We start from the raw sequence: 56,885 nt of genomic DNA on the forward strand, positions 1-56,885 counted from the left end.
TCGAGCAGACGATGCGCTTCGGCCGCTATGTCGCGCTGGAGACGGACGGGCCGGCGGCGCTGCACGTCGTCGCGTTCGCGCGCGTGCTCGGCGACGACATCGTCGTCGTCGTCGCCTCGCGCCTGCTGTTCACGCTGTGCCGCGGCGACGCCTCGCTGCTGCGCGACGCGGCGATCTGGCAGGGCACGTTCGTCGAGCTGCCGGCGTTCTCGGAAGGCCGGCAATGGCGCGATGCGCTGTGCGGGCAGGGCGTGCGGCCGGAGTGCGCCGGCAACCGCTGCCGTCTCGATGTCGCGCGCCTGTTCGGTGCGCTGCCGCTGGCCCTGCTCGTGCCGCAACGCGAGCGTGCCGTCGCCAGCCGGGAGGCGGGATGAATGCCACCAGGAAAGCCGCCCGGCTCCGCGTGCTGTTCGCGACGCCCGAGTGCGCGCCGTGGGCCAAGACGGGCGGACTCGGCGACGTCAGCGCGAGCCTGCCGGCCGCGCTGGCCGCGCTCGGGCTCGACGTGTGCGTGCTGCTGCCGGGCTATCCGTCGGTGCGCGAGGCGGCGCGCAATGCGCGCAAGGTCGCGGACATCCGCGCCGAGCACGGCCTGCCGTCCGCCCGCCTGCTGCGCGCCCGGCTGCCGAGCGGCGTGCCGGCGCTGGTGCTCGATTGTCCGTCGCTGTACCGCCGGGAAGGCGGCCCGTACCAGGACGGCGAGGGCGTCGACTACGCCGACAATGCGCTGCGCTTCGGCCTGCTGTCGCACGTCGCCGCGCGGCTGGCGAGCGCCGCGAGCCCGCTGGTGTGGCGCGCGGACATCCTGCACTGCAACGACTGGCCCACGGCTCTCGCGCCGGCGTACCTGAAGCTCGGCCTGCCGGGCGCCGCGCCGAGCCTCGTCGTCGTCCATAACCTCGCGTTCCAGGGGATCTTCCCGCTCGACGTCGCCGAGCGGCTCGGACTGCCGCCGGAGAGCCTTGCGCCCGAAGGCGTCGAGTACTGGGGCAAGCTGTCGTTCCTGAAGGCCGGCCTCTACTACGCCGACCGCATCGTCGCCGTCAGCCCGACCTACGCGCGCGAGATCCGCACCGAGGCGCACGGCTGCGGCCTGCAGGGGCTGCTCGAAACGCGCGCGAACCGCCTCGCCGGCATCCTCAACGGCATCGACGTGGATGCCTGGGATTCGCGCACCGATCCGTATCTCCACGCGAACTACGATGCGGACACGCTCGAAGACAAGGCGCCGAACAAGCGCGCACTGCAGGCCGAGTTGGGACTGGCGGCCGACGACGGCGCGCTGCTGCTCGGCATGATCAGCCGCCTGACCGACCAGAAGGGCATCGACCTGGTGCTCGATGCGCTGCCGGAATTGCTTGCGCGGCCGGTGCAGCTCGCGCTGCTCGGAGGCGGCGACGCGCGCTTCGAAGAGGCGTGGCGCGAACGCGCGGCCGCGACGCCGGAGCGCATCGCGGCGGTGATCGGCTTCGACGAGCGGCTCGCGCACCGCATCGAGGCCGGCGCCGATGCGTTCGTGATGCCGTCGCGCTTCGAGCCGTGCGGGCTGAACCAGATGTACAGCCAGCGCTACGGCACGCCGCCGATCGTGCGCGCGACGGGCGGGCTCGTCGACTCGGTCGGCGACTTCAGCATCGACAGCCTGCATCGCGGCGAAGCGTCCGGTTTCCTGTTCGCCGACGCGACGCCGGCGGCGCTGGTCGAGGCCGTCGACCGCGCGATGAAGGTGTTCGCCGACCGCGTGGCGTGGCGCACGCTGTGTCGCAACGGCATGGCGCGCGACTTCAGCTGGGGGGGCAGCGCCGGCCGATACGCGCGGCTTTACGTGGCGATGCGAGCAGCGGCGGCAGCCTGAGCCGCGCGGCCCACGCGGCCTCGCGCGCCGGCGCCGCGGACGCGAGCAAGGTGATATGCCGGCCCGGTACGGATTCGCGCAAGGCCCGCAGCGCAGGGGTGGTCATCAGCGCGTCGCCGAGGTTGTCGAGCCGCACCGCGAGGATGCGTCGTGCCTCTTTCCAGCGCGCGGCCCGCGTCAGCGCGTTCATCCCGGCTCGTCCGTCTGCCACACCGTGAACCCGCTCTCGGGTTCCGCCGCGATGCTGTCGAGCACCTCGGCCGGCGTCCATTCGAGGATGCCGTCGACCGCTTCGGCGAGGCTCGATGCGACGAGGTCGGGCTCGCGCATCGGCCCGTGGCGCCATTCCGTTTCCGACCCGACCGCCAGCAGCACGGTGCGGCAACCGGCCCGTCGTCCGGCTTCGATGTCGTCGAGGATGTCGCCGATCAGCCACGAGCGCCGCAGGTCGAGGCGGTGGTCCTGCGCGGCCTGCAGCAGCAGGCCGGGTTCGGGCTTGCGGCATTCGCAGCGGCCGGCGAAGCGGTCGTCGGTGCCCTGCGGATGGTGGGGGCAGTGATAGATCGCGTCGAACACGACGCCGTACGGCGACAGCAGCGCGGCGATCGCGGCCCACACCGCTTCGAGCGCATCGGGCTCGAACAGGCCGAACGCCACGCCCGGCTGGTTCGTCACCAGGATGAGGTGGTAGCCGTGGCGCTGGAGCCGTGCGAGCGCTTCGCCGGCGCCGTCGCGCAGGCGCACTTTGGCCGGATCGACGTTGTACGGCACGTCGTCGATCAGCGTGCCGTCCTTGTCGATGAAAACCGCAGCATTCAGGGCCACGATGTCTCCCCCATCGGCAGCTGCTGCGCATGCGCCGCATGCCGGCGCGGCCGAAATCCCGTGACCCCGTCGACGACGGTGTGCTTGATGCCGCCGACCTTTGAGCCTATCACCGGGCAGCTGCAGGCCATCGTTTCGAGCGGCGTGATGCCGAACGGCACGTCAGCGACGCCGACGGCGCCGATGTCGCGCTGCAGGATGGTGCGGAACATCGCGAAGATCGCCCAATACACGATCGTGCCGCGGATGAAGAGCTCGAGCGGCGAAACCGTCAGCCCAAACATTTCATTCCAGTCGATCGCCATCATGGCCTCCTCCTGCGCACCGGCGACGCGCGTCTGCAGCCGTCGCCCTTTCACGCTCCGCTGCAATCCGCTTTCCCGGCGCGGGCGCTCCAACGGGCGACAGCTCGCAGGCAATTGACTGAAAAAATTACAACTTCCCGCGATGGGCGGAGGTTGGCGGGACTAGTATCAAGCTAGCGTCGTGCCACCACGGAGGAGAGATGTCCAACGTATTGCTGGTCGATGACGACTCGGAAACCATAGGCTGGCTCAGCGAGTTCATCAAAGGCGAGGGCTATACCGTGGCCACCGCCGATTCGTTGCGCGCCGCGCGCATCCATCTCACCCGCTCGACCCCCGATGTCGTGCTCACCGACCTGATGCTTCCCGACGGGCTGGGGATCGAGCTCGTCGACGAGCTCGAATCGCGCGACACCACGGAAGTGGTCGTCATCACCGGGCACGCGAGCGTCGAGACCGCGATCGACGCGCTGCGCTCCGGCGCCACCGACTACCTCGTCAAGCCGGTCGACATCGAGCGCCTGCGCGGCATCCTGCAGCGGATCCCGAAAACGGAGCATTTCCGCCAGGAAATCGGCGAGCTGCGCAACGAACTGCGCAAGCTCGGACGCTTCGGCCACATCCTCGGCAGCTCCCCGCCGATGCACCGCCTGTACGACCAGCTATCGCGGGTCGCGCCGACCTCGGCCTCGGTGCTGCTGATCGGCGAGAGCGGCACCGGCAAGGAAGTGGTTGCGCAGACCATCCACGACCTGAGCCGGCGCAAGCGCCACCCGTTCCTGCCGCTCAACTGCGGCGCGGTCTCGCCGCAGCTCGTCGAGAGCGAGCTGTTCGGACACGAGAAAGGCAGCTTCACCGGGGCCGACCGCCAGCACCACGGCTTTTTCGAACGAGCCAACCGCGGCACACTGTTCCTCGACGAAGTCACCGAGATGCGACCGGATCTCCAGGTCAAGCTGCTGCGCGTGCTCGAGACCGGCACGTTCATGCGGGTCGGCACGAACGAACATATCGCGACCGACGTGCGGCTGATCGCCGCGACGAACCGCTCGCCCGAAAAAGCGGTCGCCGAGGGCCGCATGCGCGAAGACCTCTACCACCGCCTCAACGTGTTCCCGATCTACCTGCCGCCGTTGCGCGAACGCGGCACCGACCTGGAACTGCTTGCGGAACATTTCCTCGCCGAACTCAACGAGCAGGAGCAGACGAACAAGCGTTTCTCGCCTGCGGCGATCGCCGCGCTGTATGCGCACAACTGGCCGGGCAACGTGCGTGAGCTGAAGAACTACGTCCATCGCGCCTTCATCCTGGCCGACGACGTCATCGAGCCGGACCACGCGCCGGAGAATTTCCTGCAGAAGTCGCACAGCTCGGTGATCACGATCCGCGTCGGCACGCCGCTCGACGAAGTCAACCGGCGGGTCATGGAGGCCACGCTGATGGAATGCGGCAACGTCAAGCGCAAGGCGGCCGAGATGCTCGGCATCAGCCTCAAGACGCTCTACAACCGCCTCGCCGTCTATAACGCCGGCAAGGAGCTCTATGACGAAGAGGATGCCGAGGAGTTCGCAGGCGGGCCGGGCGACGACGAGGACCGCGTTTCGAACAACGGGGTCCAGTGATGCCGCAGCGGCGGGGCGGGTTGCGTCGATGTAAGTCTTACAGGCTGGCGTAAGTCTTACTGGACATCCGCATTGCATTTCCTGCGGCGGGAGGCGTTTTTCCCCTGCATGGAATGTGCTTGCAGGAGAGAACATGCAAACTCCCCCGGAGGTGTGCCCATGAGCAAGGAAAGCAGACGCGATCCATCCAGGCCCGGGCCGGCCGATCCACCGAACCCCCGTTATCCGGTCCCCGACGCCGAAGCCACGAACCTGGCCCGTCCCCCGGTCGCCGACGAGATGTCGCTGCCGCATGAAAGGGACGAAGCGCCCGATCGGCCCGAGCCGCAGGGGAAACTCCCGCGCAAGGTGATCGAACAGGCGGCGCGTGATATCCGCCGCGGCCTGCGCGACACCACGGGGCGCGGTATTCCGTCGGACGTCCCGGGTCCGGGCGTGCCGCCCGAACGCTCGCCCGGTGCCGACGTGCCGCCCGATACGCCGGAGGCGACGAACCGCGACCCGCGCGACGACGAGCGCCGGCGATGAACGTCATCCCGTCTGGGCACGCGGTTTGCGCGGCGAGTGCGCCAGCGGCTTTGCCTCGGCAACGGGCTTTGACAGATCACTCAAAGGAGAACCCAGAATGGAAAACACGACAACGGGTACGCAAGGCACGATGGCCGGAAGCGCGGAGAAGGGAGCGGAGAAAATAGAGCAGCTCTCGAGCACTGCCCACGAGGCGGTCAATCGTGTTGCCGGGGCTGCATCCTCGACGCTGCGGCACGCCGGGGAAAAAGGGCAGGAGTGGATCGCGGCGCAGGAGCATATGCTGGAGGGCGCACGCGAGTGCGTCAGGCGCCATCCGGTCGCGTCGGTGGTGATCGCGGTGGGAGTGGGGATGCTGTTCAGCCGCTTCACGTCGCACTGATCGCGTCCCACGAGCGGGAGTCGGTGATGGCGGCGGGAACATACGAGACAGGCCCGGCAGACCCTTCGCTGCCGGGCCTGTTGCGTCGGGTCAAAAGTCTGGCCAAAGCGTACGCAGCGCTGGTCGTCGTCGACGCCCGCCACGCGGTGCACCAAGTCATCGAAGTGCTGTGCGTCGCGATCGTGGCGGCAGTGCTGGTGGTCACGGCGTGGCTCGCATTCGTCGTCGCCGTCGCCGGCTGGCTGCTCCAGGATGGCATCCCGTGGCCGGGGGTGCTGGCGTGCGCGGGACTGATCAACATCATCGCCGCCGCGCTCGCGGGCACCTGGCTGTGGCGTCAGCTCAAGCGCAATCCACCGCTCGCGGCGACGTTGCGGCAGGTCGAGGGCGAGCCGCCGCGCGGAGACGGACAATGAACACACGTGGAGGATCGCTCGCGCAGGCCGAAGCGCGGGTCGCGCGCGAGCGGGCATTATTGGACGCGCAGTTTGATGCGTGGCGCGGGCATGTGCGCAACGAACTCACCTCCCCGCGGGGTCTGGGGGCAGCGTTGATGATGGGGTTTGTCGTCGGCAACGTGCTGCGGCGACGCCCTCGCCGGCACGAGGCGGCGGCGCCGGTGCGCAAGGGCTTTCTCGCGGTGGCGACAGGCCTGGCGCTGTCTGTGTTGCGCTGGCGCTACGGCAACCCATGGGCCGCGGTGCCGCATGTGGTGGGGTGGGTGCAGCAGCAAGGCGCAGGCAGAACCGCTCCGTCAAGCGCGGCCGCGGCCCAGTCATATCCCTGGCAGGGGCCGCGCGCGATTGCGAAACGGTAATTATCTGCAAAAAAGAACACCGCCACCGGATCACGGTCATAAGATGAGTGAACCGGATGGCGGCCGTCTTTGCACAAGCGTGACGCGAGGCTGGAGGTCGGTGCGGTTTGGAGGTCACAGATGACTGACCATGCCGATGACGATGCGAATGGGCGATAGCGTATTCCTTCCCGCTGCCGCGGAACGGGCCCCGAGTGTCTGGGGCATGCGGCTCCAGCAGGTGTCCGCGTACGCGAGCCCCGCCGTCGTGGTGCTGGCGCTGATCGGCGCGGTGGGGTGGTTCGTCGGGATGCCCGCTCTCGGGACGCTGGGGGCGGATTCTGTGCCGTTCATGCCGACCAGCATTGTCAAGCTCCTGTTCGTTGCTTTCGCGTTGCGCGAGCTCGATCGTGCCCCGGCCGCGCGCGCACGTTTCACCGTCGCGGTGGCGGCTCTTGCCGTCGCGCTGATGTCGGTGATGGCCCTGACGGTCGGACCCGACCCGGTCGGCATGGTCCTGTCGCCGCTGCTGCCGCCGGCCGAACCCGGATCCATTTATTCCCCGTCCGAGCCAGCGGTCGGGACAGCCACCACCTACCTCCTTCTTGCCGCGGCGCTGGCGCTGGCGCCCCTGAGCGACCACCGCCTGCTCGCGATCTCGCGGCTGCTGGCCGTGGCCGTCGGCGGCGTCGCGCTGGTGGCGGTGGTCGGGCTGACTTTCCACCTCGTCCGCCTGAACCTCGCGATTCCTTCGGTCGGCATCGCGCTGCCGGTCGCGCTGGCGCTGCTGATCACGAGTTTCAGCCTGCTGGTCAGGCACCCGTCGCCGCGGTTCATGCAGTTGCTCGAGCACGATTCGCCCGGCGCGGTGATTTTCCGCCGCCTGCTGCCGGTCGCGGTCGCCGTGCCGCTCTTGGCCGGCTGGCTGCAGGCACTGGGCCAGCGCTTCGGATGGTTCGGCGTGATCGAGAGCGAAGGGGTCGTGGCGGTCGCGATGATCGTCGCGTGCACGGTCCTGATCCTGTGGACCGCCGCCCGGCTCGACGAGATGAACACCGACCGTTCGATCGCCGAGATCCGCGCCAACACGCAGCAGCAGTGGCTGGAGGTGACGCTGGCGACGATCGAGGACGCAGTCATCACCGTCAATGACGAGATGCGCGTCGGGTTCCTCAACCCGGCGGCCGAGACGTTGCTCGATGTGAAGGTCGGCGACGCGATCGGCCGCGATCTGCGGGAGCTGGTCGTGCTCGTCGACGAAGCGACCGACCAGCCGATGGGGTCGCCGTTCGCGAGGGCGTTTTCCGAGCTGCGCCAGGTGACGATCAGCGGCGAACCGGCGTTGCGCATGCGCGACGGCAGCGTGCGCGCGGTAGAGGCGACCGCGACGCCGATCCGCGACTGGAAAGGCGGGATCAGCGGCGGCGTGCTGGTGCTGCGCGACGCGCGCGCCCATCGCGCGCGGGAACATGCGGATCGGCAGGCCTACGCGGCACTCGACCGGCGCGTCGGTGACCGCACGCGGGCGCTGGAACGGACCATGTCGGTGCTGCGCGAGAGCACGACGCTGCTGCGCACGATCGCCGCCAGCACGCCGGAGCTGATCGTCGCGAAAAGCCGCGAAGGCCGCATCATGATGGTCAATCCGGCTGCGCTGCAGGCGATGGGGCTGAGCCGCGCGCAGGTCGTCGGACACAAGGAAGAGAGCCTTTTCGGCGACTCCGAGGAAATGCGGCGCATCCTCGAAAACGACCGCCGCGTCATCGAGACGCGCCGGCCGATCGTCGTCGAGGAAACGCGCACGACACGCGCCGGCACGCGCACTTTCCTCGTGACGAAATCGCCGCTGCGCGACTCGCAGGGACACGTGTTCGGCCTCGTCGGCGTCTCCAAGGACATCACCGAGCGCAAGCGCGCGCAGCGCGAACTCGAACAGCTGCTCGTCGCCGAACACCGCCTGCGCGGCGAGGCCGAACGCGCTAACCGCGCGAAGGACGAGTTCCTCGCGATCGTTTCGCACGAGCTGCGTTCGCCGCTGAACGCGCTCAAAGGCTGGAGCCAGGTGCTCACCGCGTCGGGCAGCCCCGAACCCACGACGGTGGCGCGCGCAGCGGAGGCGATCAAGCGCAACATCGACCATCAGGCACGGCTGATCGACGACCTGCTCGACACGTCGCGGATCATCAGCGGCAAGCTCGAGCTGAACAGCCGCCGCGTGAATCTCGTCGAGATCGTCAACGCGGCGATCGACCTTTCGTGGGACACGGCGAAGGCGAAACGGATCGAGCTGCGCGTCCACACCGATCGCCCGTCGATGACGATCAACGGCGACCACGACCGGCTGCAGCAGATCGTCATCAATCTGCTCGCGAACGCGCTGAAGTTCACCACCGAAGGCGGCTGGGTCGAGCTGCGCCTGACCCAAGGCGAGACGTCGGTGAACCTGTCGGTCGCCGATTCCGGGGTCGGCATCGAGGCCGGCTTCCTGCCGCACGTGTTCGACCGCTTCAGCCAGGCCGACACCTCGATGACGCGTCGCCACCAGGGCCTCGGGATCGGGCTCGCGCTGGTGCGCAACCTGGTCGAACTCCACGGCGGCAGCGTGCGGGTCGAGAGCGCCGGCCCGGGCCGCGGTTCGGTATTCACGGTGGAACTGCCCGGCCCGGTGCAGGATGCCCTGCCGGGCGAATCGCCCGAGGCGCGGGAAGGCCGTCCGCCGCGTACCGCGCTCGAAGGCGTCGAAGCGCTGGTGGTCGATGACGAGGCGGACGCGCGCGAAGTGATGACGCTGATCTTGTCGCAGGCCGGTGCGCGCGTGCGCACCTTCAGTTCCGGTGCCGAACTCCTCGTGGAACTCGCCCGGCCGGATGCCATCAGCCCGCCGGCGATCCTGCTGCTCGACATCGCGATGCCGGGCGACAGCGGCTTCAGCGTGCTGCAGCGCGTGCGCGAGCTGGCTTCGCTGCCGTTCATCCCGGCAGTCGCAGTGACCGCCCTGAGTCGCCTCGACCGCACGCGCTTCGAACTCGCCGGCTTCCAGGAATGCGTCGGCAAACCGGTCGAGGCGCGGATCCTGATCGAGACCATCGCCGCGACACTCGACGTCGCGGACCTCGACGCGCAACGCCGCCAGGCATCGGCGGCGTGACACTGGCCGCGCCGGTTCGCGCCGCTAATTGCACCCTCCTGTAATCGTTGCACGCCTTGCGCTGCCGTAACGGCCATCGGGCCGTTCGGCGGGGCGCCCACCGTGGGCACGACGTTTGCCACTCTCCGCGGAAGATGGAGCAGGGTCGCCGGCGCAAGGCGGCGCTCCGGCCCCTCACCGATCGCGCAGGAGGAGCACGATGATGAAACGACATCGTTCGCAACCAACACGGCAGCACGACGAAGAGGTCCGCCGCGGACAAGGTGGCCCCGGCATGCCGGGGCCGGGTTATGGCAAACCCCCCGCTGTGTACGGACAGGGCGAGGGCAGCGGATCGCGCCAGCCGCAACAGCTGCAGGACAGCCAGCGCGGTTTCGACGACGGGGGTTCGGCAGGAGGCTATGGCTCGGTGCGGGAAGGCTCGTTCGGCGGACGCACGAGCCAGGAATACGGACGGTCCGGCCAGGACCCTAACCTCCAGGACTGGCGCAGGGGCAACCCGGGCGGGAGTCTCGAAGGGGGTGGGTACGGCGGCAACCGGCCGTATCACGGGGTTTCCGGCGACGCGGACTACGGCCCGGTGGACCCCACTCCGGGGCGCTTCCAGCAGGGCGGCGTGCGCGGCGGCTTCGGCGCGGGCGACTACGGGTCGTCGCAAGGCCAGTGGATTCAGGACCAGGAATTGCCGTACGTCGGCAGCCCGTCCTGCAGCCGCACCCCGCAATACCGCGGCATGCCGCTGTGGAGCGGCGCCGGGCGCGGCCGGCAGGGGCCGAAAGGCTATTCGCGTTCCGACGAGCGTCTTCGCGAAGTCGTCTGCGAGCGCCTCATGCAGGACCGGTCGCTCGACGTCACCGAGGTCTCGGTGAATGTTTCGGACGGCTGCGTCACGCTCGAAGGGACCGTTCCGGAGCGCCACATGAAGCACGTGATCGAAGACGTCGCGGACAGCTGCTGGGGCGTCAAGGACATCGAAAACCACCTGCGCATCCGCGCTCCGGAGCCTCCGGCGGGAGCGGAGTCGTTCGCCCGTTTCGAGGCATCGTCGAATCGGGCCGCGCAGGAAACCGGAGCTTCGTCCGGGCGATCGGTATCCGGGCAACCGGAGCCGGGCGATTCGGGCGGACGAGGAAGCTCCTCCGGCGAGTCGAAAGGACAAAGCAGGGAGTGAGCAGGGCCGGCCGGACGTCGCGCGCGGTGTCCGGCCGTCTTCATCGTGGAACTTTCATCCAAAAGGAGCAATGACATGGCAAGCATCAATCCTCCCGGCACCACCACCACTACCACTCAACACGCCGACATCGTCGGTTCGGGAAACGAAGACCGCAGCGGACCCGGCCCCCAGGTCATGGCGGCGAGCACGCTGGAAGGCGATGACGTCGTCAACCGTGCCGGCGAAGACCTGGGCAATATCAAGGAGGTCATGATCGACGTGCAGAGCGGCCGGGTCGCGTACGCAGTGCTGTCGACGGGTGGTTTCCTCGGTCTCGGGCGCAAGCTCTTTGCGATCCCGTGGGGCGCCTTGACGCTCGACACGGACCGCAAGTGCTTCATCCTCGACGTGGATGCTGAACGGCTGAAGAGCGCTCCGGGATTCGACAAGGACCACTGGCCGAGCATGGCCGACATCACGTGGGCGAGTGAAATACACGCCTATTACGGCCAGCAGAACTACTGGCAGCCTCCGAGCCACTGATCCGCTGCATGAGGGCCGGCGGCGGAATTTCGCCCCGGCCCTGTTTTTTGCCGAACGATCGGCCTCCCGCAGCGCGGGGCGCCAATCAGGGGACCGTGGCCCCGATGAGAGCAGTCTTGGATACGATCCTCGCCGAACTCACTGCCGGGCTGGGTGGGTTCCAGGAACTCGTCAGGCCGGTGCTGCGCCTGATGGTCGCGCTGCTGTGCGGCGCCGTCATCGGCATGCAGCGCGAACGCGCGGGAAAGGCCGCCGGATTGCGCACGCATATCCTCGTCGCGTCCGGCTCGACGCTGTTCGTCATCGCCGCGGTGGAGGGAGGCATGGACAGCTCCGGCCTGTCGCGCGTCATCCAGGGCTTGGTCACCGGCATCGGTTTCCTCGGCGCGGGCGCGATCCTGAAACGCGAACGGGAAAACAACATCCGCGGACTGACGACCGCCGCGGGGATATGGATGACGTCCGCGATCGGCGTGACGATCGGGCTGGGACGTTTCGGCGTTGCGATCGCCGCGACCGTGATCACGTGGATCGTGCTTTCGGTGCTGCGCCAGATCGAAATCTGGACCGACACCGAAGGGAACGACCGTCCCTGAGCCATTCCATCCGTCCGGTTTGGCCGTGGAACCCCCCGCCCGGCCCGACGTCGTATGGGGACGTCCGTGATCGTGTTCAACAAGGAGATTTCCATGACCACCACACCACAGAAACCGTACACCGATCCTTCGGTGCACAAGCCGAAGGATTCGCATGTCGAGGATCTTATCGACGAGTCGAGCGAAGAGAGTTTCCCGGCGAGCGATCCGCCGGCCGTGTCACCGAAACGCGACCCGGTCGCGCCGAAGGCCGGGGAAACTGGCGGGCGGGACAACAAGGGGAAGAACGAAAGCCCGTAAGCCGGGAAGACCCGCGACCGGACAGGGGGAGCGCAGCCAGAAGAGCCCTATGCCGAGTGACACGAGCGGGGTCGGTGGCGAGCGGCCGAGGCGGTTACAGGTCCGGTTACAGGTCCGACTTCTTGGTGCGGTCGAGATCATCCTGGACGGCCGGCGTCTTCGCGCCTTCGACTCGCTTCGCCTGCAACGGTTTCTGGCGTTGATCGCGCTGCGGCGAAGCCCGCAGCACCGCTCACGACTCGCGTTCGAGCTCTGGCCCGACTCCGACGAAGCGCAGGCGCGCACGAACCTCAGAAAGCTGCTCCACGATTTCCGTCATGCCCTTCCGGACAGCGGCGAGTTCGTCGACATCGACCACGAGACGGTGCGGTGGATCGCGACCGGGCCGAGCGAGGTCGACGTGCTGAGGTTCCGGGATGCCGTGGCGGCCGGCGATTTCGAGCTCGCCGCGCGCCTCTATGGGGGCGATCTCCTTCCCGCCTGTTATGACGACTGTGTCGTTGATGAGCGAGCGACACTTCGCGCCGAGGCATATCGGGCCCTCGTGCGGCTGACCGAAGAGGCCGCGAGGCGCAACGACCACCAGGCCGCGCTCAGGCATACCCAACGCATCATCGGCCTGGAGCCGACCGACGAAGCGGCCGTTCGATTTCAGATGGCAGCACACCTCGCGCTTGGCGATCGAGCTGCGGCGCTGCGCGCCTACCACCGCTATGCGGAGGTGCTCGAGCGCGAGCTCGGGGTGGCACCGGGCGAGGGGATCGGGTCCCTGTACCGACAGCTCCGGGCCGGCACGCTCGACCGCGACGAAGTGCGGGGCAAGGACCTGCCCGTCGCCGAATCGCCTTTCGTCGGTCGCGACCTCGAATGGAAGCAGCTTGTCGCGGCATGGAACGCCGCGCGGGAGAGGGGGACACATTTCGTGCTGGTGACCGGGGAAGCGGGGATCGGAAAATCCCGTCTCGCCCTCGAACTCGGCCGCCACGTTCGGGCAGAGGGGCACGGAGTGGCCTCGGCGCGTGCCTACGAGGCTGCGGGCAGACTGCCATGGGGTCCCGTCATCGAGCTGCTCCGATCGGACGCCATCCGAAGCCACATCGACACGCTCGACGCGGTCTGGCGGGTCGAGCTCGCGCGTTTGCTGCCCGAGCTCCGCGACGCTTCCCGGCCGTCTGAACGGCGCCGGTCGGGCGACCCGGCTCAGCGCCATCGGCTGTTCGATGCGGTGGGCCGGGCGATTGTCGCCGGCGATCGGCCGCGCTTGTTGATCATCGACGATCTGCAGTGGTGTGACGCCGAAACCATCGAGTTGATCGGATTCGTCGTCCGTGCCGGACAGACGGCACCGGTCCTGATCGTCGGTACCGTGCGCTGGGAGGAGCTTCCACCGCAGCATCCCCTCGTCGGACTCGTCGACGCCCTGGGCCACGATCAGGCAATGACCACCGTGCCACTTGACCGACTCGACGAAACCACCACTGCGACGCTCGCTGCCCAGCTGCGTGCCGAGGCCACGCTCGATCCGAAGCTGGCGGCACGACTGTGGCGCGAGACGGAAGGCAATCCACTCTTCGTCATCGAAGCGCTCCGAGCCGGGATCTCCGCAGACGGCGGTCAGGCAGTGCTCACTCCGACGATGCGGGCGGTGCTGCGCGCCAGATTGGGCCAACTCACTGACGGCGCTCGGCAACTCGCCGAAGTGGCGGCCGTCATCGGCCGGCCCTTCTCGGTCGGTGTGCTGGCCTCGGCCACCGGGACCGACGAACACGAACTCGTTGATCACGTCGACGAACTCTGGCGTCGCCGGATCATTCGCGAACAGGGGCTGACGTACGATTTCACTCACGACAAGCTTCGGGCCGTCGCGCTGGATATGGTCAGCCCGGCGCGTCGACGCCAGCTCCACCGCGCCGTCGCCGCGGCGATCGCGATCGGGCGCGACAAGGACATCGACGCGGCAAGCCCGCAGCTCGCCGCACACTACGACCAGGCCGGCATGGTCGAACCGGCCATCGACGCCTATCGCGCGGCGGGGGCCCGAGCGGTGGCGGTGTCGGCCCTCGACGAAGCGGTCACCCTGTTTCAGCGCGCGCTCGCGCTGCTCGCCGAATTGCCACCGTCAGCCGACCGCGATGCACTCGAACTCGACCTCCGGATCGCCCTCGGATCCCCGCTTGTTGCCCTCGACGGGTACGGCTCCAGGGGGGCGCACCAACTCTACGAGCGCGCCCTGTCGCTGTGCCGCAAGCTACGCCGACCCGTGGCGCCGCCGATCCTCCGTGGTCTCGGCCTCGCCCGGCTGCAGGGCTGCCGCTTCGACGACTGCGATGAGCTCGCGCGGGCGCTTCTCGAGCATGAGAGTCATGATCCGGTCGCCCGGACCGAGGGCCGCTATCTCCTCGGCGTGAGCGCGTTCTGGCGCGGCGATCTGGCCAGCGCCCGCCATTATCTCGATGGCGCGGTCGAGGCCTACGACGTTTCCCATCGCGACGAGCATCTGGCCTTGTACGCCCAGGACCCGAAGGCGGTGTGCCTCGTGCGGCGGGCCTGGGTCGATCTGTGGGCCGGAGATCCCGGCCGCGCCGACGAGACGGCCCGATCGGCGCTCGCGATCGCCGCCGGCCTCGATCATCTGATGACTTTGGGGTACGTCACCACTTACGCGGCGATCATCGCGGCCGAAGCCGAGGATCTCGCCCGCCTCGCCGAGCTCCTCGCGGACGCCGACCGGCTGTGGAAGCGGTTTTCCGACCGCTACCTCATGGTCGTGCTGGAGGCCCTTCGGGGCTGGCTGGACGTGGGCGGCGGATCGGCAGGGGGCATCGAGACGATCCTGCGCTCGGTGGCGCGCTCGCGTGCCGAAGGGGAGACCCTGCATCTGACCTACACCCTTCTTCTCCTCGCCCGGGCGCGCGGCATGCTCCGCGAGTTCCGCGAGGGACGCGCCGCCACCCGCGAGGCGCTCGCATGGTCACAGCGCTGCAACCAGCGCTATCTCGAGGCCGAACTGTGGCGCGTCGACGGCGAGCTGGCTTATCGCAGCGGGGAAAGCGAAGCCGCCGCCGCTTCCCTGCGCCGTGCCGTCGAGATCGCCCGCGCGCAAGGGGCTGGCTGGCTGGAGCTTCGCGCGCTGCGATCACCCGCTTGAGCGCCTTGTCGTGCTCGATCCGGGCCGCGCCCGGCATGTTCTTCAAAGTCCTTTTCGCACAATTTTTCGTGCTAGCATTCAGTTGTGTACATGGCAACACAAGGTACGATGATGGAAACCACGACACTGACCTTGCGCGTTCCGACGGAGATGAAGGAACAGCTCGACAAACTGGCTGACGCGACCCACCGCTCCAAGTCTTACCTGGCTGGTGAAGCCATTCGGCAATATCTTGAACTTGAGGGTTGGCAAATCGGTGAAATACAACAGGCGCTCAAGGAAGCGGATGCCAATGATTTCGCATCCGATGATGAAGTCGATGCGGTCATGAGGAAGTATGCCGGTTAAGTGGCTGCGTCGTGCTCTGGAGAACCTGGACGACGAAGCGGCCTACATCGCGGAAGACAACCCGCGCGTGGCGGCGGAGTTCGTTCGGCACATGCGAAATAGTGCCGCAATGCTCGCGGATCACCCCAATATGGGGCGCCCGGGCCGCATTACCGGAACGAGGGAACTTGTCGTGACCCGTTTCCCGTACATCCTCCCTTATCGCGTGCGAGGCGGTACCGTGGAAGTTCTGCGCGTTTTCCATACCGCCAGAAAATGGCCCAGGCGGATCAACTGACCGCCCTTTGCCAAAACCTGGTCCGGGCCGCAGCATGCAGTCGGTTTTCATGCTTCGGCGAGCGTCGGCTATGGAGAACAAAGCCGAGCAGGTCGGGAACGCTTCGGGAACGCCCGCGGGCGCATCCTTTGCGCACCTTGGTGAAACGGAGGAGCACGCCATGAGCGACACGATCAAGGCATTGACCGAAGCGGTGCGCGGTCGCGTGATCACCCCCTCGGATTCCGACTACGACGACGCGCGCGCCGTCTACAGCGCCATGCACGACCGCAGACCCCGCGCCGTTATCCGCTGCGTGGACTCGGCCGACGTGATGGCCGTGGTCGCCGCCGCCCGCGACGCCGGCCTCGACCTGGCAATTCGCGGCGGCGGCCACAGCGTTCCCGGCTTCGGCACGGTGGACGACGGCCTGGTCATCGACCTGTCGAGGATGAAGAACGTTCGGGTCGACCCGGTCAAGAAGATCGCCCGGGTTGGGGGCGGCGCGACGTGGGGGGAGGTCGACCATGCGACCTACCCGTTCGGCCTGGCAGCGGCCGGCGGGATCATTTCGACGACCGGGGTGGGTGGCCTGACGCTGGGCGGCGGCATCGGCTACCTGACGCGCAGCGTCGGTCTCTCCATCGACAACCTGCTGGCGGCCGACGTCGTGCTTGCCGATGGCCGGCAGGTCACCGCGAGCGATTACCAGAACGAGGATTTGTTCTGGGCCCTGCGCGGCGGCGGCGGCAACTTCGGTGTCGTCACCAGCTTCGAGTTTCAGCTCCACGAGGTCGGTGACATCGTCGGCGGCCCGCTGTTCTACGACTTCGCCGATGCCGCGGCGGTCCTGCAGTGCTACCGCGAATTCATTGCGACTGCGCCCGAACAGCTCGGCTGCTTCTTCGGCTGGCAGATCGCGCCGCCGCTGCCGTTCATCCCCGCGGACCGGGTCGGGGATCTGTTCTGCGTCCTGGTCACGTGCTGGAACGGTCCGCACGAGGCGGCCGAGCGAGTGCTCAAGCCACTACGCGATGCTGCCGAAGTGAAGGCGGAGCAGGTCGGCGTGATGCCGTTCCCGGCCCTGCAAAGCGCCTTCGACGGCCTGGTGCCGAAGGGTATGCAGCATTACTGGAAGGCCGACTTCATCACCGAACTCAGCGACGAGGCGATCGCGGCGCACATCGAGCATGGCAAGAGAACGCCGACCATCAGCTCGAGCATGCATCTGCATCCGATCAACGGTGCGGCGCAGCGGGTCGGTGCCAGCGAGACCGCCTTCGGTCACCGCGACAAGAGTTTTGCGCCGGTGATCGTGGGTGTCTGGTCGGACCCGGCCGACAACGCGGCCAACATCAAGTGGGTGAAGGACTACTACGCCGCGATTCATCCCCACTCCGGCGGCGACGGGGGCTACGTCAATTTCATGTCCGGCGACGACGATCACCGTGCGCCCGCGAACTACGGCGCCAACTACGAGCGGCTCGCGGCGGTGAAGGCGGCCTATGACCCGGACAACCTCTTCCACATCAACCAGAACATCGCTCCGGCGAAGGGACACTGAGCATCGCGGCGTTCATCCATTACGGAAAACCCCAGATCGTTATCGACGTCTGGGGGGCCGGGATGCTGGCGCTCGCGTTTTACTGATGCGACGGAAACTTAGCAGATCAGCCGGCAGCGTATCGTCCCGTCGATCGCGTTGAGTTCGTCGAACGCCACCTGGCGCGCTTCGGCCTCGACGTCGATGACGACGTAGCCGACGTGCTGGGTCGTCTGCAGGTACTGCGCGACGATGTTGAGCCCGGCTTTCGAAATCCGCTCGTTGATGCGCGCGAGCATGCCCGGGACGTTGTGGTGGATGTGCAGGACGCGGCACTGGCCTTCGTGGGCGGGCAGCGACACTTCGGGGAAATTCACCGCTGAAATCGTCGATCCGTTGTTCGCATAGCGCGCGAGCTTGGCTGCGACCTCGCGGCCGATGTTTGCCTGCGCCTCGGCCGTCGAGCCGCCGATGTGCGGCGTCAGGATGACGTTGTCGAAGCGCAGCAGCGGGGAGACGAAAGGCTCATCGTTGGACTTCGGTTCGGCTGGGAACACGTCGATGGCCGCGCCGAGCAGATGGCCGGACGCGAGCGCGTCGGCGAGGGCGTCGATGTCGACGACCGTGCCGCGCGACGCGTTGATGAGGAAGCTGCCCGGCTTCATCGCGGCAAGGCGGGCGGCGTCCATCATGTTCCGCGTCGCCGGGGTTTCGGGGACGTGCAGGCTGACGACGTCCGACGCGGCCAGCAGCTCTTCGAGCGACCCCAGTTGATGCGCGTTGCCGAGCGACAGCTTGGCCTCGATGTCGTGGTACACGACCTTCATGCCGAAGTGCTCGGCGAGCACGCCGACCTGCGTGCCGATATGGCCATAGCCGACGATGCCGAGCGTCTTGCCGCGGATCTCCCACGAATTGCTCGCGCTCTTCATCCATCCGCCGCGGTGCAGCAGCGCGTTTTTCTCCGGAATGCCGCGCATCAGCATGACGATCTCGGCGAGCACGAGCTCGGCCACGCTGCGGGTATTCGAGAACGGCGCGTTGAACACCGGGATGCCGAGCAGCGCCGCCGCCTCGAGGTCGACCTGGTTCGTGCCGATGCAGAAGCAGCCGATGCCGAGCAATTCCGGCGCGTGCCTCAGCACTTCCTCGGTGAGCCGCGTGCGCGAGCGGATGCCGACGAAATCCGCGTCGGCGATCGCGTGGATGAGTTCGTCGCCTGCCAGCGCCCCGGGACGCGCGTCGACGCGCGAATAGCCGCTCGTGCCGAGCGTCTCGACCGCAGTCGCATGAATGCCTTCGAGCAGCACGAACCTGAAATCGAGGTGGTGCAGCGGTGAATTTTGCATGATCGGGCCTCCGTGCGGTGAATGCTCGGTCGAGCAATTGCGGTGCCTCGCCAAGCGGCACTGAATGCGTGCTATCGACGCCGCAGGTCGCGGCGCAGCCCCGGTGAGGGACAGCAACGCGAGGCCCAGCGCGGGCCACTTCATCAATCCGATCGAGGAAAACACCATGAACAAGTACAAGTCAAGCCTGCCCACCGACCCCGGCTCGCCGCGATTGTCGCCTTGACGCGGCTGGGGGCTCCTTCTACAATTCGCGCTCTTCGCCGACGGGCGGTTAGCTCAGCGGTAGAGCACTGCCTTCACACGGCAGGGGTCACTGGTTCGATCCCAGTACCGCCCACCAGTTTCCGGCGAAGACACCGCAGCCCCCGGGGCGGTTAGCTCAGCGGTAGAGCACTGCCTTCACACGGCAGGGGTCACTGGTTCGATCCCAGTACCGCCCACCAGACACGACCCTGAAGCTGCCCGGCTTCGGGGTTTTTGTTTTTATGCCTCCGCCCGCCGTAGTCCCGTCACGACAGGGGACGTCCGGGCGAAGGCGTAGAATCCAGAACTTTCGACCTGGCCCCGAGCCCCTATCCCGATGGCTTCCAACGTTCGCACCCGTTTCGCCCCGAGCCCGACCGGCTACCTCCACATCGGCGGGGCGCGTACCGCCCTGTTCTCGTGGGCGTTCGCCCGCCGGCATGGCGGAACCTTCATCCTCCGCATCGAGGACACCGACGTCGCGCGCTCGACGCCCGCAGCGGTGCAGGCGATCCTCGACGGCATGAGCTGGCTCGGGCTCGACGCCGACGAAGGGCCGTTCTACCAGATGCAGCGCATGGATCGCTACAAGGCGGTGATCCGCGAGATGCTCGCCGCAGGCACCGCCTACCACTGCTATGCGTCCACGGAGGAACTCGACCGCATGCGCGAGGAGCAGCGCGCGCGCGGCGAAAAACCGCGTTATGACGGGCGCTGGCGGCCCGAGCCGGGCAAGGTGCTGCCCGCGCCGCCCGCCGGCGTCGAGCCGGTCGTGCGTTTCCGCAACCCCGTCGACGGCGTCGTCGCGTGGGACGACCTCGTGAAAGGGCGCATCGAGATTGCGAATGCCGAACTCGACGACCTCGTCATCGCGCGCGCCGACGGCACGCCGACCTACAATTTCTGCGTCGTCGTCGATGACCGGGACATGGGCATCACGCACGTGATCCGCGGCGACGACCATGTGAACAACACGCCGCGCCAGATCAACATCCTGCGCGCGCTCGGCGCGGAGGTGCCGCTGTATGCGCACCTGTCGATGATCCTCGGCGACGACGGCACGAAGCTGTCGAAGCGCCACGGTGCGGTCAGCGTGATGCAGTACTTCGATGACGGCTACCTGCCGGAGGCGGTCATCAACTATCTCGCGCGTCTCGGCTGGAGCCATGGCGACGACGAAATCTTCACGCGCGAACAGTTCGTCGACTGGTTCGATCTCGACCACATCACACCGTCGGCGGCGCAGTTCAACACCGAGAAGCTCAACTGGCTCAACGCGCACTACATCAAGCACAGCGACGACACCAAGCTCGCGGCGGATGTCGCCAGCCGGCTCGCGCGGCGCGGCGTCGACCCGGAAGCCGGGCCGCGGCTCGAATCGGTCGTCGCGCTGTACAAGGAGCGGGTCGCGAACCTGAACGAGCTCGCGGATGCGGCCGAACTTTACTGCGTCGAGGTCCACCCGTCCTACGAGCTGCTCGCGCAGCACCTGACCGACGCGGCCAGGGCGGCGCTCGCAAGCCTGAAGGCGCGTCTTGCCGATGTGGCGTGGGAAAAGCCAGCGCTGAACCAGGCGATCAAGGACACGATGGCCGAGCACGGCCTGAAAATGCCGCAGGTTGCGATTCCGCTGCGTGTCGCCACGCTGGGCGTGGCACAGACGCCAGCGATCGACGCCGTGCTCGAGGTCCTCGAGCGTGAGCGGGTGCTGAAGCGAATCGGCCGCTACGTCTGACCGGAGCGGTCGACGGCGGAATCCTCCGGCCCCGGCCCCGGGGTAGTGCCGACCTCCCGGTCGGTTACCGACGCAGGCAGGCGCAGGCGCGAAACGAAAAAAAACCCCGCGCCGCATAAGCGGTTTCGCGGGGATGGGTTCATTTCGCACCCAACCCGGGGGTTCCCCGGGACTTGCGGAGGATTTCCTTCTGGCTGCCGGTCAGGCGACCTTGCGCGCTTGCTTCGTCGTCGCGGTCACCATCGGCTGCAGTGCGTTGCTGGCGGCAGCGAGGTTCGACTCGGTGACGTCGCGGGTCGTCTTGATCATGTTCTCGTACGTGGCGCTGGCATTGCTCATTGCTTTCTTCATCGCGGCGACGATGTCGGTCGCGCCGCTCGGGCCCGCTTTGGCGACGCTGTCGAGCAGCTCATGCACCGACTCCGATACTTCGTTCAAGCGCTGTGTATTCAGCTCCGCCACCTCGCTCTGGGTCTTGGCGCAGAGCTCGTTGAAGCTGCGGAAGTATTCCGCGGCCTGTTCGAACATCTTGCCTTGCGTACCCATGCGCGCCGCGATCTGGTCGCGCATGTCATTGCTCGCAGTCAGCGGCGCGGCATTCGCGGTCGCCGTGCCGCACAGCGTGCGGGCGGCCTCGATGTTGAGCGCGACGAGCCGCTCGGCCGCATTCAGGACGATGTCGGCGAACGACTGGAAAGCCTGGATATTGCCGTTTGCTGCCTGCGTCAGTTTCTGTACGGAAGGAAGAGTATTCATATTTGAATTCCTAAAAGCATATGCGCATTCTGATCTCGTCGAAACGAGCTCCGTTACCCAGCCTCAAAAGCGTCGGGAGGCCTGCTGCCATCTTGCCGGACGCGGTCCCTCGTCGATGTCGCGGGCCGAATCCAAATGCATAATAACACTATCACTATGGGCAGGTGGAATGCTACGTGCAGACCCAACTTGGGGACATACAGCGACCGGTGTGTTTCGCGTCCCTGAAAACAGGTAGTCTGCGCAACACACTCTCCAGTCAGCCCGAAACGGTCGTTATCCCGCTGCGAATCGCGTACTTCGTCAGTTCGGCAACGCTGTGCAGATCGAGCTTGCGCATGATGTTGCGGCGGTGCACCTCGACGGTCGACGGCGCCAGGTGCAGCCGGTCGGCGATGCGCGTCGACGTGTAGCCCTCGGCGATCAGCTGCAGCACCTGGCGCTCGCGCGCGGTGATGCGGGGCGCCGAGATGTCCTTCGGTGCGTTGTCGAGCAGCGCGCTGGTGACCGTCGCGGCGACGTCCGGGCAGAGGTAGGTCTTGGACTGCTGCACGGTGTGGATCGCGCGCAACAACTCGTCGCCGGCCTCGGCCTTCGTCACGTAGCCGGTCGCCCCCGCGTTGAGCAGGTCCAGCACGAACTGGCGGTCGGAGAATGCCGAGAGCCCGATGACGCGCACGTGCGGGCGGATCGCGAGCAGGCGGCGCGTCGCCTCGATGCCGTTCATCCCCGGCATGCCGATGTCGACGCAGGCGATGTCGACCGGCTGGTGGCTGATGAGGTCGATCAGTTCGTCGCCGTTGCTCGCTTCGCCGACGATGCGGATTCCCGGCTCCTTCTCGAGCATCGCGCGCAGCGCGTGACGAAACATCTGGTGGTCGTCGGCCAGTACGATGCGGATCGTCATAGGAGCCCCGGTCCTGCCTGGAGCAGACGGTCGCTCGCGCGTCGCGAAGGATGCTGGCGCGTTTTCCATAGGGTGTTCAGTGCATGAAGGTCGAAGGTCACGGTGATTTCCGTCCCGGATTCAGGGTTTGATGTGATGGTGAAGCGGCCACCCGCGAACTCCGCCCGTTCCTTCATCGTGATCAGTCCGAGACCGGGCCTGGAACCGCTTTCGCCCAGCAGACAGGAGTCGAAGCCGACCCCGTCGTCGGAAATCTTCATGATTAGGGCGTCGTCGGTTTCCGCCAGCTGGAGGTGGATCGTTCCCGCATCGGCATGCTTGGCGCAGTTCGTGAGCGCTTCCTGGGCGATGCGGAACAGCAGCGACTGAACGTTCGGCAGAAGCTGGGTCTTGAGAGGTGCCAGATCGAGGCGTACCGCGATGCCGGTCCTGCGCGCGAACTGTTGCGCATAGTCCTGCAGCGCCGGGATCAGGCCGGCGTAGTCGAGCGTCGCCGGACGAAGGTTCGTGCAGATCTCCCGAATGCCGGTAGCGGTGTCGAGCAGGAGGGCCTGGGCGTCGCCGAGCATCGGTTCCAGCTCGGCCAATACCGATGCCGGCAGCGCGCACGCGAGGTTCGACAGCGTCAGCTGCAGCGCAGCGAGGTTCGGGCTTGCGCGGTCGTGAAGTTCGCCGGCCAGTTTGCGCCGTTCGTTTTCCTGCACGTCGACCATGTGTCGCGACAGTTCGGCGAGGCGCGCTTCATGCGCGGCGCGCTCGATCTCGAGCTGCTTGCGCGCCGAGTTGTCCGACAGCATCGTGCGGGTCGCGACGAAGTGGCCGGCGGTATCGAGGATCGCCGTCGAGTCGACCTGCACCGGCAGCCTCGATCCGTCGCTGCGGATCAGTTCGAGCTCCAGGCTCTGCAAGAGGCCGGTCTGCTTCAGGCGCAGGAACTGATCCAGAAAGACCGGCTGGCTGTCGGGACTCAGGATGTCGGTCACCCTCATCCTGCCGACGACCTCCTCGCGCGCGTAGCCGAGCCAGTTCAGCGCGGTGTCGTTGATGCGGATGATGACGCCGTCGGCGTCGATCGACTGGTAGCCGCACGGCGCGTTCTGATAGAGATCCTCGATTTCGAGCGTCTTGCGGCGAAGCTGCTGTTCGGTGAGCATGCGCTCGGTGATGTCCTGGACGGTTCCGAACAGCTTGTACACCCACCTGTCGGCGTCCTTCAGCGGGACGATCTGGGTTGTGTGGTGACGCACCGCGCCGGACGGAAGGATGATCGTCTGTTCGAGTTCGCAGCGCTCGCCGGTCTCCATTGCGTGGCGGAAGCGGGCGCGGGTTTGTTCACGCGTATCCGGCTCATAGTAGGCGAGGGCCTCGTCGAGGTCCGGCGCGCCCATTTCCAGCGGGCGTTCGAAGAGATGGAAGAGCTCGGGTGACCACGTCATCGCGCCGGTTTCGCGCTCGAGTTCCCAGTCGCCGATCCGGCCCACCGCCTGCGCTTCCTGCAGGCGTGCCTCGCTTGCCCGCAACGCGGCCTCGGTGTGGCAGCGCAGCGCCTCGCGGTCGAAATGGTCGAGCGCGAAGGAAACGTTGTCCGCCATCTCTTCGAGCAGCGCGACCGCCTCGTCGTCGAAACGATGCGCCTTGCCGCCGTAGACGTTCAGCGTGCCGAACAGCGCGCCGTTGCGCTGCAGGGGCAGGGAAACGAGGCACGCCAGACCGTGAGCGGCTGCGGCGGCATGCCACGCAGCGAGGTCGGGATCTGCCGCGATGTCCGGCACGATCGACGCCACCAGGTCGCGGCCCGCCGGGTCAGCGGGGGCATAGCGCTCCATGCTGCCGGGACTCGCCCCTGTCCTGATGCCGTCCACGTAGGAAGCAGCGGGGCCTGCGGCCTCGACCGGGATGATGTAACCGCTCAGCGGGTCGTGAAGCCCGATCCACGCGAGCTTGAAACCGCAGTGGCGGATGCAGGCGTCGCACACCGCGCGATATACCTCCTCAGGCTTCGAGCTGCGCATCACCGCCTTGTTGGTGTCCGAGATTGCGCCGTAAAGCTGGGAAAGGCGAAGCGACCGGGCGCTGGAAAGCTGTTTCCCGATGGCGTCGAACCGGCCCATCAACGCGATCGACGGCTGGAGGCCGAAATGTTCCGCGACGCGTTCGAGATCGAGCTCGACGCTGTGTCCGATGCGCGACTGGCCGGAAAGGACCCCGACCAGGTGGCTCGCCTTGCCCGCCGCGGCTTCCCTGACCGCGCGCTTGATGTTCAGCGTGCCGATCCCCCACCTTTCCCAGCCCGGAGCCGACCATAGCGGCTTCCCGACGATTTCGTCCGCCGGGATGTCGAAGAACGCAACGAGGCTCCGGTTTGCCCGCAAGAGCGTGCCGTCGCAGCTCAGCAGGCCCAGCATCTGGTCGGTGCTGTCGACGAGGGCGGCGTCCACATTCGCAGGAGCGATCCGCGCTGCCCGATTATTCCCGGTCATCAAGTACCCACTTTTCGAACTGTTGCGCTGCGTCGGTTACAGGAGAGCCGGCTCGTTTTCCACCAGTCATCCTGCACTCCCGCCGCACTCGGCTGCACGGGCGCGTTCGCGCTTCATGCTTCCGGTACGGGCAAACGAAATAAACGCTGATTTCAGGGAAGCCCGCAGCGCGGGCATCCGGAATCCGGTTGTCTCCTCCACCCGGATCGGTCCGACCCGCAGGTCGGTCATCATGCGGCTCGATAATTCCATCGCGCGTACCTTCATCTGGACATCATGATTCCGGGGCGTCACGCCGCCTGTGCCGGCAGCTCGGGAAATCGGCCTGCTGTTTTTTCGAGTAGTTTCAAGTCGGCCCGATCTTACGCATGGGGGGAGGGGGCGCAAATACCGTAAAGCGTGTAGCTGTGGCGGCAACATGTGTACTCATGATAGATGCAAATTATCCCTCCGGGGTTATGCCGCGTACCGGTCGCAGCAGGTAACGGGCGGGGTCGAGGGCGTCGACGAGCTCGCGCTCGAGCGGCAGCGGTTCGCCTGCGATGCGGCTGGCGAGCAGCTCGGCGGCAAGACTCGCCCACACCAGGCCGCGCGCGCCGAAGCCGGCGACCGCATACAGCCCGGGGTGGCGGGGAATCTGCGCCAGCGGCGTGGCACGGTCGGCGCGCAGGACGGCGGGAACTTCACCCACCATCGGCAGGCGGTCGGGGGACGCAGGGCGGAAACCGACGCGCCCCGCGAGACCCGCGGTGTCGACCGCCGCGGCGTAGCCGGGAAGGATGAATTCGAGCTTCGCGAGATTTTCGCGCTGGTCCGCGTCGCGCAGCGCCGGCTCGTCGTCATCGATCGAGAACGTCGCCCCGGCGCTGCGCACGCCGTCGAGCGCCGGGCTGACGTAGCCGAGCCGGCATACCACGACGTTCGGCGAGCTGCCGGCCGCGGCGGCGAGATGCGTCACCTGGCCGCGCGCGCTGCGCACCGGGAGCGCCGCCGCCTGCGGCACGGCGCGGATGCCGACGCCGTTCGCGAGCACGGCGACCGGGGCGCTGGCGATCGCCTTGCCGTCGGCGTCGAACGCGGTCCAGCCATCGACGCTCGCTTCGAGCCGCTGCATCGCGCGTCCGAAGTGACAGCGGATGAGGTCGGGACGGGTCATCAGGTTCGCCGCGCAAAGGCTCGGTGGACAAACCCACGCTCCCTGCGGAAACCACCACCCACCAACCGGCAGCGGCCAGCCGGCGAGCGCGGAGGCTTCGTCGCGTTCGACGAAACGCAGGTAGTCGGGCGGCGGACGATGGGCTTCGATGACGCGGCGCTGCTTGCCTTCGTGGACCGGGTCGCGCGCGAGATGCAGCACCCCGCACGCGTCCCAGCGCACCGGCAGTCCGGCTTTGGTCAGCTGGCGCAGGTGATGCAGGCCATACAGTGCGCCGGCCCGCGTGATGCGCGCCAGCCGGTTGTCGTCGAGGCTCGGCAGCGGGCGCAGCACGCCGGTCAGGTTGCCGGACGCACCCTCGCCGGGGCCGCCCGCCGCGTCGATGACGTCGACGCGCCAGCCGCGCGCCGCGAGTCGCTCCGCGGTGCTGCTGCCGGCGAGCCCGGCACCGATCACCAGCGCATGCCCCGCGGCTGCGGCCGCGGCCGCTGGCGCGGGCCGTGTGCCGACGCCGCGATGGCGCGCCCGGCACATCTTGCGCTTGCCGCCGAAGCCGGGCGCTTTTTCGCAGTCGAAGCCGGCCGCGGCGAGTCCCCGGCGCACGTCGCCGCACACCGACCAGGTCGCGAGCGTCGCATCGGGTGCCGCCAGTCGGCCGAGTTCCCCGAGCAGCGCGGCGGACCAGAGTTCCGGGTTGCAGGCTGGCGAGAAGCCGTCGAGAAAGAACGCGTCGGCGCTGCATTCGAGCTGGGGCAGCAGTTCGCGTGCATCGCCGAGCAGCAGCGTCAGCACGACGCGGCCGCCATCCAGATGCAGGCGGTGCACGCCGGATGTCAGCGTCGGCCAGTTGTCCGCCAGCTCGGCGGCCAGCGGAGCGAGCTCGGGCCAGCGCGCGTGCAAGGTCGCGAGGTCTTCCCGCGTGAAGGGATGGTGTTCGACTGAGACGAAATGCAGGCGCTCGCAGCGCTGCCGATCGGCTCGCCACGCCCCCCAGGTCGCAAGAAAGTTCAGCCCGAAACCGAAACCGGTTTCGAGGATCGTGAAGCACTCGCGCCCCTGCCAGCGCTCGGGCAGGCCATTGCCGGCGATGAAGACGAAGCGTGCCTGTTCGAGCCCGCCGCCGCGCGCGTGATAAACGTCGCCGAAGGCCGTGGAGCAGGGCGTGCCGTCGTCGGTGAAGCTCAAGTGGGCGGGTTCGATGGTCATGACGGGAAACGGCTAACAAGAAGACGATTTGAATTGCGGTGCCAATTTTGCCCTGTATCGAACTGGGGTTTCTCGATCGGGCCTGGACTTCGACAGCGCCGAGTCCTACACAGGGAGTGACGATTCTGGCGGCGCGTAAAGGGCGCCCGCTTGATCGGCGGCCGGAGTCACGACACCGGGTGCTCGAATTCCCAGCCTTTCGGCGGCCGAGGAGGCGGCATGAACAAACCCAACGTCAAAGCTCAGCGCCTGGCTGCGGCATTCCTGTTGGGGTGCCTCGTTTTCAACTATCCGTTCATGGCGTTGTTCAATCATTCCGACCTCGTGTTCGGCGTACCGGTATTGTATGTCTACGTGTTCGCCGTCTGGTCGCTACTGATCGCACTGCTGGCCGTGGTGATCGAGAGGAAGTGAGACGATGCGCCGCCCGGCCGGAATCGAGGGCTGAATCTTGCCCGCCTGGGTGATCGTTCTCGTCGCGGCGGCCTATCTGGGGTTGCTCTTCTTCATCGCCTATCGGGGCGACAAGGCGGCCGATGCCGGGCGCAGCCTGATCGCCAACCCGTACGTCTATGCGCTGTCACTCGGCGTCTATGCTACAGCTTGGACCTTCTACGGCAGCGTCGGTCGTGCCACCGCCAGCGGCATCGGCTTCCTGCCCGTCTATCTCGGTCCGACGGTGATGGTTGCCCTGTGGTGGACGGTGCTGCGCAAGATCATCCGCATCGCCAAGGACAACCGCCTCACTTCGCTGGCGGATTTCATTTCCTCGCGCTATGGCAAGAGCACGGTGCTGGCAGGCCTGGTGACGGTCATCGCGGTGGTCGGCGTCACGCCATACATTTCCCTGCAGCTGAAGGCGATCTCGACGAGCTTCAACGTCCTGCGCGGCTACCCGGAGGTACTGCTGCTGACGGCGGATGCGCCGGCCAGCATCTGGGCCGACACGGCGTTCTATTTGGCCCTGATCCTTGCCGCCTTCACGATCGTCTTCGGCACCCGCAAGCTGGATGCGGCGGAGCGCCACGAGGGCATGGTGGCGGCGATCGCCTTCGAGTCGCTGGTCAAGCTGCTGGCCTTCCTGGCGGTGGGTGCTTTCGTCACCTGGGGCATGTTCGATGGCATCGGCGACATCTTCGCGCGGGCGACGCAGGTGCCGCGGCTCGCCGAGGTGTTCACCGTCGGCGGCGGCTCAATCGACGTCTATCGCAGTTGGGCCTCGCTCTTTTCGCTGGCCTTCCTCAGCATGCTGGCAATCATGTTCCTGCCGCGGCAGTTCCAGGTCGCGGTGGTGGAAAACGTCGACGAGGTGCATCTGAACAAGGCGATCTGGCTCTTTCCGCTGTACCTCCTGTTGTTCAACCTCTTCGTCCTGCCGATCGCTTTCGGCGGCGTGCTGCATTTCGGTGGCGCCGTCGATCCGGATACCTTCGTCCTCACGTTGCCGATGTCCGGTCGGCAGGAGGCTCTGGCCCTGCTGGTTTTTCTCGGTGGCTTTTCCGCCGCCACCGGCATGGTCATCGTCGAGACCATCGCCCTCTCGACCATGGTCTGCAACGATCTCGTGATGCCCGTCCTGTTGCGCATCAAGCCGCTGCGCCTGTCCGAGCGCGCCGACCTTTCCGGCCTGCTGCTGGCGATTCGCCGTGCCACCATCCTCATTGGTCTGCTGCTCGGCTATGCCTATTATCGGGTGGCAGGCGAAGCCTACGCGCTGGTTTCGATCGGCCTCATCTCCTTCGCCGCCGTCGCCCAGTTCGCCCCGGCGCTGCTCGGCGGCATCTACTGGAAGAGCGGCACCCGTGCCGGGGCGCTGGCCGGGCTCGCCGCCGGTTTTTTCGTGTGGGCCTACACGCTCATGCTTCCGGCATTGATCCGCTCCGGTTGGCTGCCGATGGACATCCTCGCGCAGGGGCCATTCGCCGTTTCGCTCCTGCGGCCCCTCGCGCTGTTCGGCCTGGAGGGGCTGGACGAGATTACCCATGCGATGCTGTGGAGCATGATTGCCAACGTCGGGGCCTATCTGACGGTGTCGCTGGCGAGCGACCAGAGCGCCGTCGAGCAGACGCAGGCAGTCCTCTTCGTCGATGTCTTCAAGCATGATCGCGGCGCCGAACGCGCTTGGCGGGCGAGCGGTTCGCTGCCGGATCTCTACGCCTTGCTGACACGCTTTCTCGGTGCTGCCCGGGCCGAAGAGATCTTTTCCGCTTATGCCCGGAGCCGCGGGCTCGACTGGCCGCAGGAGGTCGATGCCGAACTGGTGCGCCATGTCGAGGCGCAACTGAGCGGCGTGATCGGCACCGCCTCGTCGCGCGTCGTGGTGGCCTCGGTGATCGAGGAGGAATTGCTGCGCGACAGCCTGACCGGGCTGCCGAACCGGGCGCTGCTGTTGAGCCGGATCGACGACGCGTTGAAGCGGGGCAGCGTCGAATCCGGACGCGGTTTCGCTCTTCTTTTCATCATCCTGGATCGCTTCAGGCTCATCACCGACAGCCTTGGCGCCAGCGCCGGCGATCAACTCCTGATCGGCGTGGCGCAGCGGCTGGGGGCCTGCCTGCGCGCGGGTGACACCATCGCCCATCTCGGCGACGAGCAGTTCGCCATTCTTCTCGACGACGTGCGGGATGCGGCCGAAGTGGCGCAGTTCGTCGTCACGCTGCAAGGCGCGCTGGCCACCGGCTTCAACCTGGAGGGGCAGGCGGCGTTTACCCCCGGCAGCATCGGCGTCGCCTTTGGCCGGCCGACCTATGTCGATCCGGCCGATCTCCTGCGCGACGCGGAAACCGCCTGCCACCGCGCGGTGGCGCGCGGCGGCGCGTGCCACGAGATCTTCGCCGCCGACATGCGCGCGCGCGTCGTCGCGCTGCTCGAAATGGAGACAAACCTGCGCCAGGCGGTGATCACCGGCGAGGAATTCCAGGTCTTCTACCAGCCCGTGGTTTCATTGCGGACGGGCGTGCTGTCGGGTTTCGAGGCGCTGGTGCGCATGCGGCGACCCGACGGCAGCCTGGTACCGCCGAGCGAATTCATCCCCTTGACCGAGGAGACCGGTCTCATCGTCTCCATCGGCCGCAGGATCCTTGCCGAGGCGTGTCGCCAGATGCGCGACTGGCAGCGGAAATACCCTGAGCACCCGCCGATGCAGATGAGCGTGAACCTCGCCGGGCGCCAATTCGCCGAGCCTGACCTGATGCGGCAGATCGAGGCGGTGCTCGCCGAGACCGGTCTCGACACGCACAGCCTCAAGCTCGAAGTCACTGAAACGGTCATCATGGAACACGCCGCCGCCGCCGCCGCGGTGCTGGAGCAATTGCGTGCAATGGGGATCAAGCTGCTGATGGACGATTTCGGCACCGGCTATTCGTCGCTCTCCTACCTGCATCGTTTCCCGGTCAATACGCTGAAGATCGACGCGTCCTTCGTGCGCCGGATGGACGTCGACCAGAAGAACGCCGACATCATCCAGACCATCGTGACGCTCGCGCACACATTGGGCATGGACCTCGTCGCAGAAGGCGTCGAAACGGCCCGCCAGCTGGAGCAGCTGCGGGCCCTGCAGGTCGAGTACGGGCAGGGCTACTATTTCGGCAAGCCGCTGGATGCAGCCGCGGCCGATGCGCTGATCGCCTCCGGCCAACGCTGGTAACGCCGCCCGGCAGACGCCTGCGGACGGCCGGCGTCTGCCGGGGCCGGAGCGAGTCCGAACTGTCGGGAAACTACTCCGCCCGCATCTGCGGGAACAGGATCACGTCGCGGATGCTCGGGCTGTCGGTCAAGAGCATCACCAGGCGGTCGATGCCGATGCCGCAGCCGCCGGTCGGGGGCAGGCCGTATTCGAGCGCGCGGATGTAGTCGGCGTCGTAGAACATCGCCTCCTCGTCGCCGGCCTCCTTCGCCTTGACCTGATCGAGGAAGCGCGCCGCCTGGTCTTCCGGGTCGTTCAGTTCGGAGAAGCCGTTGGCGATCTCGCGGCCGACGATGAAGAGCTCGAAACGTTCGGTGATTTCCGGGTTCGCGTCGTTGCGGCGCGCGAGCGGCGACACCTCGGCGGGGTAGTCGATGATGAACGTCGGTTCCCACAGCTCGGCTTCGGTGGTCTCCTCGAACAGCATCAGCTGCAGCGTGCCGAGGCCCGCGCCGTCGCGCAGCTTGGCCTTGAGGTCGGTCAGCTTGGCGCGCAGCCAGGCTTCGTCGTTGAGCTGCGCGATCGAGAAGCCCGGGTGGTACTGGTGGATCGCCTCGACGATCGTCAGCCGCGCGAACGGCTTCGACAGGTCGAGCTCGCGTCCCTGGTAGACGAACACTTCGGTGCCGAGCGCCTCGCGCGCGGCTTGGCGCAGCAGGCCTTCGGTGAAGTTCATCAGGCTCTTGTAGTTCGCGTAGGCCTCGTAGAACTCCATCATCGTGAATTCGGGATTGTGGCGCGGGGAGAGGCCTTCGTTGCGGAAGTTGCGGTTCACCTCGAAGACTTTCTCGAAGCCGCCGACGACGAGGCGCTTGAGGTACAGCTCCGGCGCGATGCGCAGGAAGAGTTCCATGTCGAGCGCGTTGTGGTGCGTCGTGAACGGCTTCGCCGCGGCGCCGCCCGGGATCGGGTGCATCATCGGCGTCTCGACTTCGAGAAAGCCGTGGCTGACCATGTAGTTGCGGATCGACTGCACCATGCGGCTGCGCGCGACGAACGTGAAGCGCGTCTGCTCGTTCATGATCAGGTCGACGTGGCGCTGGCGGTATTTCTGCTCGACGTCGGTCAGGCCGTGGAACTTGTCGGGGAGCGGGCGCAGGCTCTTCGTCAGCAGGCGGATCTCGGTGCACTTCACCGACAGCTCGCCGGTGCGCGTCTTGAACAGCGTGCCGACGGCGCCGACGATATCGCCGATGTCCCAGTGCTTGAAGTCGGCGTAGACGTCCTCGCCGACCGCGTCGCGCGTGACGTACAGCTGGATCTGGCCGGAGAGATCCTGGATCGTGATGAAGCTCGCCTTACCCATCACGCGCTTGAGCATGATGCGCCCGGCCACTTTCACTTCGACCGGCGTCGCGTCGAGCTCGTGCGACTCCTTTTCTCCGTAGATTTCATCGAGTTTGCCGGCGATGTTCTCGCGCGAGAAATCGTTCGGGAAGGCTCGGCCGCCGGCACGCCACGCGGCCAGCTTTTCGCGCCGCTCGGAAATGATGTGATTCTCGTCCTGCGAGGCGGCGGAATTGTTGTTCTGGTCGCTCATGAATCGACAAGGGGCATAAAAGCGGTGATTGTGGCACGTGGACGGAGCGCGGGCAAATTGGCGCCGGCCGCGAAGCGTGTCGAGCGTGCCGCATGGGCGCGGGCCGGCGGGCGCACGGCGAAATATTTGCTGCAACGTGCAGCCGGGGCTCAAGTCGCGGGGCATGATGCCGTAAGGGCAATCGGGCCATGCAAACGGGAACTCCCATGTTTTCGCAATTATACGAATGGGTTGAAAAGACGTTCTGGAACTCGCTGACGAAGAAGCTGTGCAGTTTTCTCCTGCTTTTCTTCATCGACCTGTTCTACCTCGCCGTCTATCTCCATCAGCAGAACCAGATCCGCGGGTTGCTGGCGACGGGCGAGGTGGCGCAGGCGGCCGCGCAGAAGATCATGGCGTCGCTCGACGGCGGGCTGTACCTGATGATCGCGCTGACGGTGATCGCGCTGTGCGTCAACATCGGCCAGATCCTGTACATGCGCCACCTCATCGTGCGGCCGGTGCGGGTCATCACGCGGATCCTCAACGAGATCGCGCAGGGCGAAGGCGACTTCTCGCGCAACCTGCCGCTGGTGACGCACGACGAACTGCGCGAGCTCGCGATGAGCTACAACCGCTTTGCGGCGAAGATGCGTCACATCATCAGCGAAGTCCGCACCCGCAGCGTGAGCATCGCGCGCGACGCCGTCAGGGTCAGGGCCCACGTCGAGAGTTCGGCGCAGGACGCGAAGAAACAGGGAACGATGACCGAAGTGGTGTTCGCTGCGAGCACCGAGTCGACCGCGGCGATCGAGAGCGTATCGGCGAGCGCACAGAACATTTCGGCGTCGACGACGAAGAACCTCGAGATCGCGCGCGCTTCGCTGCACGAGATGCAGGACATCGCGGGGAAGATCAACACGGTCAGCGAGAAGGTGCTGCACTTCAACCACACCGTCGACGACCTGTCGGAGCGCTCCGAGAGCGTCAAGCAGATCGCTTCGCTGATCCGCGCGATCGCCGACCAGACGAACCTCCTCGCGCTGAACGCGGCGATCGAGGCCGCGCGTGCCGGGGAGGCCGGGCGCGGCTTCGCAGTCGTCGCCGACGAGGTGAGAAAGCTCGCCGAACGGGTGAACCGGGCTGCCGAGGAGATCACCGACAACATCGACGGGATGATCGGCCGCGTCATGACCACCCGCGCGGAAAACGTCGTCATCAACGCCGACGTGCTGCAGGCGCGCGAGGTCGTCGGGAAGTCCGCCGAGCATTTCGAGTTCATGGTCGGCGAATTCGAGACCACCGGCGAACAGCTGCTGCAGATCGCCACGGCGATGGAGGAGCTGTCGGCGACGAACGGGCAGGTGCATGAAAACGTCACGACGATCCACGACGTGTCGGGCACGGTCGCGGCGAACATGGCGGAATCCGAACAGTGCACGGTCGAGCTTTCGCGGGCCACCGAAGCGGTGCAGGAGCTCGTGTCGCGGTTCCGCATCGGCCAGGGGGCGTTCGACCACGCGATGGACCAGGCGCGGATCTTCCGCGACCGCATCCAGGCGCAACTCGACGAAATGGCGCGTGCGGGCATCGATATCTTCGACCGCCGCTATCAGCCGGTGGCGAACACCCGCCCGCAGAAGTTCAAGGTGTCATGGGGCGACGAGTACGGCCGCCGCTGCCAGCAGCTGCTCGAAGATTGCCTTGCTGCGATTCCGGGCTGCGGCGCGGCGGTGGCGGTGAACACCGACGGCTACGTGGCCGCCCACAACCTGCAGTACTCGCGCCCGCTGACCGGCAATCCGGACATCGACCTCGGCGGCAACCGGACGTGCCGGAAGTTCGACCGGCCGGCCGAGCTGCGTTCCGCGCGGAACACCGAAGCCGTGCTGCTGCAGACCATCCTGCGCGATACCGGCGACATCCTGTGCGACATCGCGATGCCGATCATGGTCGGCGGGCGGCACTGGGGGAACGTGCGCGTCGGCGTGCCGGTGGATTCGCTGCTCGCCGCCTGACCTTTCGCCGCCGCTCCGCGACGGGAATCAGCGGCCCTGTCCCTGTCCCTGTCCCTGTCCCTGACCCTGACCCTGACCCTGATTTTGCTCGGGAAGGACGATGTTGACTTCCAGGACTTCGTAGTTGTCCTGCTTGTCGAGGTGCACCTTGATGTCGTCCGAATTGACCGAGACGTACTTCGAGATCACCTCGATCAGCTCCCGCTGCAGCGCCGGCAGGAAATCCGCTTTCGGCACGCCGTCGCTGCGCTCGTGGGCGATCAGCAGCGACAGGCGGTTCTTCGCGATCTCCGCGGTCTTCTTCTTCTCGCCGAAGAGGCGCACAAGGAAGGACATCTCACCTGCCTCCGAAGAGGCGCTTGATCAGCCCCGGCTTTTCGTAATTGACAAAGCGCAGCTCGCGCGGGTCGCCGAGGAAGCGGGAGACGACGTCGGAATAGGCCTCGGCGACGTCGGTGCCTTTCAGGTGGATCGCCGGCAGGCCCTGGTTGGAGGCCTGCAGCACCGATTCCGATTCCGGGATGACGCCGATCAGCGGCACCCGCAGCAGCTCCTGGACGTCCTTGTACGACAGCATTTCACCCTCTTCGACGCGCTTGGGCGAATAGCGCGTGACGAGCAGGTGTTCCTTGATCGGCTCGTCGCTTTCGGCGGCGCGGCGCGACTTCGACTGCAGGATGCCGAGGATGCGGTCCGAGTCGCGCACCGACGAGACTTCCGGGTTGGTGGTGATGATCGCCTCGTCGGCGAAGGTCAAGGCCAGCACGGCGCCCCGCTCGATCCCGGCGGGCGAATCGCAGACCACGTAGTCGAAGCCCATGTGCTCGAGCTCCTTCAGCACCTTCTCGACGCCTTCCTCGGTCAGCGCGTCCTTGTCGCGCGTCTGCGAGGCCGGCAGCACGAACAGGTTGTCGCAGTGCTTGTCCTTGATCAGCGCCTGGTTGAGCTTCGCTTCGCCGTTGATGACGTTGATGAGGTCATACACGACGCGGCGCTCGCAGCCCATGATCAGGTCGAGGTTGCGCAGGCCGACGTCGAAGTCGATCACCGCGGTCTTGAAGCCGCGCAGGGCGAGTCCGGAAGAAAATGCCGCGCTGGTGGTGGTCTTGCCCACGCCACCTTTGCCTGATGTCACGACGACGACTCGAGTCACGGTATACCCTTTTCTTAAGATGGAGCCGCGCTCAATCGAGCTGCAGCGGTTCGATGCCAAGCTTGTAGTCGGATTCGCTCGCGATCAGCCGGACAAGCGCGGCGCGCCCGGCGACCGCTTCCGGAATGCCTTGTTCGAAAGTGCGGAAAATGCCGGCGATCGAGACGATCTCCGGGCCGAAGTTGGTCGATACGATGCGTGCCGAAGCGTCGCCCTGCGCACCGGCGATCGCGCGTCCGCGCAGCGGGCCGTAGCAGTGGATGCTGCCGTCGGCGATGACTTCAGCGCCGTTGCTCATCCCGGCGAACAGCACCAGGTCGCCGCCGCGCGCATAAACCTGCTGGCCCGAGCGCAGCGGACGGTCGACGAACAGCGTGGCTGCCCGGGGTTCCGGGGCGGGGGGCGGAGGCGGGGGAGCCGTCTGCGGAGCCGGTGCCGGGGTGGGGCGCGGGGCAGCGGCGGCGCCGTTCTGACGGTCGCGCAGCTCGGCGCCGTCGAGGATCGCCAGCCCGGCCTGGCGCGCCGCCGCGGCGAGATCGGGCGGAAGGTTGCGCACGCCGACCGGCTGCAGCTGGTAGCGGCGCAGCAGGCTCATCAGCCCGGTCCAGTCGATGCGCGCAGGCAGTTCGGCGAGATCGGCAAAATCGAGCACGGCCGCATCGCCGCTGAAGAAATCCGGCATCCCGCCGAGCATCATGTGCAGCGCATCCGCGAGGCGGGCCGGTTCGGCCTCGCGCAGCACCGCGATGGTCGCGCCGAGGCTGGCGTTGCGGAACTCGATCGGGCGGATGGCAGGGGAGGACGCGGGCATGGGCGAGAGGGGTCGCTGAAAGGCTGGAGTCTACTTAGCGGCAGGGATTCGGGCAAGGCTGGCGGGATATGCCGGCGGCGCCCCGTGGAAAGCCTTGGCGCCGGCGGCCCAAAGGCGCTGGCTGCCCGCGGAACGCCTCGTCAGTGCAGTGTCGACGGCGGTGTGCCCAGTTCGGGATGCGAGGCGAAAAGGGCATCGATCTCGGCGGGCTCGAAGCGGTAGTCGTGGTTCGACAGGTCGTCGCGCACGACCAGCTCGCCATGCTCCTCGATGATCCGCCTGACTTCCGCTTCGCCGAGGCTGCGTAGCATGCCGATGACCTTGTCGCGGTCGGCGGGCCAGTCGTGCGTCACAGGGCGGGCGTCGAACAGGCGGACGTTTTCTTCGGCGAACAGCCGCCCGAGCAGGGTTTCCGGCGCGAGCGTCAGCAGTTCGCCGGGCTGCACGGTCTGGGCCAGCAGGTGGGCGCGCGTCCAGCCGTCCTCGTCGCGCGCGTCGGCGCCGGGCAGCTTCTGCAGGAACAAGGCGGCGGCCGCATCCTCATTGCATGCGAGCCAGATGCCGGCGGGCTGCTGCTCGGACTGCACCAGGTAGTGTTCGAACGTCGCCGCGATGCTGTCGCCTTCGAGCGGCACGAGGCTGCGGTAAGGCTGGTCGAGCGCGGGGATGTCGAGCGTGAGCTGCAGGATGCCGTCGCCGATCAGATCCTTCAGGCCGCCGTCCGCGGGGACGTCGCCGTCGGTTGCGGCGAACGCGCGCAGGTTCAGCGTCTCGGTGCAGTCGACGACCAGCAGCTTGAGCGCCCGCTCGCCCCGGATCTGGAACGTCAGCCGGCCGGCCTGCTTCAGGTTCGCGGTGATCAGCGCGGACACGGCGCTCATTTCCCCGAGCAGGCGCGCCACTTCGGCGGGGTAGTCGCGCCCTTCCTGCAGCGCTTTCCAGACGTCGTCGAGACGCACCACCGCGCCGCGGATGTCGAGGTCGTCGAGCAGGAAACCGCGGACGTAGCTCGGATTGGGAGTCATGCAGGGATTCCTGTTATTGCGCATTCTCATTCTACTTGCGCAGCGCGCGAGCGAGCGCGTCGGCCATCGCGCCGCCGGCAGTGCCGCGCCCGTCGTTGCGTCCTCCGCTGCGTCCTCCGCTGCGTCCTTCGTTGCGACCGGGGCCGCGCACGGTGTTCCGTTCCGGGCGCGATCCGCCGTCGTGCCTGCCGCGCGCGCCCAAGTCGCTGGCGGTGGCGCCCGCGGCGGCCGGCGGCTCGTCGCTCATGCGCATTGTCAGCGCGATGCGCTTGCGCGGCAGGTCGACCTCCAGCACCTTCACTCTCACGACCTGTCCGGCCTTGACGACGCTGTGCGGGTCCTTGACGAAGCGGTCGGCGAGCGCCGAGATATGCACGAGTCCGTCCTGGTGCACGCCGATGTCGACGAACGCGCCGAAGTTCGTGACGTTCGTCACCGTGCCTTCGAGCATCATCCCGGGGGCGAGGTCCTTCAGCGTCTCGACCCCTTCGCGGAAGGTCGCGGTGCGGAATTCGGGGCGTGGGTCGCGGCCGGGTTTTTCCAGCTCGGCGAGGATGTCCTGGACCGTCGGCAGGCCGAAGCGCTCGTCGGTGAATTCGGCCGGACGAAGCGTCTTGACGAACGCCGGATTGCCCATCAGCTCGCGCACGCTCTTCGCCACGCGCGCGAGGATGCGCTCGACGACCGGGTATGCCTCGGGGTGCACCGCGGAGGCATCGAGCGGATTGTCGCCGCTCGGGATGCGCAGGAAGCCGGCCGCCAGCTCGAAAGTCTTCGGCCCGAGCCGCGGCACGCCTTTTAGTGCATCGCGGCTGCGGAACGGGCCGTTCGCGTTGCGGTGTTCGACGATGTTGCCGGCCAGCGTCGCGTTGAGCCCCGAGATGCGCGCGAGCAGCGCCGGCGATGCGGTATTCACATCGACGCCGACGGCGTTGACGCAATCCTCGACGACCGCGTCGAGGCTTTTCGCCAGCCGCGACTGGTTGACGTCGTGCTGGTACTGGCCGACGCCGATCGACTTGGGGTCGATCTTGACCAGCTCGGCGAGCGGATCCTGCAGGCGCCGCGCGATCGACACCGCGCCGCGCAGCGACACGTCGAGATCCGGGAACTCGCGCGCCGCGAGTTCCGATGCCGAATACACCGACGCGCCGGCTTCGGACACCGTGACGCGCGTCAGCCGCAGTTGCGGAGCCGCCTCCATCAGGTCGGCGACGAGCTTGTCGGTGTCGCGCGATGCGGTGCCGTTGCCGATCGCGACGAGCTCGACGGCGTGTTTCTTCGCCAGCGCCGCGAGCGTCGCGAGCGAACCGTCGCGATCGCGGCGCGGCTCGAACGGGTAGATCGTCGCGGTGTCGACGAGCTTGCCGGTGGCGTCGATGACGGCGACCTTGACACCGGTGCGGATGCCCGGATCGAGACCCATCGTCGTGCGCGCGCCGGCCGGTGCGGCGAGCAGCAGGTCTTTCAGATTGCGCGCGAATACGCGGATCGCCTCTTCCTCGGCGCGCTCGCGCAGCGCATTCATCAGCTCGAGTTCGAGGTGCAGCGAAATCTTCACGTTCCACGCCCAGCGCACCGTCTCGCGCAGCCACTTGTCGGCCGCACGGCCCTGGTCGCGCACGCCGAAGCGGGCGGCGATGCGTCCTTCGCACGGGTGCGGCGCGTCCGGGTCCGGCTGGTCGACGGTCAGCGCGAGGCGCAGCACCCCTTCGTTGCGTCCGCGCAAGAGCGCCAGCGCGCGGTGCGAGGGCAGCGCGGCGATCAGCTCGCGGAAGTCGAACCAGTCGCGGAACTTCGCGCCGTCGTTCTCCTTTCCTTCGACGACACCCGAGCTCACCTGGCCGTGTTCCTGCAGCCAGGTGCGCAGCGTGCCGAGCAGCTCGGCGTCTTCGGCGAAGCGCTCGATGAGGATCTGGCGCGCGCCGTCGAGCACGCTCTTGGTGTCGGTGAAACCGGCTTCGGCGTTCAAATAACCCTGCGCTTCGCTTTCCGGCGTCAGCGTCGGGTCGCCGAGCAGCGCGAGCGCCAGCGGCTCGATGCCGGCCTCGCGCGCGATCTGCGCTTTCGTGCGGCGCTTCTGCTTGTACGGCAGGTACAGGTCCTCGAGGCGCTGCTTGGTCTCGGCGCTCGCGATCTGCACGTGCAGCGCGTCGGTCAGCTTGCCCTGCTCGGCGATCGACGCCAGCACGGTGGCGCGGCGATCTTCGAGCTCGCGCAGGTAGCCGAGGCGTTCGTCGAGCATGCGCAGCTGCGTGTCGTCGAGCCCGCCGGTGACTTCCTTGCGGTAGCGGGCGATGAAAGGCACGGTCGCGCCTTCGTCGAGCAGGGCGATCGCGGCGATGACCTGGCGGGGCTGGGCGGCGAGTTCGGTGGCGATGCGGTGTTCGATGGGCGGGAGCATGAGGGAATAATGGCCGAGAAGGCGGCAAGCGGCCGCCGGGCAAAGGATGCGATGGTGCAACAACCGGCCGCACCGCCGCAAGCGCCGGCGCGCCGCGTCAGCGCCGAACGGCGGAGCGTCGTGCCGCGGTCACAGCGCGATCAGGGTTTGCCGTCCGTACCACTGCTCGCCGGCGTCGAGCTCGATCCTGCGGCGCGCGGCCGCGGCTTCGACGCACAGCATGTGCCGGAAGCCGTTGGCCGGCATGTCGGGCAGTTGCGCGCAGCGCTGTTCCCACGGGTTCCACACCACGACGTCCGGAAAGCCTTCGACATTGATGCCGAGGCTGCGCCAGCCATCGCGCAGCAGCAACGGGCGCTGCACGTCGTGATAGACGCGGTCGGTCTCGGCTTCGACGACGAGCGCCTCGCCGCTGTCGCGCTTGATCCGGTCGTTGTCCGCGGCGTCGCGGTATTCGTGGCCGTGCAGGCCCTCGAGGCGCGCGTTCTCGACTTCGCGCACGCGCAAGTAGGTGTGCAGCGCGGCGGTGAACGCAAACGACGCGTGGCCGGTGTTCTCGACTTCGAACTCGACGCCGAGGCGTTCGTTTTCGATGATCACCGTCACCTCGGCGGAGAAGCGCTGCGGCCACGCCGCGTAGCTCGCATCGTCTTCGCTCGTCGTCAGCGTCACCAGCGCGAAGTCGTCGCCGCTGCGCTGCTCGCCAAGGCTCCAAGGCCGGGTGCGCACGAGGCCGTGCTTCGGCAGCTTGCCGAGCGTGGCGAACTGCGGAAAGCATACCGGGATGCCGCCGCGAATCGCCGTGCTGCCGTCGTGCCGTGCCTGCGGACTGAGGTACAGCCACTCGCTGCCGCCGGCCGGTGTCCAGGACAGCACCTGGGCGCCGAACAACGAGACGACCGCCTGCGCGCCGCCCGGCGTGCGCAGGACGAGCGCGGGTTGATCGTGGAAGGTGCGTGTTTCGATGGATGCGGTCATGAGCGGGTAAGGTGGGATCGGTCCTGGGGGGAGAGGGAGAGTCTCGGGGGGTCAGTCCTGCAGCGGGAGCACGCCGATCTTGACGGTGCTGTCTTCCGGATCGTTCGACAGCGTGAAGCCGAGCCCCTGCACGAACTTCAGCATCCGCTCGTTGTTCGCGAGGAATACGCCGTTCATGTACATGATGCCCTTGTTGCGCGCCGTCTCGATGAGGATCCCCATCAGCTTGCGCGCGAGGCCGTGGCGCTGCCAGGCGTCGGCGACGACAATGGCGAATTCGCAGGATTCGCCGTCCGGATTCACCGCGTAGCGGCACACGCCGATCTCGACTTCCTTGCCGTCTTCCTGGATCGTCGCGAGGAACGCCATCTCGCGGTCGTAGTCGATCTGCGTCAGCCGCGCGACCATCGCCGGCGGCAGCTCGCGCATCGTGTTCATGAAGCGGTAGTACTTCGTCTCGGCCGACAGCGTGCGCACGAACTCGACTTCGAGCTCGGCGTCTTCCGGCTTGATCGGCCGGATCGTGACCTCGACGCCGTCGACACTCGACCACTTCGTGATGAGCTGCGACGGATACGGATGGATCGCCATGTGCGCGTAGCGGTCGACCGACGGCGAGACGTTCTCGACCGTCACGCGCGCGTCGACGGCGACGGCGCCGTTCTCGTCGACGATCAGCGGATTGATCTCGAGCTCGGTGATCCACGGCAGTTCGCACACCATCTCGGAGACGCGCAGCAACACGAACTCCAGCGACTCCATATTCACCGGCGGCATGTTGCGGAATTCGCCGAGCAGCACCGACACGCGCGACGACTTGATCAGGTCGCGCACGAGGTAGTGGTTCAGCGGCGGCAGCGCGATTTCCATGTCGCGGTTCGCGACCACGCGGTTGCCGCCTTCGCCGAAAGTGATCACCGGGCCGAACACCGCGTCGCGCCTGACGCCGACGACGAGTTCCCGGCCGTTGCGCTTGAGGATCATCGGCTCGATCGCGACGCCGTTGATCGTCGCCGCGGGCTTGTTCTTGCGCACTTCCTCGAGGATTTCCTGGTACGCGGTGCGCACCGCCGCGAGGCTGCCGAGATTGAGCCGCACGCCGCCGGAGTCAGCCTTGTGGATGATCGACGGCGAGTCGATCTTCATCACCACCGGCAGGCCGATTTCCTCGGCGAGCACCATGGCCTCGGTCGCCGAGCGCGCGACCACCGTCTGCGCGATCGGGATGCGGAACGCGGCGAGCAGCGCCTTCGATTCCATCGAGTTGAGCACCTTGCGGCGCTCGGCCAGCGCGGTCTCGATGACCAGCCGCGCGCTCTCGACGCTCGGCGGATTGAGGTGCGACAGCGACGCCGGCGTCTGCATCAGCAGCTTCTGGTTGCGGTAGTACGCCGACAGGTGGCTGAACAGCTCGACCGCCGGCTCCGGGGTGCGGAAAGTCGGGATGCCGGCGGCTTCGAAAACCTTGCGCCCGGGGCCGACCAGCTGCTCGCCCATCCAGCACGTCACGACCGGCTTGTCGGCGGTCTTCTCGAGCTCGACGACCGCCTCGGCGACCGCGGTCGGATCGGTGTTGGCCTGCGGCGTCAGCATCACCAGCACGCCGTCGACGTTCGGCCCTTCGAGCACCGCCTGAACGGCCTTGCGATAACGCTCGACGTCCGCGTCGCCGAGGATGTCCACCGGGTTGCCGTGCGACCATCCGGCCGGCAGCGCGGCGTTGAGCTTTTCCATCGTGCCGTCCGAGAACTCGGAAAGCGGGATATCCAGGTCGGCCGCGCGGTCGGCCGCCATCACGCCCGGCCCGCCGCCGTTGGTGACGATCGCCAGGCGGTTGCCGCGCGGGCGGAAGTGCGAGAACAGCGCGTTCGCCGCGGCGAACAGCTGCCCCATGTTGTACAGCCGGATGACGCCGGCTCGCCGCAGTGCAGCATCGAAGACCGCATCGTTGCCGCTCATCGAGCCCGAGTGCGAGCGGATCGCGCGCGACACGTCCGGGTGGCGCCCCACCTTGATCAGCAGCACCGGCTTGACGCGCGCCGCGCCGCGCAGCGCGCTCATGAAGCGGCGCGCGTCGCGGATGCCTTCGACATACATGATGATGCTCTCGGTGCGCGGGTCCGAGATCATGTATTCGAGCACTTCGCCGAAGTCGATGTCGCTCGACGAGCCGAGCGAGACGACCGCCGAGAAGCCGATGTTGTTCGGTTCCGCCCAGTCCAGGATCGACGTGCACAGCGCCCCGGACTGTGAGATCAGGCCGATCGTGCCCTTGATCGCGCTGACATGCGCGAACGTCGCGTTCAGGCCCAGCACCGGACGCATGATGCCGAGGCAGTTCGGGCCGAGCAGGCGAATGCGGTAGCGGCGCGCGGCCTCGACGACGTGGCGTTCGAGCAGCGCGCCGCGCGCGCCGGTCTCGGAGAATCCGGTCGACATGATGATGACCGCCTTCACGCCGGCGCGACCGCAGCTCTCGACGATCGATAGCACCTGGTCGGCGCGCACTGCGATGACCACGAGGTCGAGGCGGTGCGGCACGTCCTCGACCGATTTGTAGCAGGGCACGCCGAGCACGGATTCGTGCTTGGGGTTGACGGCGAACAGCCGGCCGCGGAAACCCGCGTTCTGCATGTTGCGGATCACCACGTTGCCCAGGGATGCTTCACGCTGGCTCGCGCCGATCACGCCGACCGATTTGGGTTCGAGCAGGGGACTGAGGTAGTGCTTCTCTTTCATTTTTATCGCCTGGATGCAGGGTCCGTAACCGCTGGCCGTGGGTGACGAGGCCTTGGAAACCTTCGTTGGCCACGCTTCGATGAGTACCGGAATTGCAGTCGTTACAGTCTGGTCGAATCTGAGCCGAGTGCAAGCTTACTGCAGTGCACCATGAGCCATTGTGCCATAAGTGGCAAGGCATTCCGATCGGGACTTGCCGCAATCCGGGGCGGCGCATCCGATGGCGGGGGCATTCATCGGCCGAGCGTGAAATAGAAGCTTGCGCCCTCGCCGGGCTTTGATTTCGCCCAGATCTGCCCGCCGTGGCGCTCGATGATGCGGTAGGTCGTCGCGAGGCCTATCCCGGAGCCCGGAAAATCGGTGCTGCGGTGCAGGCGATGAAAGGCGCGGAACAGGTTGCTGGCGAACGTCATGTCGAAGCCTGCGCCGTCGTCCGTGATGCAGAACACCCGCTGGCCCAGATCGCGCTTGGCCGTCAGCGAGATGTGCGCGACCGCGTTGCGCGAAGAAAACTTCCAGGCGTTGCCGAGCAGGTTCTGGAGCGCGAGCTGCATCAGTCCGCGGTCGGCCGTCACGATCAGGTCCCTCGTTATTTCCACCTCGACGCACCGGTCCGGCTCGTTCTTGCGCAGCTCGTCGATGATCTGGATCGCGAGTTCCGACAGATCGAATGTTTCCCTCTGCAGCGAGTGGCGCGCCAGCTGCGCGAGCTTGATCAGGTCGTCGATGAGGTGCGACATGCGCATGCCGGCCTTGCGGATGCGCCCGATATGCTCCCGTGCGTCCGGCTCGAGGCCGTCGCCGAGTTCTTCCTCGAGGATGCGGGCGAACCCGTCGATCGCGCGCAGCGGTGCGCGCAGGTCGTGGGACACCGAATACGAAAACGCCTCGAGCTCGCGGTTCGACGCTTCCAGCTCGGCGGTGCGGGCGCGGACCCGGGCTTCGAGTTCCCGGTTGAGATTGCGCAGCGTCATCTCGGCGATCTTGCGCGTCGAAATGTCGAACAGCGTTCCTGCCAGGCCGCGCGGCGCCGTGCCGTCTTCGTTGCCGCGGTCCACGCGATGCGCGGTCGCCTCGACCCAGCGTATCTCGCCGTTTTGCGTCAGCAGCCGCAATTGGGCGCTCCACGCCGGGAGCTCCTGCCGGAAAACCAGCGATATCTGGTGCCACGCCGCGGTGCGATCGTCGGGGTGGAAGTGATCCACCAGCGCGGTGTCGAGGCTCTCCTTCAGCATGTAGCCGGTGATCGTTTCCCAACCCCGGTTCAGGAACGTCAGCCGGCCGCTTTCATCGGTGCGGAAGATGATCTCGTTGACCGACTCGATCAGCTCGCGATAGCGCACCTGGTTCTCGCGCAGCGACTGGTCGGACTCGACCCGGTGCGTGATGTCCCGCCCGATGCCGTGGTAGCCGGCGAAGCTTCCGTCGTGGTAGAGCGGGCGCCCGACCAGTTCGAGATAGCGGCGCCTCCCGGTGCTGTCGCGACGGCACAGCGTCAGGTTCAGCGGTGCCTGCTGCGCGAGGCTCGCACGGCATGCGTCCCAGCTTTGCGCCGATGCGTCCCCGCAGTCGAGTTCCCACGGCGTGTGGCCGAGGAATTCGAGTGGGTCGATTCGCGAGTGCTCCTGCAGGCCCGCGGTGATGTGGACATAGCAGTGTTGCGCGTCGGTCTTCCATTGCCAGTCGGACGAGAGATCGAGCAGTTCGGCGAGTTCGGCGGAATCGAAGCCGGCGGCGCCGGGCGCCTCGGGGGCCGCCGCCCGGCGCCGGAAAACATGCCAGCCGCACAGCGCGATGAGGACCAGGAGCAGGCCTGCGAGCGGCGCGAGCAGTGGCAGCGCGGAGGCGAACAGCGATGACTGGGCCAGCAGTGGGTGCGGAGTCATCAGCGCCGCCGCGAGTGCCGCCCCGGCAAGTCGACGCGCCGACGACTGAAAAGACTCATGAGACGTTTTCACAGTGTTTTCGTCGGAGTGAGTCGGGATCGAAACCACGGATGGCCCGCGCTCGTCAGGGAATCTTACCTGCCGGGGCGGGTGCTCGGCGCGCCATTGCCCTGAATTGTTACGCATAAACCGGACGGGTGGCTTAATCGACTACCCGAAACGGGTTCCGGATGCGATGCCGGCCCTGTCGTCGATGTCGCCTCGCCGATGACGCCTCGTCATGCACCGGGGTGCCCTAGAATCGATGCCGTGCGCCACTCCGGATGACGACAGAAAGGAAAACGATGACCATATCCCCAGATTCAGCCATTGCCGGCCCTTCGGCCTGGGTCGCGCGCTTCGCGCCGCTGATCCCCGCCGGTGGCCGCGTGCTCGACTTCGCGTGCGGCCGCGGCCGGCATGCGCGCTGGCTGGCCCGCCACGGCTGGGAGGTCGAGGCGGTGGACCGGGACGCGGCGGCGCTGGCGACGTTCGCCGGCGAGCCGCGCGTCAGCGTCGCCCAGGCGGACCTCGAAGGCGGCGACTGGCCTTACGGGACCGCGTGCTTCGATGCGATCGTCGTGACCAATTACCTCTACCGGCCGCGCCTCGGGCTGCTGCTCGACTGCCTCGCCGCGGACGGCGTGCTGATCTACGAAACCTTCATGCTCGGCAACGAGCGCTTCGGCAGGCCCGGCAACCCGGAGTTCCTGCTGTGCCCCGGCGAACTGCTCGAACGCCTCGTCGGCGATTACACGATCGTCGCCTTCGAGCAGGGCGAGGTCACCCAGCCGCGGCCGGCGGTCGTGCAGCGCGTGTGCGCCGTGAAGGGCCAGGGCATCACGGTGTTGCCGGATCGGCCACTCGCCTAGGCTCCGCGGGCTGCGCCGCGGCGGCGGCGAGTATCCGCCGTGCCAGCGCCTCGATGCCGGCCGGTGACAGGTCGTCGCTGGCGAAGGTCGGCGCGGTCGGAAAGCGGGTGAAATTCCTGTTCTGCGAACGGCGGTACAGCGGGTCGTAGTGCAGGTCGATGAACTCGGCGAAGAGCGTCGGCAGGTCGTGCGCCGCGGCGAGCGCCTTCCAGCGCTCCAGCGTCTCGTTGCTCTGCAGGCCCCTGAGGAAGTCGATCTTCTTCTGCAGGTCGGCGATGTCGTCGCCGAGGTAGGCGTAGTCGCGCACGAGGAACTCGAGGCGTGCCTCGCGGCTTGCCTCGATCGCGACGCAGGGGCTCGCGCGCATCTGCCGGATCAGCGCCTCGGGCACCTGGATGCGGCCGATCTTGCGGCTTTCGGCCTCGACGAACACCGGCCGCGCCGGGTCGAGCTCGCGCAAGGTGCGGAACAGTTCGGTTTCGAACGATTTCTGCGTCGGCTGCGGGCGGTCCGGCAGCGCGCCGAGCACCGAGCCCTTGTGCGCAGCGAGATGCTCGAGGTCGAGCACCTGCGCGCCGAGCCCCGCGAGCGCGTCGAGGACGCGCGTCTTGGCGCTGCCGGTGGCCCCGCACACCACGCGCAGGTCGAAGCGCGCCGGCAGCTCTTCGAGTTCCGCGACCACCATCCGGCGCCACGTCTTGTAGCCGCCTTCAAGCTGGCACGCATCCCAGCCGATCAGCCGCAGCCAGGTGACGAACGCGCCGCTGCGCTGGCCGCCGCGCCAGCAATACACCAGCGGCCGCCAGTTCTTCGGCTTGTCGTGGAAGCGGGTCCTGAGGTGATGCGCGATGTTCTCGGCGACCATCGCCGCGCCGACGCGGCGCGCCTCGAACGCGGACTGCTGCTTGTAGATCGTGCCGACGACGACGCGCTGCGCGTTGTCGAGCACCGGGCAGCTGATCGCGCCGGGAATGCGGTCTTCGTCGAATTCCGCCGGGCTGCGGGCGTCGATGATCTCGTCAAAGGCGGACAGCTGTGCTACGGTCGCGATGCCTTTTTTCATGCGTTGTCGCGGTGCTCCGGCCTGCGCCGGGCAACCGTTTCTCCCCCTGGAATCCATGGATCAGATCAAACTCACGCAATTCTCCCACGGCGGCGGATGCGGCTGCAAAATCGCTCCCGCCGTGCTGTCGAAGCTGCTCGCGCACGCCCCGGCGGGCCTGGTCCCGCCGGACCTCCTGGTCGGCACCGAGACCGCCGACGACGCCGCGGTGTATCGCCTCAATGAGCGCCAGGCGATCGTCGCGACGACCGACTTCTTCACGCCGATCGTCGATGATCCGTACGATTTCGGTCGCATCGCCGCGACCAACGCGCTGTCCGACGTGTACGCGATGGGCGGGCGGCCGATCATGGCGCTCGCGATCGTCGGCATGCCGATCGACAAGCTGCCGCCCGAAGTCATCGGCCGCATCCTCGAAGGCGGCGCCGCGGTGTGCCGCGACGCCGGCATCCCGATCGCCGGCGGACATTCGATCGACGTGCTCGAACCGATCTACGGGCTCGTCGGCCTCGGCGTCGTCGACCCCGCCCAAGTCAAGACCAACGCCGGCGCGCAGGCCGGCGACGTGCTGATCCTGACCAAGCCGCTCGGTATCGGCATCCTGTCGGCCGGGCTCAAGAAAGGCCTGATCAAAGATGCCGACTATGCCGCGATGCTGCACTGGACGACGCTCTTGAACCGGGTCGGGATGCGCCTGGCCGGCATGGCCGGCGTGCATGCGGTGACCGATGTCACCGGCTTCGGGCTGGCCGGCCACCTGCTCGAAATCTGCCGCGGCTCGGCCCTCGCGGCGAGCGTGACATTCGCCGAGCTGCCGACGATCGAAGCGGCGCTGCGGCTCGTGCGCGACGGCATCGCGACCGGCGCCTCGACGCGCAACTGGGCGAGCTACGGCGAATCGATCCGCTTCGCGGCCGAAGCGCCGGAGTGGCAGCGCAAGCTCGTCACCGATCCGCAGACCAGCGGCGGGCTCCTGATCGCCTGCGCGCCCGGCACCGTGGACGAGGTGCTCGCGGCGATCCGGGCGGAGCAGGGTAGCGACGGCCGCGTCATCGGCCGGATGGAGGCGGGCGAACCGCTGCTGCGGATCGTTTGACGGCGCGGTGCGACCCCGGGCCGCGCGCAGCGGCTATCCCTTCAGCATCGACACGAGCTGCTTCCAGACGGTGTCGACGATGAGCTCCTGCGCTTCGGCGGTCGGGTGGATGCCGTCGGACTGGAACAGCTCGTGCCGGTCGGCGAAGCCGTCGAGCAGGAAAGGCACCAGCGGCACCTTGTGCTTGCGGGCGACCTCGGCGAAAGTCTGTTCGAAACGCCGCGTGTAGGCCGGACCGTAGTTCGGCGGCATCTGCATGCCGACCAGCAGCACGCGGGCGCCGCGGCTGCGCGCGACCTCGATCATCGCCGCGAGGTTCTCGGCCAGCAGGCGTGGTGGCAGTCCGCGCAGGCCGTCGTTGGCGCCGAGTTCGATGATCAGCAGGTCCGGCGCGTGGCGGTCGAGCGCGGCCGGCAGTCGCGAGCGTCCGCCCGAGGACGTCTCGCCGCTGACGCTGCCGTTGATCACCGTGTGGCGGAACCCTTCGCGTTCGAGGCGCGTCTGCAGCAGGGTAGGCCAGTCCTGCTTCGGGCGCAGGCCGTAGCCGGCCGAGAGGCTGTCGCCCCACACCAGTATCGTTGCCGCCTGCGCGGCGCCCGAAACCATTATTGCGAAGAAGAAGATCACGATGGATCGCAACAGCATAAAGTTCTCCGTTCCGGTGATCGAGGTCGCCGGCCTGTCGAAAAGCGTGCCGCTCGGCGACGGCGCGGGGACGCTGCGCATTCTGCAGGATGTTTCGTTCAGCGTGGGCGCCGGCGAGTCGGTCGCGATCGTCGGCGCGTCCGGCTCCGGGAAATCCACGCTGCTCGGATTGCTCGCCGGGCTCGATGTTCCCAGCGCCGGCACCGTGCGTATCCAGGGCACCGACATCTTCTCGCTCGACGAGGATGCGCGCGCGGCGTTGCGCGGCGAATCGGTCGGCTTCGTGTTCCAGTCGTTCCAGCTGCTGCCGGCGCTGACCGCGCTCGAAAACGTCATGTTGCCGCTCGAGCTCGCCGGCGCCGACGATGCCGGCGCCATTGCGCGCCAGTGGCTCGGGCGGGTCGGGCTGGCCGCGCGCGTGCGCCATTACCCCAAGCATCTTTCCGGCGGCGAGCAGCAGCGCGTCGCGCTCGCCCGCGCGTTCGCGCCGAGCCCGCGGCTGCTGCTCGCCGACGAGCCGACCGGCAACCTCGACGCCGCGACCGGCGAGGCGATCATCGAGCTGATTTTTTCGCTGAACCGCGAAGCGGGTACGACGCTGATCCTCGTGACCCATGACGAATCGCTGGCGCGTCGCTGCGGGCGGATATTGCGGATGCACAACGGCGCGCTGAGCGAGCCCGCGATCGCGCTCGGGGCGGCAACCTAGCGCTTCGCGCCTAGTGGCGATGCCGGCGACTCCAGCGCCTGCAGTACGCGCGCGGCCGTGTCGACGCCCGAGCGCACCGCCGATTCGAGCGTAGCCGGATAGTCCGGGTCGAGATAGTCGCCGGCGAGCCACAGCCCGGCGATCGGCGTCTGCGGGCCGGGGCGGGCGAGGCCCGGGCGGCACGCGAAGGTCGCGCGTTTCTCGGTGATGACCTGCGACCATTCGGCCGCGGGCAGGCGGCGTTGCAACTGGCGTTCGAGCTGCGCATGCACCGCGAGTGCGAGCGCTTCGCGCGACAGCGCCTCGTGTGCGCCGTGCGCGCTGATCACGCAGGCGATGAGGCCAGCCGGGCCGCCGAGCCGGCCGCGGTCGAAAGCCCACTGCGCGGGGCCGTCGGCGAGGCCGATCATCACGTGCGCGAGCCGCAGCGGCTTGCCGAGCGCGAGGTACACGGTCGTGATCGGTTCGCTCGGCAGCGCGTCGATCTTTGCTGCGAGCCGGCTGCAGCCGTCGAGCGGGGCGAGCAGCGCCGCGGCGTGATGCGGCGCGGCGGCGACGACGACGTGCGCGTAGCGCTGGTCGGCCGGATCGCCTTCGAGGCGGGATCCGCCGGCGACGGGGCGGATCGCCTCGACCGCGGTGCCGGTGCGCAGCTTGCCGCGCCGCACGGCCAGATAGCGCGCCGCCGGCACCGGGAAGAGTTCCGACAGGTCGACGCGCGGGATCAGCAGCTCGCTCGCCGACGCTCCCGCCGCGAGGCTGTCGCGCAGGACGCTCGCGAAGACCTGCGCCGACGCCTCGGCGACCGGCGTGTTCAGTGCTGCGACGCACAGCGGCTCCCACACCAGGCGCGACAGCCGCTCCGGCTGGCGCGTGTCGTGCAGCAGCCGCTCAACCGTCAGCTGCGCGTCGACGCGGAAACGCTGTTTTTTGAGGAAGCGCATCAGCCGCAGCATCGCGAGCCGGTCCGCCCAGCCCAGCCCGGTCGCGCGGAGCAGGCCGACCGCCAGATGCAGCGGTGCCGGCAGCCGGGCCGCCTGCAGGTGCAGGTGGCCGGGGGTGTGCAGCGTCAGCGGCAGGTGTTCGAGCAGTTTCGGCGAGCCGCCGGTCAGGCGCAGCAGGCGCGTGAGTTCGGTGTACGCGCCGATCAGGATGTGTTGGCCGTTATCGACGCGCCAGCCGTCCTTCGCGACGACCCGCGCGCGCCCGCCCAAGGTGTGCGAACGCTCGAACACCGTCACCGGCACATGCCGCCGCGCGAGCTCGACCGCGCACGCGAGGCCCGCGTAGCCGGCGCCGACGATCGCGACGGGCTGCGTCACGCCGCGGCCGTCGCCGGTTCGCCCGCGCTGCGCGTCACGCCCTGACCCACGTCGAGCCGGCGATCCAGATCTTCCTCACCGGCGTCAGCGACGTGCGCCGGTCGAGCACCTGGAAGCCGTCGCGCGCGATCTCGTCGAGCAACGTGCGATAGATCGCCGCCATCACCAGGCCGGGCCGCTGGGCCTTGCGATCGACCGCGGGCAGGTGCTGGAACGCCTGGTCGTAGAACTTGCGCGCCCGTTCGGCCTGGAATTGCATCAGCGCGCGGAAGTTGTCGCCGCCGTGTCCTTCGAGGATCTGGCTCGCCGGCACCTTGAAGCGCTGCAGGTCCTCGATCGGCAGATAGATCCGCCCGCGCCGCGCGTCCTCGCCGACGTCGCGGATGATGTTCGTGAGCTGCAGCGCGATGCCCAGGTCGTGCGCGTACTTCAGCGTCTGGCGGTCCTGGTAGCCGAAGATCTCGGCCGCGAGCAGGCCGACGACGCTCGCCGCGCGGTAGCAGTACAGCTGCAGACCCTTGAAATCGAGGTAGCGCGTCTGCCGCAGGTCCATCTCCATGCCGTCGATGACCTCGAACATCTGCTCGCGCGGCAGATTGAAGCGGGCAAGCACGTCCTTCAGCGCGAGGCCGACCGGATGGCTCGGGTCGCCGGCATACACCCGCGCGATCTCCTGGCGCCACCAGTCGAGCGTGTTCTGTGCGATCTGCATGTCGTTGCATTCGTCGACGACGTCGTCGACCTCGCGGCAAAACGCATACAGCGCCATGATCGCCTGCCGCCGCTCGGGCGGCAGGAACAGGAAGCTGTAATAGAAGCTGGAACCACTTTTTGCGGCCCGGTCCTGGCAGTACTCGTGAGGGGTCATGGGCGGTTATCCGATTCCTTCATATCGCAGGGCGCGCCACGCGAGCCGCGGCCAGTCGCTGCGGCCGAGCGTCGGGCGGCGGTGGAACACGTCGTAGTCCGCCGCTTCGATCAGTTCGAGGATGCGCAGGCCGCCGGCGACCATCAGGCGCAGCTCCCAGCCGATGCGGCCCGGCAGGCGGCGTGCGAGCGGCGCGCCTTCGAGCATCGTCGCGCGCGCGCGCTGCACCTCGAACGCCATCAGCGCGCGCCACCGCTCGTCACAGCGGCCGGCGTCGATGTCCGCCTCGCCGACGCCGAAGCGCGCGAGGTCGTCCTGCGGCACGTAGATGCGGCGCTTCGCCCAGTCGACCGCGACGTCCTGCCAGAAGTTGATCAGCTGCAGGCTGGTGCAGATCCTGTCCGACAGCCGCAGGTTGTCCGCCGTTGCCGCGCCGTAGAGATGCAGCAGCAGGCGCCCGACCGGGTTTGCCGAGCGGCGGCAATAATCGCCCAGCTCGGCGAAGTTGGCGTAGCGCGTCTTGCCGACGTCCTGGCCGAACGCGTCGAGGAGGTCGCGGAACAGCGGCAGCGGCAGCGCGTGGGCGCGGATGTTGCGGGCGAGGCGGTCGAACATCGGCGCGAGCCCGGCATCGCGGGGCGGCGCGCCGCGCCCGATCGCGTCGAGTTCGAGGCGGTAGTCGTTGAGCCGCGCGAGCCGCGCAATCGCCGGCGCGTCGCCTTCGTCGGCGATGTCGTCGGCGCTGCGGGCGAACGCGTAAATGGCTTCCACCGGCTCGCGCAAACGGGCCGGAAGCAGCAGCGACGCGACAGGAAAGTTCTCGTAGTGATCGACGGGCATGGCGGGGCGCCGGGAGTATACGCGATCGGCGTGGCGCCTTCCGGTGTTCGGCGCCCATTTGTTCGGCGCCTATTTGTTCGGCGCCTATTTGTTCGATTCGCCCCCGCGTTGCCTGCCGCATCGACCGGACAGCAGGGCGACAAGCACCGCCGTTCGGATTATTGTTCAGGGCTGCATGCGAGCGGCGTGTCCCGCGACGGAGGCGGGAGCCGAAGCGGGAGCGGGCGGCATTTTTCGTCAATGAGGGGGCGCTGAATCGATGCTGGAACTCGACGGCCTGGCGAAACGCTTCGACGGGCAATCCGGACGGGCGCTTTTCTCGCACGTGTCGCTGCGGCTCGCGCCCGGCGAGTGCGTCGCGATCATGGGGGAATCCGGCGTCGGCAAGTCGACGCTCTTGAACTGCATCGCCGGGCTCGAACCGGTCGATGCGGGCAGCATCCGGCTCGACGGCACCGAGCTTGTCGCGCTCGACGACGACGCTTTCGCGCGGCTGCGGCGGCGCAGCTACGGTTTCGTGTTCCAGGCTTTTCACCTGCTGCCGCACCTGACGCTCGCGCAGAATGTCGCGTTGCCGCTGTGGCTGCTCGACTGCCCCGCCGCCGAGGCGCAGCAGCGGGCGAGGGCGATGCTCGCGCAGGTCGGGCTCGCCGACCGCGCCGACGACTGGCCGCGGCACCTGTCGGGCGGCGAGATGCAGCGCGTCGCGATCGCCCGCGCGCTGGTGCATCGGCCGACGCTGGTGCTCGCCGACGAGCCGACCGGCAACCTCGACGCCGAGCGCGCCGCCGACGTCCTCGAACTGCTGCTCGGCAGCATCCGCAGCGCCGGCGCGATCGGCATCCTCGTCACGCATTCCCGCGCCGCGGCCGCGCGCACCGACCGCGTGCTGCGCCTGACCGCGACGGGCCTCGCCGAGGAGGCGGTGGCCGCGTGAGCGCTTCGCCGGGCCGCCCCAAGAAGCGCTCAGTCCCGCTTGGCGGGGTGGAGTGGGGGTTTGGCGGAGCACTGCTCCGCGCCTGCGGAACGGGCCGGCTGTGCAAAGCCGGCCCTCCCGCGCGTAGCGCGAGGGTGCTCCAATGAGCGCCGGGCTGCGCCACGTGTTCCTCGCGAGCCTCGCGCGGCGGCGGCTCGCGACCGCGCTGTCGCTGCTCGCGATCGCGCTCGGCGTCGCGCTCGGCCTTGCGGTGCAGCTGATCCACGGTGCGGCGCTCGACGAATTCGGCCGCGGCATGCGTCTCGTCGCTGGCGAAGCGGACCTGCAGGTGATGGGCCCGCGCACAGGATTCGACGACGCGGTCTACGTCCTGCTCGCGCAGCGCCCCGAAGTGGCCGACGCCAGCCCGATCCTCGAAGTGGAGGCGTCGTTGCCGCAGCGCGACGACTCCTTGCGCGTGTTCGGCGTCGACGCGCTGCGCGTGCGGCGCGTCCAGCCCGCGCTGACGCCGGTGCCCGATGCGGAGGCTGCTGGCGAATTCGACATCTTCGCCGCGGACGCGGTGTTCCTCAGCCCCGCCGCGCAGGCCGCGCCCGCCCTCACACTGGGCGCGGGCGGCACGCTCGCGGTGCTCGCCGGTCCGCGCGAGGAACACCTGCGCATCCTCGGCAGCGTCCCCGGCGCCGGCCGCGGCCAGCGCCTCGCGGTCATGGACATCGCCGCCGCGCAGCGGCTGTTCGACCAGGTCGGGCGCGTCACGCGCATCGACCTGCGCCTCGCGCAAGGCGTCGACCGCGCCGCGGCGATCGACCGGCTGCGTCCGCTGCTGCCGGCCGGCGTCGAACTGCTCGCCCCCGAAGCCGCCGCGTCGCAGGTCGCCGGGCTGTCGCGCGCGTACCGCGTGAACCTCACGATGCTCGCCGCGATCGCGCTGCTGACGGGCGGCTTCCTCGTGTTCTCGACGCAGCTGCTGTCGGTCGTGCGCCGGCGCCAGGAGCTCGCGTTCCTGCGCGCGCTCGGCCTCGACCGCCGCACGCTGCTGCGCGGCCTGCTCGCCGAAGGCGCAGTGCTCGGATTCGGCGGCGGGCTGGTCGGCGTCGCGCTCGGCTACGCGCTGAGCGGGCTCGCGTTCTCGATCGTTGGCGCGGACCTCGGCGCCGGCTATTTCGAGGGCGTCGAACCCGGCCTGCGCTTCGAACCGCTCGCTACCGCAGCCTATCTCCTGCTCGGCGTCGCGGCCGGCGTCGCGGGAGCGTGGCTGCCGGCGCGCGAAGCGTGCCGCGTCGCGCCGGCGCGGGCATTGCGCGCCGGCGACGACGTCGAAGTGTTCCGGGCGCGCCCGCGCGGGCCGGCTGCACTCGCGTCGCTGGGGCTCGCGCTGCTGCTGTGCCTGCTGCCGCCGCTCGGCGGCGTCCCGGTGTTCGGCTACGCGGCGATCGCGCTGATCCTCGCCGGCTCGGTGCTGGTCCTGCCGGCCGTCGTGCGGCTCGCGATGCGCGCCCTCGACGGGGGGCGTTTCGTCCTGCTGCGCCTCGCGCACGCCCGGCTCGCCGCCGCGCCCGGACAGGTCGTGGTCGCCGGGGCCGGCGTCGTCGCCAGCGTCGCGCTCGCCGCCGCGATGGCGATCATGGTGAGTTCGTTCCGCACCTCGGTCGACGACTGGCTGTCCGACGTGCTGCCCGCGGATCTCTATCTGCGCGCGTCCTCGTCGGGCGCGAGCGCGTTCCTGACGCCCGAGGTCATCGCCCAGGTCGCCGCGACGCCCGGCGTCTCGTCGGTGCAGCCGGTGCGTTTCGACACGCTGCGTCTCGACGAGGCGCAGTTTCCGGTGACGCTGATCGCCCGCCCCGTCGCCGAGGGCGCCCCGGTGCCGCTCGTCGAAGGCGACGCCGCCAGCGTGCGCGGAGCCGATGGCCTGCCGCCCGCGTGGGTGACCGAAGCGATGGCCGATCTTTTCCGCCTCGCCGTCGGCGACACGCTGTCGCTGCCGCTCGGCGGCGCGCCGCATCGCTTCCGCGTCGCCGGCGTGTGGCGCGATTACGCGCGCCAGCACGGCGCCGTGCTCGTCGAGCTCGCCGACTACCGGGCGCTGACCAACGACTTCCGCTCGAACAACGTCGCGATCCGCGTCGCTCCCGGTGTGCAGGCGGAAGCGGTCGCCGCGGCGCTGCAGGCGCAGTTCGACGGACGGAACTTCGAGCTCGCCGCGCCGGGCGAGATCCGGGCGACGACGCTGGCGGTTTTCGACCGCACGTTCCTCGTCACCTACCTGATGGAAGCCGTCGCGATCCTGATCGGCCTGTTCGGCGTCAGCACCAGCTTTGCCGCGCTCGCCACCGCGCGGCGCAAGGAGTTCGGCATGCTGCGCCACTTGGGTCTGACGCGGCGCGACATCGGCCGGCTGCTCGCGCTCGAAGGGGCGCTCGGCGCGGCGGTCGGCGTCGCGGTCGGCATGGCGGCGGGCGGCGCGGTCGCGCTGGTGCTGGTCGAAGTCGTCAATCGCCAGAGCTTTCACTGGAGCATGGATATCCGGCTGCCGCTGGCGGCGCTCGCCGCGTTCGCCGTCGCGCTGGTGCTGCTCGCCGCCGTCGCCGCGCGCTTGTCGGGCTATCAGGCGATGCGCCAGTCGGCGGTGCTCGCAGTACGGGAGGATTGGTGATGCGCGCCTATGTTGCCGCGGCGCTGCTGTGGCTCGCGTCGGGCCTGTCGGCCGCGCCGCCGGCGCAGAGCGGGAGCGGGAGCAATAACGAGAGCGATCCGCCCGGCTATCCGCCGGTCGTCGCCGGCCGCCCGCTGCAGTTTCCCGCCGACCACGGCGCGCACCCCGATTACCGCACCGAGTGGTGGTACGTGACTGGCTGGGTCACGGACGAGGACGGCGTCGAGCGCGGCTTCCAGGTCACGTTCTTTCGCGTGCGCACGCGCATCGGCGAGGACAACCCGAGCCGCTTCGCGCCGCGCCAGCTGATCCTCGCGCACGCCGCGGTCGCCGATCCCGCCGAAGGCCGGCTGCTGCACGCCGAACGCGGCGAGCGCGCGCTCGACCCGCTCGCCGGCGCCGCCACCGGGCACACCCGCGCGTGGGTCGGCGAG

General features: G+C 67.9%; 50 protein-coding genes and 2 tRNA genes (2 of these 52 running past the window's edge). 29 read left to right on the forward strand and 23 right to left on the reverse strand.

The window, feature by feature from the left end; genetic code table 11:
- Together pbN1_RS17030 and glgA are read left to right on the forward strand one after the other, a co-directional pair.
- Positions 1-374: the final stretch of a malto-oligosyltrehalose synthase gene (locus tag pbN1_RS17030; RefSeq protein WP_169203906.1), read on the forward strand. The gene continues 4,975 nt to the left of window position 1, outside the view; only the last 374 of its 5,349 coding nucleotides appear in the window; its start codon lies beyond the left edge, outside the window; it ends in the stop codon at positions 372-374.
- The gene (gene glgA / locus pbN1_RS17035) at positions 371-1,855 is read left to right on the forward strand and encodes a glycogen synthase GlgA (RefSeq protein WP_169203905.1); all 1,485 of its coding nucleotides are present in this window, start codon (positions 371-373) and stop codon (positions 1,853-1,855) included. Before pbN1_RS17030 ends, glgA begins: the two co-directional genes overlap by 4 nt.
- Here the strand turns inward: glgA and pbN1_RS20845 are convergent.
- From pbN1_RS20845 to pbN1_RS20980, 3 genes are read right to left on the reverse strand one after another with little or no spacing between them, the layout of a single operon-like run.
- Positions 1,785-2,045: a glycosyltransferase family 9 protein gene (locus tag pbN1_RS20845; protein ID WP_244856998.1), complete on the reverse strand. Its 261-nt coding sequence runs from the start codon at positions 2,043-2,045 to the stop codon at positions 1,785-1,787. The genes glgA and pbN1_RS20845 overlap by 71 nt on opposite strands.
- Positions 2,042-2,680, reverse strand: a complete 639-nt coding sequence (locus tag pbN1_RS17045) for a D-glycero-alpha-D-manno-heptose-1,7-bisphosphate 7-phosphatase (protein WP_169118689.1) — start codon at positions 2,678-2,680, stop codon at positions 2,042-2,044. The genes pbN1_RS20845 and pbN1_RS17045 overlap by 4 nt, the downstream gene beginning before the upstream one ends.
- Positions 2,671-3,039, reverse strand: coding sequence for a glycosyltransferase (locus pbN1_RS20980; protein ID WP_280516159.1), 369 nt, complete (start codon positions 3,037-3,039; stop codon positions 2,671-2,673). Before pbN1_RS20980 ends, pbN1_RS17045 begins: the two co-directional genes overlap by 10 nt.
- Before the next feature lie 146 nt (positions 3,040-3,185).
- Between pbN1_RS20980 and pbN1_RS17055 the strand changes: the two genes are divergently transcribed.
- The 14 genes from pbN1_RS17055 (at position 3,186) to pbN1_RS17120 (ending at position 17,369) form a co-directional block, all read left to right on the forward strand.
- A complete protein-coding gene (locus pbN1_RS17055) occupies positions 3,186-4,607 on the forward strand; it encodes a sigma-54-dependent transcriptional regulator (RefSeq protein ID WP_169203904.1) in 1,422 nt (473 codons plus the stop codon).
- 159 nt (positions 4,608-4,766) lie between these two features.
- A complete protein-coding gene (locus pbN1_RS17060; protein ID WP_169203903.1) occupies positions 4,767-5,135 on the forward strand; it encodes a hypothetical protein in 369 nt (122 codons plus the stop codon).
- 97 nt (positions 5,136-5,232) lie between these two features.
- Positions 5,233-5,517 (forward strand): hypothetical protein, encoded by a 285-nt coding sequence (locus tag pbN1_RS17065; RefSeq protein ID WP_169118687.1) that lies wholly within the window; start codon positions 5,233-5,235, stop codon positions 5,515-5,517.
- Positions 5,518-5,543: 26 nt separating this feature from the next.
- On the forward strand, positions 5,544-5,933 hold the full coding sequence (locus pbN1_RS17070) for a phage holin family protein (RefSeq protein WP_169203902.1): 390 nt from the start codon (positions 5,544-5,546) through the stop codon (positions 5,931-5,933).
- Positions 5,930-6,334 (forward strand): hypothetical protein, encoded by a 405-nt coding sequence (locus tag pbN1_RS17075; RefSeq protein ID WP_169203901.1) that lies wholly within the window; start codon positions 5,930-5,932, stop codon positions 6,332-6,334. Before pbN1_RS17070 ends, pbN1_RS17075 begins: the two co-directional genes overlap by 4 nt.
- Before the next feature lie 205 nt (positions 6,335-6,539).
- Positions 6,540-9,461: a PAS domain-containing hybrid sensor histidine kinase/response regulator gene (locus pbN1_RS17080; RefSeq protein WP_244856999.1), complete on the forward strand. Its 2,922-nt coding sequence runs from the start codon at positions 6,540-6,542 to the stop codon at positions 9,459-9,461.
- A 199-nt stretch (positions 9,462-9,660) separates the two neighbouring features.
- Positions 9,661-10,632 carry a BON domain-containing protein gene (locus pbN1_RS17085; protein ID WP_210147553.1) on the forward strand — a complete coding sequence of 324 codons (972 nt, stop codon included), beginning with the start codon at positions 9,661-9,663 and terminating at the stop codon, positions 10,630-10,632.
- A 75-nt stretch (positions 10,633-10,707) separates the two neighbouring features.
- A complete protein-coding gene (locus pbN1_RS17090) occupies positions 10,708-11,157 on the forward strand; it encodes a PRC-barrel domain-containing protein (protein ID WP_169203653.1) in 450 nt (149 codons plus the stop codon).
- Positions 11,158-11,261: 104 nt separating this feature from the next.
- On the forward strand, positions 11,262-11,753 hold the full coding sequence (locus tag pbN1_RS17095) for an MgtC/SapB family protein (RefSeq protein WP_244857000.1): 492 nt from the start codon (positions 11,262-11,264) through the stop codon (positions 11,751-11,753).
- 66 nt (positions 11,754-11,819) lie between these two features.
- Entirely contained in the window at positions 11,820-12,053 is a 234-nt protein-coding gene (locus tag pbN1_RS17100) for a hypothetical protein (RefSeq protein WP_169203652.1), read from the forward strand.
- A gap of 49 nt (positions 12,054-12,102) precedes the next feature.
- Positions 12,103-15,201, forward strand: a complete 3,099-nt coding sequence (locus tag pbN1_RS17105; protein WP_169203654.1) for an ATP-binding protein — start codon at positions 12,103-12,105, stop codon at positions 15,199-15,201.
- A gap of 111 nt (positions 15,202-15,312) precedes the next feature.
- On the forward strand, positions 15,313-15,549 hold the full coding sequence (locus pbN1_RS17110; RefSeq protein WP_169203655.1) for a CopG family ribbon-helix-helix protein: 237 nt from the start codon (positions 15,313-15,315) through the stop codon (positions 15,547-15,549).
- The gene (locus pbN1_RS17115; protein ID WP_169203656.1) at positions 15,539-15,826 is read left to right on the forward strand and encodes a type II toxin-antitoxin system RelE/ParE family toxin; all 288 of its coding nucleotides are present in this window, start codon (positions 15,539-15,541) and stop codon (positions 15,824-15,826) included. Before pbN1_RS17110 ends, pbN1_RS17115 begins: the two co-directional genes overlap by 11 nt.
- Before the next feature lie 181 nt (positions 15,827-16,007).
- Positions 16,008-17,369, forward strand: a complete 1,362-nt coding sequence (locus pbN1_RS17120) for an FAD-binding oxidoreductase (RefSeq protein ID WP_244857001.1) — start codon at positions 16,008-16,010, stop codon at positions 17,367-17,369.
- 98 nt (positions 17,370-17,467) lie between these two features.
- Here the strand turns inward: pbN1_RS17120 and serA are convergent, their stop codons facing one another.
- A complete protein-coding gene (gene serA / locus pbN1_RS17125; protein ID WP_169203658.1) occupies positions 17,468-18,697 on the reverse strand; it encodes a phosphoglycerate dehydrogenase in 1,230 nt (409 codons plus the stop codon).
- Between the two features lie 64 nt (positions 18,698-18,761).
- On the opposite strand from serA, the gene pbN1_RS17130 reads away from it, so the two are divergent.
- From pbN1_RS17130 to gltX, 4 genes are all read left to right on the forward strand, one after another.
- Positions 18,762-18,923, forward strand: a complete 162-nt coding sequence (locus tag pbN1_RS17130; RefSeq protein WP_169203659.1) for a hypothetical protein — start codon at positions 18,762-18,764, stop codon at positions 18,921-18,923.
- A gap of 42 nt (positions 18,924-18,965) precedes the next feature.
- Positions 18,966-19,040, forward strand: a tRNA-Val gene (locus pbN1_RS17135).
- Between the two features lie 28 nt (positions 19,041-19,068).
- Positions 19,069-19,143 (forward strand) — tRNA-Val (locus tag pbN1_RS17140).
- Between the two features lie 137 nt (positions 19,144-19,280).
- A complete protein-coding gene (gene gltX, locus pbN1_RS17145) occupies positions 19,281-20,678 on the forward strand; it encodes a glutamate--tRNA ligase (protein WP_169203660.1) in 1,398 nt (465 codons plus the stop codon).
- A gap of 201 nt (positions 20,679-20,879) precedes the next feature.
- Here gltX and pbN1_RS17150 read toward each other — a convergent pair whose 3' ends face one another.
- The 5 genes from pbN1_RS17150 to mnmC form a co-directional block, all read right to left on the reverse strand.
- Positions 20,880-21,434, reverse strand: coding sequence for a phasin family protein (locus pbN1_RS17150; RefSeq protein WP_169203661.1), 555 nt, complete (start codon positions 21,432-21,434; stop codon positions 20,880-20,882).
- Positions 21,435-21,693: 259 nt separating this feature from the next.
- A complete protein-coding gene (locus tag pbN1_RS17155) occupies positions 21,694-22,341 on the reverse strand; it encodes a response regulator (protein WP_169203662.1) in 648 nt (215 codons plus the stop codon).
- Positions 22,338-24,779 carry a PAS domain-containing protein gene (locus pbN1_RS17160; protein WP_169203663.1) on the reverse strand — a complete coding sequence of 814 codons (2,442 nt, stop codon included), beginning with the start codon at positions 24,777-24,779 and terminating at the stop codon, positions 22,338-22,340. Before pbN1_RS17160 ends, pbN1_RS17155 begins: the two co-directional genes overlap by 4 nt.
- Before the next feature lie 108 nt (positions 24,780-24,887).
- The gene (locus pbN1_RS17165) at positions 24,888-25,088 is read right to left on the reverse strand and encodes a hypothetical protein (protein WP_169118664.1); all 201 of its coding nucleotides are present in this window, start codon (positions 25,086-25,088) and stop codon (positions 24,888-24,890) included.
- Positions 25,089-25,263: 175 nt separating this feature from the next.
- Positions 25,264-27,183: a bifunctional tRNA (5-methylaminomethyl-2-thiouridine)(34)-methyltransferase MnmC2/FAD-dependent 5-carboxymethylaminomethyl-2-thiouridine(34) oxidoreductase MnmC1 gene (gene mnmC, locus pbN1_RS17170; RefSeq protein ID WP_169203664.1), complete on the reverse strand. Its 1,920-nt coding sequence runs from the start codon at positions 27,181-27,183 to the stop codon at positions 25,264-25,266.
- A 219-nt stretch (positions 27,184-27,402) separates the two neighbouring features.
- Between mnmC and pbN1_RS17175 the strand changes: the two genes are divergently transcribed.
- Together pbN1_RS17175 and pbN1_RS17180 are read left to right on the forward strand one after the other, a co-directional pair.
- Complete coding sequence (locus pbN1_RS17175; protein WP_169203665.1) at positions 27,403-27,597, forward strand: hypothetical protein; 195 nt, start codon at positions 27,403-27,405, stop codon at positions 27,595-27,597.
- A 34-nt stretch (positions 27,598-27,631) separates the two neighbouring features.
- Entirely contained in the window at positions 27,632-30,829 is a 3,198-nt protein-coding gene (locus tag pbN1_RS17180) for an EAL domain-containing protein (protein ID WP_169203672.1), read from the forward strand.
- 70 nt (positions 30,830-30,899) lie between these two features.
- Here pbN1_RS17180 and lysS read toward each other — a convergent pair whose 3' ends face one another.
- On the reverse strand, positions 30,900-32,408 hold the full coding sequence (lysS, locus tag pbN1_RS17185; RefSeq protein WP_169203666.1) for a lysine--tRNA ligase: 1,509 nt from the start codon (positions 32,406-32,408) through the stop codon (positions 30,900-30,902).
- Between the two features lie 206 nt (positions 32,409-32,614).
- Here lysS and pbN1_RS17190 point away from each other — a divergent pair, with 206 nt between their 5' ends.
- Positions 32,615-34,405 (forward strand): methyl-accepting chemotaxis protein, encoded by a 1,791-nt coding sequence (locus pbN1_RS17190; RefSeq protein ID WP_169203667.1) that lies wholly within the window; start codon positions 32,615-32,617, stop codon positions 34,403-34,405.
- A 27-nt stretch (positions 34,406-34,432) separates the two neighbouring features.
- Here the strand turns inward: pbN1_RS17190 and minE are convergent, their stop codons facing one another.
- The 8 genes from minE to pbN1_RS17230 all read right to left on the reverse strand — a co-directional run bounded on the left by minE (position 34,433) and on the right by pbN1_RS17230 (position 45,401).
- Complete coding sequence (minE, locus tag pbN1_RS17195) at positions 34,433-34,741, reverse strand: cell division topological specificity factor MinE (protein ID WP_169203668.1); 309 nt, start codon at positions 34,739-34,741, stop codon at positions 34,433-34,435.
- Between the two features lies 1 nt (position 34,742).
- Complete coding sequence (minD, locus tag pbN1_RS17200) at positions 34,743-35,558, reverse strand: septum site-determining protein MinD (protein WP_169203669.1); 816 nt, start codon at positions 35,556-35,558, stop codon at positions 34,743-34,745.
- Between the two features lie 31 nt (positions 35,559-35,589).
- Complete coding sequence (gene minC / locus pbN1_RS17205) at positions 35,590-36,369, reverse strand: septum site-determining protein MinC (RefSeq protein ID WP_210147555.1); 780 nt, start codon at positions 36,367-36,369, stop codon at positions 35,590-35,592.
- A 140-nt stretch (positions 36,370-36,509) separates the two neighbouring features.
- Positions 36,510-37,394 (reverse strand): Hsp33 family molecular chaperone HslO, encoded by an 885-nt coding sequence (hslO, locus tag pbN1_RS17210; RefSeq protein ID WP_169203627.1) that lies wholly within the window; start codon positions 37,392-37,394, stop codon positions 36,510-36,512.
- A 31-nt stretch (positions 37,395-37,425) separates the two neighbouring features.
- Positions 37,426-39,798 (reverse strand): Tex family protein, encoded by a 2,373-nt coding sequence (locus tag pbN1_RS17215; protein WP_169203626.1) that lies wholly within the window; start codon positions 39,796-39,798, stop codon positions 37,426-37,428.
- A 129-nt stretch (positions 39,799-39,927) separates the two neighbouring features.
- Positions 39,928-40,776 (reverse strand): D-hexose-6-phosphate mutarotase, encoded by an 849-nt coding sequence (locus tag pbN1_RS17220; protein WP_169203625.1) that lies wholly within the window; start codon positions 40,774-40,776, stop codon positions 39,928-39,930.
- Positions 40,777-40,827: 51 nt separating this feature from the next.
- A complete protein-coding gene (locus tag pbN1_RS17225) occupies positions 40,828-43,515 on the reverse strand; it encodes a bifunctional acetate--CoA ligase family protein/GNAT family N-acetyltransferase (RefSeq protein ID WP_169203624.1) in 2,688 nt (895 codons plus the stop codon).
- 233 nt (positions 43,516-43,748) lie between these two features.
- On the reverse strand, positions 43,749-45,401 hold the full coding sequence (locus tag pbN1_RS17230; RefSeq protein WP_244857002.1) for a sensor histidine kinase: 1,653 nt from the start codon (positions 45,399-45,401) through the stop codon (positions 43,749-43,751).
- A 344-nt stretch (positions 45,402-45,745) separates the two neighbouring features.
- Here pbN1_RS17230 and pbN1_RS17235 point away from each other — a divergent pair, with 344 nt between their 5' ends.
- Positions 45,746-46,312, forward strand: coding sequence for a class I SAM-dependent methyltransferase (locus pbN1_RS17235; protein WP_169203622.1), 567 nt, complete (start codon positions 45,746-45,748; stop codon positions 46,310-46,312).
- Here the strand turns inward: pbN1_RS17235 and mnmH are convergent.
- Positions 46,281-47,375: a tRNA 2-selenouridine(34) synthase MnmH gene (gene mnmH / locus pbN1_RS17240; RefSeq protein WP_169203621.1), complete on the reverse strand. Its 1,095-nt coding sequence runs from the start codon at positions 47,373-47,375 to the stop codon at positions 46,281-46,283. The genes pbN1_RS17235 and mnmH overlap by 32 nt on opposite strands.
- A gap of 55 nt (positions 47,376-47,430) precedes the next feature.
- Between mnmH and selD the strand changes: the two genes are divergently transcribed.
- Complete coding sequence (selD, locus tag pbN1_RS17245) at positions 47,431-48,471, forward strand: selenide, water dikinase SelD (RefSeq protein ID WP_169203620.1); 1,041 nt, start codon at positions 47,431-47,433, stop codon at positions 48,469-48,471.
- A 33-nt stretch (positions 48,472-48,504) separates the two neighbouring features.
- Here the strand turns inward: selD and pbN1_RS17250 are convergent, their stop codons facing one another.
- On the reverse strand, positions 48,505-49,116 hold the full coding sequence (locus tag pbN1_RS17250; RefSeq protein ID WP_169203619.1) for an arylesterase: 612 nt from the start codon (positions 49,114-49,116) through the stop codon (positions 48,505-48,507).
- On the opposite strand from pbN1_RS17250, the gene pbN1_RS17255 reads away from it, so the two are divergent.
- On the forward strand, positions 49,100-49,825 hold the full coding sequence (locus pbN1_RS17255; RefSeq protein WP_169203618.1) for an ABC transporter ATP-binding protein: 726 nt from the start codon (positions 49,100-49,102) through the stop codon (positions 49,823-49,825). The two genes, pbN1_RS17250 and pbN1_RS17255, sit on opposite strands and share 17 nt — an antisense overlap.
- Here the strand turns inward: pbN1_RS17255 and hpnE are convergent.
- Genes hpnE through hpnC form a run of 3 tightly spaced genes read right to left on the reverse strand, consistent with a single transcriptional unit; the run spans position 49,822 to position 52,855 of the window.
- Positions 49,822-51,147, reverse strand: coding sequence for a hydroxysqualene dehydroxylase HpnE (gene hpnE / locus pbN1_RS17260; protein WP_169203617.1), 1,326 nt, complete (start codon positions 51,145-51,147; stop codon positions 49,822-49,824). The two genes, pbN1_RS17255 and hpnE, sit on opposite strands and share 4 nt — an antisense overlap.
- A 34-nt stretch (positions 51,148-51,181) precedes the next feature.
- Positions 51,182-52,015: a presqualene diphosphate synthase HpnD gene (hpnD, locus tag pbN1_RS17265; RefSeq protein WP_169203616.1), complete on the reverse strand. Its 834-nt coding sequence runs from the start codon at positions 52,013-52,015 to the stop codon at positions 51,182-51,184.
- A 6-nt stretch (positions 52,016-52,021) separates the two neighbouring features.
- A complete protein-coding gene (hpnC, locus tag pbN1_RS17270) occupies positions 52,022-52,855 on the reverse strand; it encodes a squalene synthase HpnC (protein WP_169203615.1) in 834 nt (277 codons plus the stop codon).
- Positions 52,856-53,114: 259 nt separating this feature from the next.
- Here hpnC and pbN1_RS17275 point away from each other — a divergent pair, with 259 nt between their 5' ends.
- The 3 genes from pbN1_RS17275 to pbN1_RS17285 form a co-directional block, all read left to right on the forward strand.
- Positions 53,115-53,792 (forward strand): ABC transporter ATP-binding protein, encoded by a 678-nt coding sequence (locus pbN1_RS17275; RefSeq protein ID WP_169203614.1) that lies wholly within the window; start codon positions 53,115-53,117, stop codon positions 53,790-53,792.
- A gap of 142 nt (positions 53,793-53,934) precedes the next feature.
- Complete coding sequence (locus tag pbN1_RS17280; protein ID WP_169203613.1) at positions 53,935-56,451, forward strand: ABC transporter permease; 2,517 nt, start codon at positions 53,935-53,937, stop codon at positions 56,449-56,451.
- Positions 56,451-56,885, forward strand: the 5' portion of a protein-coding gene (locus pbN1_RS17285; RefSeq protein WP_169203612.1) for a lipocalin-like domain-containing protein. The gene runs 672 nt beyond the window's last position; 435 of the gene's 1,107 nt are visible here — the first part of the coding sequence; its start codon is at positions 56,451-56,453; the stop codon falls past the right edge of the window. Before pbN1_RS17280 ends, pbN1_RS17285 begins: the two co-directional genes overlap by 1 nt.

Origin of the sequence: Aromatoleum bremense, from assembly GCF_017894365.1 — a bacterium.
In the GTDB taxonomy this organism is placed as follows: Bacteria; Pseudomonadota; Gammaproteobacteria; order Burkholderiales; family Rhodocyclaceae; genus Aromatoleum; species Aromatoleum bremense.

Excerpts from the sequence above, each read along its gene's own strand:
- glgA (WP_169203905.1), top strand. The coding sequence starts at position 371 with ATGAATGCCACCAGGAAAGCCGCCCGGCTCCGCGTGCTGTTCGCGACG.
- pbN1_RS20845 (WP_244856998.1), bottom strand. The coding sequence starts at position 2,045 with ATGAACGCGCTGACGCGGGCCGCGCGCTGGAAAGAGGCACGACGCATC.
- pbN1_RS17055 (WP_169203904.1), top strand. The coding sequence starts at position 3,186 with ATGTCCAACGTATTGCTGGTCGATGACGACTCGGAAACCATAGGCTGG.
- pbN1_RS17060 (WP_169203903.1), top strand. The coding sequence starts at position 4,767 with ATGAGCAAGGAAAGCAGACGCGATCCATCCAGGCCCGGGCCGGCCGAT.
- pbN1_RS17065 (WP_169118687.1), top strand. The coding sequence starts at position 5,233 with ATGGAAAACACGACAACGGGTACGCAAGGCACGATGGCCGGAAGCGCG.
- pbN1_RS17070 (WP_169203902.1), top strand. The coding sequence starts at position 5,544 with ATGGCGGCGGGAACATACGAGACAGGCCCGGCAGACCCTTCGCTGCCG.
- pbN1_RS17075 (WP_169203901.1), top strand. The coding sequence starts at position 5,930 with ATGAACACACGTGGAGGATCGCTCGCGCAGGCCGAAGCGCGGGTCGCG.
- pbN1_RS17080 (WP_244856999.1), top strand. The coding sequence starts at position 6,540 with ATGCGGCTCCAGCAGGTGTCCGCGTACGCGAGCCCCGCCGTCGTGGTG.
- pbN1_RS17085 (WP_210147553.1), top strand. The coding sequence starts at position 9,661 with ATGATGAAACGACATCGTTCGCAACCAACACGGCAGCACGACGAAGAG.
- pbN1_RS17090 (WP_169203653.1), top strand. The coding sequence starts at position 10,708 with ATGGCAAGCATCAATCCTCCCGGCACCACCACCACTACCACTCAACAC.
- pbN1_RS17095 (WP_244857000.1), top strand. The coding sequence starts at position 11,262 with ATGAGAGCAGTCTTGGATACGATCCTCGCCGAACTCACTGCCGGGCTG.
- pbN1_RS17105 (WP_169203654.1), top strand. The coding sequence starts at position 12,103 with ATGCCGAGTGACACGAGCGGGGTCGGTGGCGAGCGGCCGAGGCGGTTA.
- pbN1_RS17110 (WP_169203655.1), top strand. The coding sequence starts at position 15,313 with ATGGAAACCACGACACTGACCTTGCGCGTTCCGACGGAGATGAAGGAA.
- pbN1_RS17115 (WP_169203656.1), top strand. The coding sequence starts at position 15,539 with ATGCCGGTTAAGTGGCTGCGTCGTGCTCTGGAGAACCTGGACGACGAA.
- serA (WP_169203658.1), bottom strand. The coding sequence starts at position 18,697 with ATGCAAAATTCACCGCTGCACCACCTCGATTTCAGGTTCGTGCTGCTC.
- pbN1_RS17130 (WP_169203659.1), top strand. The coding sequence starts at position 18,762 with ATGCGTGCTATCGACGCCGCAGGTCGCGGCGCAGCCCCGGTGAGGGAC.
- gltX (WP_169203660.1), top strand. The coding sequence starts at position 19,281 with ATGGCTTCCAACGTTCGCACCCGTTTCGCCCCGAGCCCGACCGGCTAC.
- pbN1_RS17150 (WP_169203661.1), bottom strand. The coding sequence starts at position 21,434 with ATGAATACTCTTCCTTCCGTACAGAAACTGACGCAGGCAGCAAACGGC.
- pbN1_RS17155 (WP_169203662.1), bottom strand. The coding sequence starts at position 22,341 with ATGACGATCCGCATCGTACTGGCCGACGACCACCAGATGTTTCGTCAC.
- pbN1_RS17165 (WP_169118664.1), bottom strand. The coding sequence starts at position 25,088 with ATGAAGGTACGCGCGATGGAATTATCGAGCCGCATGATGACCGACCTG.
- mnmC (WP_169203664.1), bottom strand. The coding sequence starts at position 27,183 with ATGACCATCGAACCCGCCCACTTGAGCTTCACCGACGACGGCACGCCC.
- pbN1_RS17175 (WP_169203665.1), top strand. The coding sequence starts at position 27,403 with ATGAACAAACCCAACGTCAAAGCTCAGCGCCTGGCTGCGGCATTCCTG.
- lysS (WP_169203666.1), bottom strand. The coding sequence starts at position 32,408 with ATGAGCGACCAGAACAACAATTCCGCCGCCTCGCAGGACGAGAATCAC.
- pbN1_RS17190 (WP_169203667.1), top strand. The coding sequence starts at position 32,615 with ATGTTTTCGCAATTATACGAATGGGTTGAAAAGACGTTCTGGAACTCG.
- minE (WP_169203668.1), bottom strand. The coding sequence starts at position 34,741 with ATGTCCTTCCTTGTGCGCCTCTTCGGCGAGAAGAAGAAGACCGCGGAG.
- minC (WP_210147555.1), bottom strand. The coding sequence starts at position 36,369 with ATGCCCGCGTCCTCCCCTGCCATCCGCCCGATCGAGTTCCGCAACGCC.
- hslO (WP_169203627.1), bottom strand. The coding sequence starts at position 37,394 with ATGACTCCCAATCCGAGCTACGTCCGCGGTTTCCTGCTCGACGACCTC.
- pbN1_RS17215 (WP_169203626.1), bottom strand. The coding sequence starts at position 39,798 with ATGCTCCCGCCCATCGAACACCGCATCGCCACCGAACTCGCCGCCCAG.
- pbN1_RS17220 (WP_169203625.1), bottom strand. The coding sequence starts at position 40,776 with ATGACCGCATCCATCGAAACACGCACCTTCCACGATCAACCCGCGCTC.
- pbN1_RS17225 (WP_169203624.1), bottom strand. The coding sequence starts at position 43,515 with ATGAAAGAGAAGCACTACCTCAGTCCCCTGCTCGAACCCAAATCGGTC.
- pbN1_RS17230 (WP_244857002.1), bottom strand. The coding sequence starts at position 45,401 with ATGACTCCGCACCCACTGCTGGCCCAGTCATCGCTGTTCGCCTCCGCG.
- pbN1_RS17235 (WP_169203622.1), top strand. The coding sequence starts at position 45,746 with ATGACCATATCCCCAGATTCAGCCATTGCCGGCCCTTCGGCCTGGGTC.
- mnmH (WP_169203621.1), bottom strand. The coding sequence starts at position 47,375 with ATGAAAAAAGGCATCGCGACCGTAGCACAGCTGTCCGCCTTTGACGAG.
- selD (WP_169203620.1), top strand. The coding sequence starts at position 47,431 with ATGGATCAGATCAAACTCACGCAATTCTCCCACGGCGGCGGATGCGGC.
- pbN1_RS17255 (WP_169203618.1), top strand. The coding sequence starts at position 49,100 with ATGGATCGCAACAGCATAAAGTTCTCCGTTCCGGTGATCGAGGTCGCC.
- pbN1_RS17250 (WP_169203619.1), bottom strand. The coding sequence starts at position 49,116 with ATGCTGTTGCGATCCATCGTGATCTTCTTCTTCGCAATAATGGTTTCG.
- hpnD (WP_169203616.1), bottom strand. The coding sequence starts at position 52,015 with ATGACCCCTCACGAGTACTGCCAGGACCGGGCCGCAAAAAGTGGTTCC.
- hpnC (WP_169203615.1), bottom strand. The coding sequence starts at position 52,855 with ATGCCCGTCGATCACTACGAGAACTTTCCTGTCGCGTCGCTGCTGCTT.
- pbN1_RS17275 (WP_169203614.1), top strand. The coding sequence starts at position 53,115 with ATGCTGGAACTCGACGGCCTGGCGAAACGCTTCGACGGGCAATCCGGA.
- pbN1_RS17280 (WP_169203613.1), top strand. The coding sequence starts at position 53,935 with ATGAGCGCCGGGCTGCGCCACGTGTTCCTCGCGAGCCTCGCGCGGCGG.